At 65.6% G+C, this 54414-nt stretch carries 60 protein-coding genes, 3 tRNA genes, 1 pseudogene and 2 riboswitches (2 of these 66 only partly in view); of the genes and pseudogenes, 28 read left to right on the top strand and 36 right to left on the bottom strand.

The annotated features are described in order from the left end of the window. Window positions 1-88 carry the beginning of an MmcQ/YjbR family DNA-binding protein gene (locus tag AC4D2W_RS14395; protein WP_490927604.1) on the bottom strand. 299 nt of this gene lie to the left of the window's left edge, so 88 of the gene's 387 nt are visible here — the first part of the coding sequence; the start codon lies at window positions 86-88; the stop codon falls past the left edge of the window. Between the two features lie 118 nt (window positions 89-206). Here AC4D2W_RS14395 and AC4D2W_RS14390 point away from each other — a divergent pair, with 118 nt between their 5' ends. Further along, window positions 207-1031, top strand: coding sequence for a DUF1206 domain-containing protein (locus AC4D2W_RS14390; protein WP_490927603.1), 825 nt, complete (start codon window positions 207-209; stop codon window positions 1029-1031). Between the two features lie 57 nt (window positions 1032-1088). On the opposite strand, the gene AC4D2W_RS14385 is transcribed toward AC4D2W_RS14390, so the two are convergent. The 9 genes from AC4D2W_RS14385 to AC4D2W_RS14345 all read right to left on the bottom strand — a co-directional run bounded on the left by AC4D2W_RS14385 (window position 1089) and on the right by AC4D2W_RS14345 (window position 10211). Beyond that, window positions 1089-2327: an acyl-CoA dehydrogenase family protein gene (locus AC4D2W_RS14385; protein ID WP_490927602.1), complete on the bottom strand. Its 1239-nt coding sequence runs from the start codon at window positions 2325-2327 to the stop codon at window positions 1089-1091. Then, the gene (locus AC4D2W_RS14380) at window positions 2324-3202 is read right to left on the bottom strand and encodes a MetQ/NlpA family ABC transporter substrate-binding protein (protein WP_490927601.1); all 879 of its coding nucleotides are present in this window, start codon (window positions 3200-3202) and stop codon (window positions 2324-2326) included. Before AC4D2W_RS14380 ends, AC4D2W_RS14385 begins: the two co-directional genes overlap by 4 nt. 2 nt (window positions 3203-3204) lie before the next feature. Continuing rightward, entirely contained in the window at window positions 3205-4704 is a 1500-nt protein-coding gene (locus tag AC4D2W_RS14375) for an LLM class flavin-dependent oxidoreductase (RefSeq protein WP_490927600.1), read from the bottom strand. A gap of 13 nt (window positions 4705-4717) precedes the next feature. Next, window positions 4718-5632, bottom strand: a complete 915-nt coding sequence (locus AC4D2W_RS14370) for a MetQ/NlpA family ABC transporter substrate-binding protein (protein WP_490927599.1) — start codon at window positions 5630-5632, stop codon at window positions 4718-4720. A 52-nt stretch (window positions 5633-5684) separates the two neighbouring features. Beyond that, complete coding sequence (locus AC4D2W_RS14365; protein ID WP_490927598.1) at window positions 5685-6350, bottom strand: methionine ABC transporter permease; 666 nt, start codon at window positions 6348-6350, stop codon at window positions 5685-5687. After that, window positions 6343-7137 (bottom strand): methionine ABC transporter ATP-binding protein, encoded by a 795-nt coding sequence (locus tag AC4D2W_RS14360; protein ID WP_490927597.1) that lies wholly within the window; start codon window positions 7135-7137, stop codon window positions 6343-6345. Before AC4D2W_RS14360 ends, AC4D2W_RS14365 begins: the two co-directional genes overlap by 8 nt. Before the next feature lie 102 nt (window positions 7138-7239). Continuing rightward, window positions 7240-7338, bottom strand: a riboswitch (SAM riboswitch). 175 nt (window positions 7339-7513) lie between these two features. Next, window positions 7514-7930 (bottom strand): CoA-binding protein, encoded by a 417-nt coding sequence (locus tag AC4D2W_RS14355; RefSeq protein ID WP_490927596.1) that lies wholly within the window; start codon window positions 7928-7930, stop codon window positions 7514-7516. A gap of 58 nt (window positions 7931-7988) precedes the next feature. Continuing rightward, on the bottom strand, window positions 7989-8606 hold the full coding sequence (locus AC4D2W_RS14350) for an alpha/beta fold hydrolase (RefSeq protein ID WP_490927595.1): 618 nt from the start codon (window positions 8604-8606) through the stop codon (window positions 7989-7991). 171 nt (window positions 8607-8777) lie between these two features. Continuing rightward, window positions 8778-10211: an LLM class flavin-dependent oxidoreductase gene (locus tag AC4D2W_RS14345; protein ID WP_490927594.1), complete on the bottom strand. Its 1434-nt coding sequence runs from the start codon at window positions 10209-10211 to the stop codon at window positions 8778-8780. Window positions 10212-10244: 33 nt separating this feature from the next. Next, window positions 10245-10359, bottom strand: a riboswitch (SAM riboswitch). A 327-nt stretch (window positions 10360-10686) separates the two neighbouring features. Here AC4D2W_RS14345 and AC4D2W_RS14340 point away from each other — a divergent pair. The 4 genes from AC4D2W_RS14340 (at window position 10687) to acs (ending at window position 15482) form a co-directional block, all read left to right on the top strand. Continuing rightward, window positions 10687-11511 (top strand): ABC transporter ATP-binding protein, encoded by an 825-nt coding sequence (locus AC4D2W_RS14340; protein ID WP_490927593.1) that lies wholly within the window; start codon window positions 10687-10689, stop codon window positions 11509-11511. A gap of 112 nt (window positions 11512-11623) precedes the next feature. Then, window positions 11624-12685, top strand: a complete 1062-nt coding sequence (locus tag AC4D2W_RS14335) for an aliphatic sulfonate ABC transporter substrate-binding protein (protein WP_490927592.1) — start codon at window positions 11624-11626, stop codon at window positions 12683-12685. Then, window positions 12682-13515 carry an ABC transporter permease gene (locus AC4D2W_RS14330; protein ID WP_490927591.1) on the top strand — a complete coding sequence of 278 codons (834 nt, stop codon included), beginning with the start codon at window positions 12682-12684 and terminating at the stop codon, window positions 13513-13515. The genes AC4D2W_RS14335 and AC4D2W_RS14330 overlap by 4 nt, the downstream gene beginning before the upstream one ends. After that, the gene (gene acs / locus AC4D2W_RS14325; protein WP_490927590.1) at window positions 13506-15482 is read left to right on the top strand and encodes an acetate--CoA ligase; all 1977 of its coding nucleotides are present in this window, start codon (window positions 13506-13508) and stop codon (window positions 15480-15482) included. Before AC4D2W_RS14330 ends, acs begins: the two co-directional genes overlap by 10 nt. Here acs and AC4D2W_RS14320 read toward each other — a convergent pair. After that, window positions 15476-15736 (bottom strand): hypothetical protein, encoded by a 261-nt coding sequence (locus AC4D2W_RS14320; protein ID WP_490927589.1) that lies wholly within the window; start codon window positions 15734-15736, stop codon window positions 15476-15478. The two genes, acs and AC4D2W_RS14320, sit on opposite strands and share 7 nt — an antisense overlap. 86 nt (window positions 15737-15822) lie before the next feature. On the opposite strand from AC4D2W_RS14320, the gene AC4D2W_RS14315 reads away from it, so the two are divergent. Continuing rightward, window positions 15823-17151: an O-acetylhomoserine aminocarboxypropyltransferase/cysteine synthase family protein gene (locus tag AC4D2W_RS14315; protein ID WP_490927588.1), complete on the top strand. Its 1329-nt coding sequence runs from the start codon at window positions 15823-15825 to the stop codon at window positions 17149-17151. Continuing rightward, window positions 17141-17647 carry a CoA-binding protein gene (locus tag AC4D2W_RS14310; RefSeq protein ID WP_490927587.1) on the top strand — a complete coding sequence of 169 codons (507 nt, stop codon included), beginning with the start codon at window positions 17141-17143 and terminating at the stop codon, window positions 17645-17647. Before AC4D2W_RS14315 ends, AC4D2W_RS14310 begins: the two co-directional genes overlap by 11 nt. A 178-nt stretch (window positions 17648-17825) precedes the next feature. Here the strand turns inward: AC4D2W_RS14310 and AC4D2W_RS14305 are convergent, their stop codons facing one another. After that, on the bottom strand, window positions 17826-18632 hold the full coding sequence (locus AC4D2W_RS14305; RefSeq protein ID WP_490927586.1) for a carbon-nitrogen hydrolase family protein: 807 nt from the start codon (window positions 18630-18632) through the stop codon (window positions 17826-17828). 72 nt (window positions 18633-18704) lie between these two features. Here AC4D2W_RS14305 and AC4D2W_RS14300 point away from each other — a divergent pair, with 72 nt between their 5' ends. The 3 genes from AC4D2W_RS14300 (at window position 18705) to AC4D2W_RS14290 (ending at window position 20583) form a co-directional block, all read left to right on the top strand. Then, complete coding sequence (locus AC4D2W_RS14300; protein ID WP_490927585.1) at window positions 18705-19697, top strand: DUF2804 domain-containing protein; 993 nt, start codon at window positions 18705-18707, stop codon at window positions 19695-19697. Between the two features lie 251 nt (window positions 19698-19948). Then, entirely contained in the window at window positions 19949-20377 is a 429-nt protein-coding gene (mscL, locus tag AC4D2W_RS14295) for a large conductance mechanosensitive channel protein MscL (protein ID WP_490927584.1), read from the top strand. Further along, window positions 20377-20583, top strand: a complete 207-nt coding sequence (locus AC4D2W_RS14290) for a VOC family protein (protein ID WP_490927627.1) — start codon at window positions 20377-20379, stop codon at window positions 20581-20583. Before mscL ends, AC4D2W_RS14290 begins: the two co-directional genes overlap by 1 nt. A 73-nt stretch (window positions 20584-20656) precedes the next feature. Here AC4D2W_RS14290 and AC4D2W_RS14285 read toward each other — a convergent pair whose 3' ends face one another. Continuing rightward, window positions 20657-21946: an adenylosuccinate synthase gene (locus AC4D2W_RS14285; RefSeq protein WP_400929701.1), complete on the bottom strand. Its 1290-nt coding sequence runs from the start codon at window positions 21944-21946 to the stop codon at window positions 20657-20659. Between the two features lie 231 nt (window positions 21947-22177). Between AC4D2W_RS14285 and AC4D2W_RS14280 the strand changes: the two genes are divergently transcribed. From AC4D2W_RS14280 to AC4D2W_RS14260, 5 genes and pseudogenes are all read left to right on the top strand, one after another. After that, window positions 22178-22771 (top strand): hypothetical protein, encoded by a 594-nt coding sequence (locus tag AC4D2W_RS14280; RefSeq protein ID WP_490927583.1) that lies wholly within the window; start codon window positions 22178-22180, stop codon window positions 22769-22771. A gap of 120 nt (window positions 22772-22891) precedes the next feature. Next, window positions 22892-23095: pseudogene (locus AC4D2W_RS14275) on the top strand (excalibur calcium-binding domain-containing protein); the annotation flags it as partial. A gap of 78 nt (window positions 23096-23173) precedes the next feature. Then, a complete protein-coding gene (locus AC4D2W_RS14270; RefSeq protein ID WP_490927629.1) occupies window positions 23174-23341 on the top strand; it encodes a hypothetical protein in 168 nt (55 codons plus the stop codon). 39 nt (window positions 23342-23380) lie between these two features. Further along, window positions 23381-24079 carry a sortase domain-containing protein gene (locus tag AC4D2W_RS14265; RefSeq protein ID WP_490927582.1) on the top strand — a complete coding sequence of 233 codons (699 nt, stop codon included), beginning with the start codon at window positions 23381-23383 and terminating at the stop codon, window positions 24077-24079. A gap of 149 nt (window positions 24080-24228) precedes the next feature. Further along, complete coding sequence (locus AC4D2W_RS14260; protein ID WP_490927581.1) at window positions 24229-24717, top strand: DUF427 domain-containing protein; 489 nt, start codon at window positions 24229-24231, stop codon at window positions 24715-24717. A 65-nt stretch (window positions 24718-24782) separates the two neighbouring features. Here AC4D2W_RS14260 and AC4D2W_RS14255 read toward each other — a convergent pair whose 3' ends face one another. The 3 genes from AC4D2W_RS14255 to AC4D2W_RS14245 all read right to left on the bottom strand — a co-directional run bounded on the left by AC4D2W_RS14255 (window position 24783) and on the right by AC4D2W_RS14245 (window position 27019). Continuing rightward, window positions 24783-25211: a DUF3151 domain-containing protein gene (locus AC4D2W_RS14255; RefSeq protein WP_490927580.1), complete on the bottom strand. Its 429-nt coding sequence runs from the start codon at window positions 25209-25211 to the stop codon at window positions 24783-24785. Then, window positions 25211-26230 (bottom strand): class II fructose-bisphosphate aldolase, encoded by a 1020-nt coding sequence (fbaA, locus tag AC4D2W_RS14250; RefSeq protein ID WP_490927579.1) that lies wholly within the window; start codon window positions 26228-26230, stop codon window positions 25211-25213. Before fbaA ends, AC4D2W_RS14255 begins: the two co-directional genes overlap by 1 nt. A 144-nt stretch (window positions 26231-26374) precedes the next feature. Further along, complete coding sequence (locus tag AC4D2W_RS14245) at window positions 26375-27019, bottom strand: TrmH family RNA methyltransferase (protein WP_490927626.1); 645 nt, start codon at window positions 27017-27019, stop codon at window positions 26375-26377. 163 nt (window positions 27020-27182) lie between these two features. On the opposite strand from AC4D2W_RS14245, the gene AC4D2W_RS14240 reads away from it, so the two are divergent. Further along, a complete protein-coding gene (locus tag AC4D2W_RS14240) occupies window positions 27183-27935 on the top strand; it encodes an HAD-IIA family hydrolase (protein WP_227891138.1) in 753 nt (250 codons plus the stop codon). Window positions 27936-27977: 42 nt separating this feature from the next. Here the strand turns inward: AC4D2W_RS14240 and AC4D2W_RS14235 are convergent, their stop codons facing one another. Both AC4D2W_RS14235 and pyrE read right to left on the bottom strand, forming a co-directional pair. Continuing rightward, complete coding sequence (locus AC4D2W_RS14235) at window positions 27978-28991, bottom strand: alpha/beta fold hydrolase (protein WP_490927578.1); 1014 nt, start codon at window positions 28989-28991, stop codon at window positions 27978-27980. A gap of 48 nt (window positions 28992-29039) precedes the next feature. After that, the gene (gene pyrE, locus AC4D2W_RS14230; RefSeq protein ID WP_490927577.1) at window positions 29040-29609 is read right to left on the bottom strand and encodes an orotate phosphoribosyltransferase; all 570 of its coding nucleotides are present in this window, start codon (window positions 29607-29609) and stop codon (window positions 29040-29042) included. A 65-nt stretch (window positions 29610-29674) separates the two neighbouring features. On the opposite strand from pyrE, the gene nadE reads away from it, so the two are divergent. Genes nadE through AC4D2W_RS14215 form a run of 3 tightly spaced genes read left to right on the top strand, consistent with a single transcriptional unit; the run spans window position 29675 to window position 32202 of the window. Further along, a complete protein-coding gene (nadE, locus tag AC4D2W_RS14225; RefSeq protein ID WP_490927576.1) occupies window positions 29675-30511 on the top strand; it encodes an NAD(+) synthase in 837 nt (278 codons plus the stop codon). A 30-nt stretch (window positions 30512-30541) separates the two neighbouring features. Beyond that, the gene (locus AC4D2W_RS14220; RefSeq protein WP_490927575.1) at window positions 30542-31345 is read left to right on the top strand and encodes an exodeoxyribonuclease III; all 804 of its coding nucleotides are present in this window, start codon (window positions 30542-30544) and stop codon (window positions 31343-31345) included. A 2-nt stretch (window positions 31346-31347) separates the two neighbouring features. Next, window positions 31348-32202, top strand: coding sequence for a DUF8083 family protein (locus AC4D2W_RS14215; RefSeq protein WP_490927574.1), 855 nt, complete (start codon window positions 31348-31350; stop codon window positions 32200-32202). 18 nt (window positions 32203-32220) lie between these two features. Here AC4D2W_RS14215 and AC4D2W_RS14210 read toward each other — a convergent pair whose 3' ends face one another. The 9 genes from AC4D2W_RS14210 to AC4D2W_RS14170 all read right to left on the bottom strand — a co-directional run bounded on the left by AC4D2W_RS14210 (window position 32221) and on the right by AC4D2W_RS14170 (window position 35552). Continuing rightward, window positions 32221-32832: a hypothetical protein gene (locus AC4D2W_RS14210; protein ID WP_490927573.1), complete on the bottom strand. Its 612-nt coding sequence runs from the start codon at window positions 32830-32832 to the stop codon at window positions 32221-32223. Next, on the bottom strand, window positions 32829-33413 hold the full coding sequence (locus tag AC4D2W_RS14205) for a DUF6286 domain-containing protein (RefSeq protein WP_490927572.1): 585 nt from the start codon (window positions 33411-33413) through the stop codon (window positions 32829-32831). Before AC4D2W_RS14205 ends, AC4D2W_RS14210 begins: the two co-directional genes overlap by 4 nt. Next, entirely contained in the window at window positions 33410-33805 is a 396-nt protein-coding gene (locus AC4D2W_RS14200) for a hypothetical protein (protein WP_490927571.1), read from the bottom strand. Before AC4D2W_RS14200 ends, AC4D2W_RS14205 begins: the two co-directional genes overlap by 4 nt. Then, window positions 33802-33993, bottom strand: coding sequence for a hypothetical protein (locus tag AC4D2W_RS14195; RefSeq protein ID WP_400929742.1), 192 nt, complete (start codon window positions 33991-33993; stop codon window positions 33802-33804). Before AC4D2W_RS14195 ends, AC4D2W_RS14200 begins: the two co-directional genes overlap by 4 nt. Window positions 33994-34057: 64 nt before the next feature. Beyond that, window positions 34058-34588 carry an Asp23/Gls24 family envelope stress response protein gene (locus AC4D2W_RS14190; RefSeq protein WP_490927570.1) on the bottom strand — a complete coding sequence of 177 codons (531 nt, stop codon included), beginning with the start codon at window positions 34586-34588 and terminating at the stop codon, window positions 34058-34060. A 56-nt stretch (window positions 34589-34644) separates the two neighbouring features. Beyond that, window positions 34645-35088 carry a pyridoxamine 5'-phosphate oxidase family protein gene (locus tag AC4D2W_RS14185; protein WP_490927569.1) on the bottom strand — a complete coding sequence of 148 codons (444 nt, stop codon included), beginning with the start codon at window positions 35086-35088 and terminating at the stop codon, window positions 34645-34647. A gap of 124 nt (window positions 35089-35212) precedes the next feature. Further along, window positions 35213-35288, bottom strand: a tRNA-Phe gene (locus AC4D2W_RS14180). Between the two features lie 58 nt (window positions 35289-35346). Next, window positions 35347-35420 (bottom strand) — tRNA-Asp (locus AC4D2W_RS14175). Window positions 35421-35479: 59 nt separating this feature from the next. Next, window positions 35480-35552, bottom strand: a tRNA-Glu gene (locus AC4D2W_RS14170). A gap of 158 nt (window positions 35553-35710) precedes the next feature. Between AC4D2W_RS14170 and AC4D2W_RS14165 the strand changes: the two genes are divergently transcribed. Next, complete coding sequence (locus AC4D2W_RS14165) at window positions 35711-36070, top strand: metallopeptidase family protein (RefSeq protein ID WP_400930911.1); 360 nt, start codon at window positions 35711-35713, stop codon at window positions 36068-36070. A gap of 13 nt (window positions 36071-36083) precedes the next feature. Further along, window positions 36084-37013: a cation diffusion facilitator family transporter gene (locus AC4D2W_RS14160; RefSeq protein ID WP_490927568.1), complete on the top strand. Its 930-nt coding sequence runs from the start codon at window positions 36084-36086 to the stop codon at window positions 37011-37013. Window positions 37014-37028: 15 nt separating this feature from the next. Here the strand turns inward: AC4D2W_RS14160 and AC4D2W_RS14155 are convergent, their stop codons facing one another. After that, window positions 37029-38033 (bottom strand): universal stress protein, encoded by a 1005-nt coding sequence (locus AC4D2W_RS14155; RefSeq protein ID WP_490927567.1) that lies wholly within the window; start codon window positions 38031-38033, stop codon window positions 37029-37031. A gap of 271 nt (window positions 38034-38304) precedes the next feature. Between AC4D2W_RS14155 and AC4D2W_RS14150 the strand changes: the two genes are divergently transcribed. Both AC4D2W_RS14150 and AC4D2W_RS14145 read left to right on the top strand, forming a co-directional pair. Continuing rightward, window positions 38305-39009 carry an FAD-dependent monooxygenase gene (locus AC4D2W_RS14150; protein WP_490927566.1) on the top strand — a complete coding sequence of 235 codons (705 nt, stop codon included), beginning with the start codon at window positions 38305-38307 and terminating at the stop codon, window positions 39007-39009. 150 nt (window positions 39010-39159) lie between these two features. Then, window positions 39160-40590 carry an NCS2 family permease gene (locus AC4D2W_RS14145; RefSeq protein WP_490927565.1) on the top strand — a complete coding sequence of 477 codons (1431 nt, stop codon included), beginning with the start codon at window positions 39160-39162 and terminating at the stop codon, window positions 40588-40590. 112 nt (window positions 40591-40702) lie between these two features. Here AC4D2W_RS14145 and AC4D2W_RS14140 read toward each other — a convergent pair whose 3' ends face one another. From AC4D2W_RS14140 to AC4D2W_RS14130, 3 genes are all read right to left on the bottom strand, one after another. Next, complete coding sequence (locus AC4D2W_RS14140; protein WP_490927564.1) at window positions 40703-41578, bottom strand: spermidine synthase; 876 nt, start codon at window positions 41576-41578, stop codon at window positions 40703-40705. A gap of 136 nt (window positions 41579-41714) precedes the next feature. Then, window positions 41715-42059, bottom strand: a complete 345-nt coding sequence (locus AC4D2W_RS14135) for a thiamine-binding protein (RefSeq protein WP_490927563.1) — start codon at window positions 42057-42059, stop codon at window positions 41715-41717. A gap of 62 nt (window positions 42060-42121) precedes the next feature. Continuing rightward, window positions 42122-43672 carry an APC family permease gene (locus AC4D2W_RS14130; protein ID WP_490927562.1) on the bottom strand — a complete coding sequence of 517 codons (1551 nt, stop codon included), beginning with the start codon at window positions 43670-43672 and terminating at the stop codon, window positions 42122-42124. Window positions 43673-43948: 276 nt separating this feature from the next. On the opposite strand from AC4D2W_RS14130, the gene pta reads away from it, so the two are divergent. The 4 genes from pta to AC4D2W_RS14110 all read left to right on the top strand — a co-directional run bounded on the left by pta (window position 43949) and on the right by AC4D2W_RS14110 (window position 49149). Further along, window positions 43949-46021 (top strand): phosphate acetyltransferase, encoded by a 2073-nt coding sequence (gene pta, locus AC4D2W_RS14125; RefSeq protein WP_490927561.1) that lies wholly within the window; start codon window positions 43949-43951, stop codon window positions 46019-46021. Continuing rightward, window positions 46021-47178 (top strand): acetate/propionate family kinase, encoded by a 1158-nt coding sequence (locus tag AC4D2W_RS14120; RefSeq protein WP_490927560.1) that lies wholly within the window; start codon window positions 46021-46023, stop codon window positions 47176-47178. Before pta ends, AC4D2W_RS14120 begins: the two co-directional genes overlap by 1 nt. A 114-nt stretch (window positions 47179-47292) precedes the next feature. Beyond that, window positions 47293-47823 carry a hypothetical protein gene (locus AC4D2W_RS14115; protein WP_490927559.1) on the top strand — a complete coding sequence of 177 codons (531 nt, stop codon included), beginning with the start codon at window positions 47293-47295 and terminating at the stop codon, window positions 47821-47823. Window positions 47824-47964: 141 nt separating this feature from the next. Further along, entirely contained in the window at window positions 47965-49149 is a 1185-nt protein-coding gene (locus AC4D2W_RS14110; protein WP_490927558.1) for a zinc-dependent alcohol dehydrogenase, read from the top strand. 12 nt (window positions 49150-49161) lie between these two features. On the opposite strand, the gene AC4D2W_RS14105 is transcribed toward AC4D2W_RS14110, so the two are convergent. The 3 genes from AC4D2W_RS14105 to AC4D2W_RS14095 are packed head-to-tail and all read right to left on the bottom strand — an operon-like array spanning window position 49162 to window position 51986. Beyond that, entirely contained in the window at window positions 49162-49671 is a 510-nt protein-coding gene (locus tag AC4D2W_RS14105) for a metallophosphoesterase family protein (protein WP_490927557.1), read from the bottom strand. 9 nt (window positions 49672-49680) lie between these two features. After that, window positions 49681-50076 (bottom strand): DoxX family protein, encoded by a 396-nt coding sequence (locus AC4D2W_RS14100; protein WP_490927556.1) that lies wholly within the window; start codon window positions 50074-50076, stop codon window positions 49681-49683. Beyond that, window positions 50073-51986, bottom strand: a complete 1914-nt coding sequence (locus AC4D2W_RS14095; protein ID WP_490927555.1) for a glycoside hydrolase family 15 protein — start codon at window positions 51984-51986, stop codon at window positions 50073-50075. The genes AC4D2W_RS14100 and AC4D2W_RS14095 overlap by 4 nt, the downstream gene beginning before the upstream one ends. A gap of 180 nt (window positions 51987-52166) precedes the next feature. On the opposite strand from AC4D2W_RS14095, the gene AC4D2W_RS14090 reads away from it, so the two are divergent. Then, a complete protein-coding gene (locus tag AC4D2W_RS14090; protein WP_490927554.1) occupies window positions 52167-53423 on the top strand; it encodes a DUF445 domain-containing protein in 1257 nt (418 codons plus the stop codon). Here AC4D2W_RS14090 and AC4D2W_RS14085 read toward each other — a convergent pair. Further along, entirely contained in the window at window positions 53420-54166 is a 747-nt protein-coding gene (locus AC4D2W_RS14085) for a hypothetical protein (protein ID WP_490927553.1), read from the bottom strand. The genes AC4D2W_RS14090 and AC4D2W_RS14085 overlap by 4 nt on opposite strands. A gap of 163 nt (window positions 54167-54329) precedes the next feature. Further along, a protein-coding gene (locus AC4D2W_RS14080; protein ID WP_490927552.1) for a GlsB/YeaQ/YmgE family stress response membrane protein crosses the window boundary here: on the bottom strand, window positions 54330-54414 show its end. Its footprint extends 188 nt past the window's final position; 85 of the gene's 273 nt are visible here — the last part of the coding sequence; the start codon falls outside the window, past its right edge — the gene reads right to left on this strand; its stop codon occupies window positions 54330-54332.

Here is a 54414-nt window from a genome sequence, read left to right as displayed (position 1 = left end):
TGAAAACGGCCGTCCCCGGCCCGAACGGATAGTCCTCAAAGGCGCCCGGGAACCGCTGGCACACCTGTTTCACTTCTGCCGCGTCCATCGTCCGAGCGTAGTCCGCCGCCGCAGGGCTGCGCCACAAGTGACAGGATGGAATCCGGACCAGTATTTAACCGGTGTACCCCCCACGGTGTACGCCCGAATCTTGGAGGACAGTTTTGGTGCAGACAGGTCACGGGGACAGATTGGCGTCCGCCGCGGAGAAGGCAGCCGACTCGAAGGGTTTTGAACGCGCGGCGCGCATGGGCTACGTAGCCAGCGGTCTGCTGCACCTGCTCATCGGCGTCATTGCGCTGCGGATCGCAACCGGCGGCAGCGGTGACGCGGACTCCTCCGGCGCCCTGGCGGCTTTGGCCGGACAGCCCGGCGGTTTGGTCCTGCTGTGGATCTGTTTCCTGGGCTGCCTCACGCTGGCACTGTTCCAGCTCTCCCGCGTCTGGCTCGACGGGCGCGGTCTGGAAGGACGAGAGGCGTGGAAGGTCCGCGCTTCAGCCGCCGGCCAGGCTGTCACATACGCGGCCATTGGCGTGTCCTTCGGCACCTTCGCCATGGGCGCCGGCAAGGACAGCGGGCAGAGCTCGGCCGGCTGGAGCGCACGGTTGATGGAGCAGCCGGCCGGCGCCGTGCTGCTGGGTTTGGTGGGACTCGGGATCGCCGTCGTCGGCGGCTACTTTGTCTACAAAGGCGCCACCCAGGGCTTCCGCAAGAAGCTGCAGGCAGTGCCGGCGGGTACCTGGGACCGCGCCGTCACCGTCACCGGCACGGCGGGTTATGTGGCCAAGGGGATTTCCCTGGGAATTCTGGGCATTCTGGTGGCGGTTGCCGCCTTCACTGCCGATCCTGAGAAGTCCACGGGGCTCGACGGCGCCCTCCACGCCCTGCGCGGGCAGCCTTTCGGCGGGCTGGCGCTGGGAGCGGTAGGCATAGGACTGATGTGTTACGGGCTGTACACCGGCATCCTGCGCGCCCGGTTCGCCAAGTTGTAGGACCCGCTTCCCCCGGGCCCCGGCCGATGCACACCGTCGGGGCCCCGGACGGAGCAGCTATGACGCGCCCGCCCCCGGTGCATCGCCGATGCTGCCCAGTCCCTGCGGCACCGTGCCGTTGATCTCCCAGTCCCCCACCCCGCGCGCCTTGAAAACCGCGGGGTTGTGGGTGGCCACCGTACGGGCATTTCGCCAGTGCCGGTCCAGGGCCTTGTCCCTGGACACCGCTGACGCCCCGGTGACGTCGAACAGGCCCTGCGCAACATCCAGAACCAGCTCCGGAACAATGATCTGCGCACGGTCCACTGCCAGCTCGCCGCGCAGGTAGGCCTGCCCCGGATCCAGGTTCAGGGCCGGGTCGGAGGCGGCGTCAAGTTCCGCGGCGGCGGCCAGCACGGTCGCCTCCGCCGCTGCAGCTTTGGCCGAGAGCCGCCCCACCAGCTGCTGGATCAGGGGATCGTGCCGGAAGAGGCTTCCGCTTCCGGTGTTGAAGGTGCGTTTGCGGCCGCGGACCAGAGCAGCAGCATCCCGGACGGCCGCCCGCCCGATGCCGGCAAGAACGGCAAGGAGCACCAGCTGAAAGAACGCCGCCTCCAGGGTGCTTTCCGCAGCACCGCGGGGAATGACGTCCCGCGCGGGCACCTGCACATCCGTGAAATAGGTGGTGCCGGTGCCGGTGTGCTGCTGGCCGAAACCGTCCCAGTCGTCCATGATCCGCACCCCCTCACTGTCCACCGGAACCACGGCATACTGCCGGCCGGGAACGCCGTCGGTAGTGGCCATGACGGCAATCCAGTCAGCAAAGATGCTGCCCGTCGTGTAGTACTTTTCGCCGTTCAGCACCCATCCCTGCGGGCCCGGCCGCAGTTGGGTGTTGGTGGCGCCGAGGGCATTGCCGGAACGCTCGGTGGCGGCATTCCCGAAGATCTTCCCGGCCGCCACCCGCGGATACCAGCGCTCCCGGAATCCGGCGTCTTCGCGGCCGATGGTTTCCACGAACGCAAAATGGGAGCGCAGCAGATGCGCCACATTTGAGTCCGCTTCGGCCAGCTCCACCAGCAACCGGAAGAAGTCCGTATGGCTGGCGCCGCTGCCGCCGGCTTCGACAGGCAGGCGGACGGCACCAAAACCGGCCTCCTTGAGCCAGCGCACCTGCTCAAAAGGAAGCGTCCGGGTCAGTTCACGGTCCAGGGCTCCTTCGGCTATCCGTGCAAACACGGGCCGGAACCGGGCCGCGAGCAGCTGATAGCCGGACTCCGTGCTGCCTTCCGTCCCGGAAGGAATCCCGGCGCTCATGCCTGCCACCACTTCGGCAGCTCATCAAGCGGGTCAGTGTCCCAGGGAGTGGGCAGCACCCCGCCCATATAGTCCGCAAACCATCTGCGGACCTCCTCCGACTGGTACGCCTCCTGCAGTACGCGGGCTTTTTCGGTGGCCGCGAAAGCCGCGGTGCCGGCAACCACACAGCGGAACGGCAGCTGGTCCGCTTCCGCTTCAAAGGCCAGCGCCTCTTCAACCGTCAGGCCAATCTCTGCTGCCAGGCGGACAAACAGAAACCCGGCGTCAACGTCCGGCAGGGTTTTCGACAGTGATTGCTGATCCACCTCCACGAACTCCAGGTTCCGCGGGTTCGCAGTGATCGATTCCTGCGAGACTTTGATGACGCCTACGCCGTCCTGCAGTTCAAGCAGCCCCGCGTCCCGCAGCAGCACCAGCGCGCGGCCGTTGTTTGCCGGGTCCACCGGCAGGGCGATCCGGGCGCCGGGGGGCAGTTCCTGCAGGGATTTCCAGCGTTCGGACCAAATGCCGCCCGGTGACCCGTAGACATAGAACAGCGGTTCCAGCTGCAGGTTCTTGTCCGCGTTGAACTGCTGGAGATAGGCGCCGTGCTGGAAATAGTTGGCGTCAAACTCACCGTTGGATACGGCCAGGTTGGGCTGGATGATGTCGGTGACGTAGGTGGCATCCAGCGTCCAGCCCTGTTCTTTCAGGAGCCGCTGGGCAATTTTGGTCGGCTCCTGGTACGGCGCGGACTCCGTGACGATGATCCGGATCCGCCGGTCATCGGCGGCAGAGGAGGTAGAAGAGCTGAAGCCGCAGCCGGTGGCAGCTGCCAGTGCGGCGGCCCCGCTGCCGGCCAGCGCCAGGCGGAGGAAATGTCTGCGATGCAAGGTCAGTCCTTTCGGGCCGCAGCGGCTGCGGCGGCCGGGATTCGTTGGGGTTCCCCGAGGAACCCGGGTGAGGCGGCGGGCTGAACGTCCCGGACGGAAGCGCCGAAGGCTCCGCGGCAGCGGGCCGCCGGATGGCGGTCATTCAGCAGAGGACCGGGGTATTCCGCACTGCGGCCAAAGACCTTTTCCCGGAAGGTGCCCGGGGCGTAGTCGGTTTGCGCCAGTCCGCGGCTGCGCAGTTCGGGCAGCACTCCGTCAATGAAATCGGTGTAGGAGCCGGGCAGCACAGCGTTGATGATGTTGATGCCGTCCACGCCGGCGTCCTGCCAGCGTTCCAGTTCGTCGGCGATCTGTTCCGGGGTTCCCGCCACCTGCTGCGCCTCGGTGCGGTACCGGGCAACGTCCGCCAGGGTGGGGTTGCGCCCGGGGGTGGAGGCGATGATGGCCTCCAGTACGCCCCGTCCGCCCTCGGTTTCAATGCTGCCTACCGGGGTATCCAGCGGCAGGCCGCCAAAGTCCACGCCAAGCCCGCCGCCGATGTGGGCGATGACGGCGTCCAGATCCAGGTATTCGTCCAGCTCAGCTCTCTTCCGGCGGGCTTCCGCCTCGGTTCCGCCCACTACGAAGGACAACCCGGTGAAAACCTTGATGTCCCCGGGCAGCCTGCCGGCGGCGGCGGCATGCCGGCGTACCCCCGCCGCCACCTTTCCCGCGTGCTCCGGACCCGGAGCGAAAATGAACGTTGCCTCCGCGTTGGCTGCAGCGAACTGCTGGCCGCGCCCGGAGCTGCCGGCCTGGAACAGGAAGGGAGTGCGCTGCGGTGACGGAGCACTCAGGTGCGGGCCCTCAATCGAATACCGCTCACCCCGGTGATGAATTTTGTGCACCTTCTGCGGATCCGCATAAACGCCCGAGGCCTTGTCCTGAAGGAGGGCGCCCTCGTCCCAGGACCCCTCCCAGAGCTTGAATACGGCTTCCACGTATTCATCCGCCCAGTCGTAGCGGCGGTCGTGGGCGGTCAGCCCGTCCGAACCGAAGTTCCGGTGCGCGTTCTCCAGCACCGAGGTCACAATATTCCAGCCGGCACGGCCGTTGCTGAGGTGGTCCAGCGTGGACATCTGGCGTGCGAAGTGGAAGGGATGGGACTGGATAACCGACGACGTCGCAGCCAGGCCAATTTCGCTCGTTGCCCCGGCGAGGGCCGCCAGCAGCAGCACCGGATCATTGGCCGGCACCTGCAGTCCCCGGCGCACGTGGGAGTCCCAGCCGCCGTCGTGGTCTCCGTACAAGCCCACGACGTCGGCGAAAAAGAGGGCGTCAAACTTGGCCTCTTCCAGCTGCCGCGCCAGCCCGGTCCAGAGGGAAAGCTCATTGAAGCGGTGCTGTTCGGCGTCGGGATGGCGCCATTGTCCGCCCCGGATATGGCTGGCGGTGTTCATGAGGAACGCGTTGAGCAGCAGCCGCGGACGGCCCTGCGGATAGCGGGAACTGGGGGTGGTCATGGTGTCCTCTCGCTCAGGCGCGGCTGAGCTGTTCGAATGCGGGCAACGGATCTTCGTCCCAGGGAAGCTGGAAGAACCCGTCCTGGTATCCGGCAAAGAAGTCCCGGACCTCGGGGCTCTGGACCGCGGCGCGCAGTTCCCGGGCGCCCTCGCCGGCGGCAAATTCCCGGGTGCCGGCGAAGACTGAGCGGTAAGGAACCTCGTCCGCTTCCTGTTCCTCGGCCACAACCGTGGCCTCCTTATCGATGCCGGCGTCGATCGCGGTGGACTGGAACATGAAACCGGCATCCACGTCCGCCAGGGTCTGGCTCAGTGATAACTGGTCCACCTCCACAAAGGACAGGTTCCGCGGGTTTGCGGTGATGTCCTGCTGCGAGGCGTTGACCACCGTGACGCCGTCGGACAGTTCCAGCAGGCCGTGGGCGCGGAGCATGAACAGGGCGCGGCCGTTGTTGGCGGGATCCACCGGGATGCTGATGGTCGCACCGTCGGGCAGGTCGGCCAGTGCAGCGTGCCGGCGGGAGTACAGCACCGCCGGCGAATTGCGGATATAGAACAGGGGCACCAGATCCAGGCCCTTGTCCCGGTTGAACTGCGCCAGGTAAGCCATGTGCTGGAAGCAGTTCGCGTCCGCCTCACCGTTGGCCACCGCAATGTTTGGCTGGTTGATGTCATTGACGAAGGTTGGCTGCAGCTTCCAGCCCTTTTCCGCGAGGAGCCGGCCGGCGATGCCCACCGGTTCCTCATAAACCTTCACCTGCGAGGAAATGAGACGGATGGTCCGTTCGTCGGTGCCGGCATCGGCGGAACGGAATCCGCAGCCGGCGAGGACTGGCGCGGCAGCCCCGGCAGCCGCGAGGTAGGCAAGCAGGGTGCGGCGGCTGAGTGCGGGCGGAGCTGAACTGTTTTTGGGTGTGATGGAGTGCAACGTGTCCTCTTCAAAAGTTGGAGTGCGAGCGCTGAAAGGGATCAGCGGCGGGTCATACGCGCTTGTCGGTGCGGCGGGAGATCCAGGAACCGCTCAGCTGCACGGCCTGCACCAGCAGGACCATGAGCACAATGGCGGTGACCATCAGCCCGGTTTCGTAGCGGTAGTAGCCGTAGCGGATGGCAAAGTCGCCAATCCCGCCGCCGCCCACCAGCCCGGCCATGGCGGAGTAGGAGATGAAGCTGACGGTCATGATCGTCACCGAGCTGATCAGGCCCGGGCGGGCCTCGACGAGCAGCACGTCGCGGACGATCTGCAGCCGGCCGGCTCCCATTGAACGCGCCGCTTCCACCACGCCGCCGCCCAGTGAGGTGATGTTCTGTTCCACGAAGCGGGCAAAGTAGGGCACCGCGTTGATGGTCAGCGGCACGATCACGGCTGCCGTGCCGATGGTGGTTCCCACCAGCAGCCGGGTCAGCGGAATGATGGCGATCAGCAGGATAAGGAAGGGAAAGGAGCGCACCAGGTTCACCAGCGTGTCCAGGATCCGGTGCAGCTTGGGCCGGGGTGACAGTCCGTGGGGTCCGACGGCGTACAGCAGCACCCCCAGCGGGGTTCCCAGCAGCACGGCCAGCGGAATGGCAATGATCAGCATGGTGCCGGTCTCTCCCAGCGCGGCCAGCAGTTCGGGCCAGACTTCAAGGATGCGGTCAAACATGGAGGGCCCCCTTGCCGTGGGCTGCGGGCCGCTCAAGCCGGATCTCGTCCGACACCAGGTAGCGTCCAATCGACGTGGCAGGGCTGAACGCGGGGCGCTTCAGCTCACTCAGATCGAACTGTTCCACCACCCGGCCCTCTTCCATGACGGCAACGTTCTCAGCGATGGCCTTGATGACGTTCATTTCATGGGTGACCACCACAATGGTGATGCCAAAGCGCGCGTTGACGTCCGCCAGGTACTGCAGCACCGAGGCCGTGGTCCGGGGGTCGACGGCGGAAGTCGGTTCGTCGCAGAGCAGCACCTTGGGTTTGGTGGCGAGGGCGCGGGCAATGGCGACGCGCTGCTTCTGCCCGCCGGAAAGCTTGGCCGGATACGTTCCGGCCTTCTCCGGCAGGTCAACAATTTCCAGTGCTTCCAGCGCACGTTTGCGGCGCTCGGCCGAGTTCCCGATTCCCGCGAACTTCAGCGACAGTTCAACGTTCTGGGCCGCGGTGAGATTGCTGAGCAGGTTGAAGTGCTGGAAGATCATGCCGATGCCGTGGCGGCGTTTGCGCAGCTCCAGCGGCGTGAGGCCCACCAGGTCCACTCCGTCCACCAGCACGCGCCCGGATGTGGGCCGCTCCAGCAGGTTGATGTTGCGCAGCAGCGTGGATTTGCCGGCACCGGAAAACCCGATGATGCCCTGGATGGTTCCGCGGCCGATGTTCAGTGAGACGTTGTCGACGGCGGTCAGTTGCTGCCCGCCGGTGTCAAAGACGGTTGAGACATTCTCAATCCGGATCATGTGTTCCTCCTGGGTCCAAGCCCGAGAAGAGGTGCCGCCGCAGGCCGGACCGCCGGCGGTGCGCCGGAGCGCACTGCAGGGGACCGGGCGAAAGCGGGTGCTTCTCCATCGGTCCTGGCGGTAGCACCCTTGCTCCGCAGGATCGCGGAAGGGTTGCTGCGGCGTCACGGAGCCAGGTCTCTCAGCCGCTCTGGATGGTTACAGGTTCCATGGTCGCCGGGGCAGTGCAGATGCGCAATCAGATGTCATGATGCGGCGAAGCATTGCGAATCATGACCTGCCCGGCGTCATCTTGGAGTTCCACAGCGGATGAGGGCGTCCGCGGCAGGGCAGGTGAGAGGTCCGGGGAAGAAAGAGTGCCCGGGGCGGCAGTGGGCTACAGGCCGAAGTGCGGTGCCTCGATGACCGGGCAGGTGTTCATGACAACGTCCAGTCCGGCGTCGGCCGCCCGCTGCGCCGCGGCCTCGTCGATGACGCCCAGCTGCAGCCACACGGCTTTGGCCCCCACCTCGATGGCCTGGTCAACAATGGCGCCCACGCGGGAAGAATTCACAAAGCAGTCAACGACGTCGATGTGGCCGGGAACCTCTTTCAGGCTCCGGTAGCCCTTGTTGCCGTGTACGTCGTCGCCCTTGAGGCTCACCGGGATGATCTCCATGCCCAGGTGGTCCTGGATATAGCGGGACACGCCGACGGCGGTGCGCAGCGGGTTGTTGGACAGGCCCACCACGGCCCAGCGGCCCTTGTTCTTCAGGAGGGATTCGATAACTGCGGGGTCGTTGACGTGCGGCATCTGCTGTCCTTCGGCGGAGTGCTGGAATGGGGCTCCAGCTTACGCCCGGCCGGTGTGATCAGCCGAGAAAGGATTCGATGGCGTCGGCCAGGGCGGCGTCCGGCACCCGGGATACATCGCCCTCCACCAGCTGGAACTCTCCCTCGTCCAGGGCATCGGCTGCCCGGCGGGCGAGGTCGCGGGTCTCATCCCCGCTGGTGCTTCCGGCAAGGACCAGCACGGGGACCTGGACGCCGCCGAGTCCTTCCAGTTCCGTCTGCATCACCAGCAGCTCATCCTCGCCTTCATCCAGGGCCAGGGCCGGTTCCAGTGCCACAACGCGGGTGATGACGGCGGATTCCTCGGCGGCCCGCAGAGCCAGGAACGCCCCCGACGCAAAGCCGTAGAGGTCTGCGGTGCCGCCGGCCACCTGCACCACGGCCAGCAGGTCATCGACGTCGGACTCGGCGGTGTACTCCTCGCCGAGCCCGCTCTCACCCAGCCCGCGGCGGTCGTACGTGTACACCGTGTGGTTCTCGGACAGCAGATTCGCCAGCGCACGGGTGCCGGAGCTGTTCCGGTCCGAGGTCAGCGGATCCACGATCACCAGCGGCGGTCCGTCACCCTGCCGGGACCAGGCGATCTGGGTGCCGTCGGCGGAAAGGGCCATTCCGGAGGCACTGGGGGAAGGTTCCATGACGGACTCCTGCTCGCGGGAGGGGCACTGCGGACCCTTCAAACGTAAGGAGACGCTCCGTCCCCGGTCAATGCCCCCGCCGGGAACCCGCCCCCGGAAGCGGCCCCCGGCTGACCGGCCGGCAGCTGCCTGGCCGACAACTGACTGTCCGGCAACTGCCCAACCCGCAACTTACCGGCCCGCGGCTGCCGGCTGCCGGCGGAAGGAGGCGCCGCGGTGTTCGGAAGGCAGCTTGTCTCCGGCTCCGAACAACTTGTTGCGCAGCGTGCCCGGCGTGTACCCGGTCCGGTAGGCGCCGCGCTTCTGCAGTTCGGGCACCACAAATTCCACGATGTCCTCAAAGGTCCCCGGCGTGATGGCGTAGGCCAAGTTGAAGCCGTCGACGTCGGTCTCCTCCTGCCAGCGGATCAGCTCCTCCGCGATTTCAGCGCCGGAGCCAACCATCCGCGGACCAAGGCCGCCGATCCCCGCGGATTCGGCGATGTCACGCACCGTCCAGGGTTCGCCGTCGTCCTTGGCTTTCTGGAAGTTCGCCGCCGCGGACTGGATGGCATTGGACTTCACATTGCCCAGCGGTTCGTCCAGGTTGTACGTGGACAGGTCCACCCCCATCCAGCCGGACATCAGGGCCAGGGCGCCCTCATCGCTGGCATACCGCTGGTATTCCTCATGCTTCGCTGCGGCCTCCGCGGAAGTGGCCGCAGTGATGACGGTGAGGAGCGTATAGATGCGGATGGAGTGCCGGTCCCGGCCGGCTGCTTCAGCGGCGTCCCGGATACGGCTGACGGTTGCCTTCAGCTTGTCCACCGTCGGGGCGCCCACAAAAACAGCCTCGGCGTTCCCGGCGGCAAAGGCGATCCCGCGGGGCGAGGCACCGGCCTGGTAGATCACCGGGGTGCGCTGCGGGGACGGTTCGCTGATGTGGATGCCGGGCACCTTGAAGTATTTGCCCTCGTGGTTGATGTCGTGGACTTTCGCCGGGTCAGTGAAGATGCCCCGTTCCCTGTCACGGACGACGGCGTCGTCCTCCCAGGAGCCTTCCAGCAGTTTGTAGATCACCTCGAGGTATTCGTCCGCGTGGTTGTAGCGCTCGTCGTGCTCCAGCTGGTCTTCCGCGCCCAGGTTCCGTGCGGCGGAGGGCAGATAGCCGGTCACCACATTCCAGCCGACCCGCCCGTTGGTGATGTGGTCCAGGGTGGAGAGGCGGCGGGCGAAGGGGTAGGGATGCTCGTAGGCGGTGCCCGCAGTGACGCCGAAGCCGAGGTGCTCGGTCACCAGGGCCATGGCGGAAACCAGCAGGAGCGGGTCATTCACCGGAACCTGGGTGCCCTGCCGGAGGGTGGCCTCGTTGGAGTTTCCGTACACGTCATAGGTGCCGAGCACATCGGCAATGAAGATGCCGTCAAACAGCCCGCGCTCGCAGGTTTGGGCAAGATTCGCCCAGTACCGGATGTCTGTGTAGTTCGAGGACTGGTCTTGCGGATGGCGCCACAGTCCCGGGGACTGGTGGCCCACGCAGTTCATGTCAAAGGCGTTAAACCGGATCTGGCGGCGTTCGTTCGAGCCGGGTGCGGACTTTTCTGACGGAGAGGACTGGTTAGGCACGGGAAACCCTTCACCGGGACGCACCGCTTGGGGGCGCCGTACTTGCCGTTCGCGGACGCGACACGGCCGGATCCTCATCTGGGGCACCCCGCTACGGAACGAGGGTTGCCGCCCAACCAGCCAGAGCTTCACGTTGGGACTCATGATCCTGCGTCACCAGTATCTGCACACCACGGATTGCCCCGCAAGCCGTTCCAGTCATGTTGCGTAACGGCCCGCGGCCGCAGCAGACCGCGCGGAGAAATGCGGCGTCGAAATATTACGGCGGGGACTTGCCGGTTTGGGCAATGGCGCGTTTAGTTGCTCTTGACCATCCCGAGCGGCTGAGAGACCTGGATCAGTGAAGCCGCAGCAACCCTGGTTGCCGTATTTCCTCCTTGAGAAACGGCAATAACGAGGACAGCACCGCAGGAGGCCCGTCAGGGCCCAAGGTGTTCTCCGTAGGGTGCTACTGCCAGGACCGATGGAGATTAACATGACCGCTCTGGCTTCACACTCCCCTGCCGCCGCGCCGCCCTCCGGTGGACCGGCCGGCTCCGCCCTTCCCGTCAGCTTTTCGGGACTGGGCAGAGCTTTTGGTTCAGGCAGCCAAGCCCGCCAGGTGCTGCGCGACATCACCTTTGACGTTCACCCCGGCGAAGTGCTCGCCATCCTGGGATCCAGCGGCTGCGGAAAGTCCACGCTCCTGCGGGCCGCGGCTGGTTTGGACGTCCCCAGCAGCGGTGAGGTCCGGATCAACGGCACGCCGGTCCGCGGCATTGATGACCGCTGCGCCGTCGCGTTCCAGGAACCAAGGCTGCTCCCCTGGCAGACTCTGCAGGCCAACATTGCCATGGGCCTGCCCAAGGGCATCAGCGCCGTGAACGGCAAAGCCAAGGTGGCCGAACTGCTGGAACTGGTGGAACTGGCGGAGTTCGCCAAGCACCGCCCGCGGGCAGTGTCCGGCGGCATGGCGCAGCGGTCCTCCCTCGCCCGCGCCCTGGCCAGGACACCCGGGGTGCTGCTGCTCGACGAGCCCTTTGGTGCCCTAGATGCCCTGACCCGGCTGAAGATGCAGGATCTGCTGCTCTCGGTCCACAAGGCCGCCTCCGCCACGGTACTGCTGGTCACCCACGATGTGGATGAAGCCCTCCAGCTGGCGGACCGCATCATCATCCTGGGCCGGCAGCCGGGGCTTCCCGGAGCCACCATCACGGATACCGTCACCGTGCCAGGGCGCCGTCCCCGCGAGCGTGCCTCGGCCGAGCTGGCCCGAATGCGCGGCGAGCTCCTGGCCCGGCTCGGCGTCGACCGCCACTAACCGCTTCTCCCACCGCGCACCCGCTTCTTCCGGGACGCTTCCCCAGCCGATCTGCGCCATTTTCTGCGCGACAGGCGCCTTTTCCTCTTCCTTTCCAGCAGAAAGAACTCCCATGAACAGCCGTTCCCGCACTTCCCGCCCCGCCCGGCGCCCCGGATTCAAAACCCTGACCGCAACTGCTGCGGCAGCCGCCCTGCTGCTGACCGGCTGCGTGGCCGGCGAGGATTCCGACGCCGCCGCCAACGTGAACGGAGCCGACGGCGGCACCCTGACCCTGGATTTCGCCACCTATAACCCGTTGAGCCTGATCATCAAGGACCAGGGCTGGCTGGAATCCACCCTGGCCGAAGACGGCGTCACCGTGGAATGGGTGCAGTCCGCCGGTTCCAACAAGGCCAATGAGAACCTGCGCTCGGGGGCGGTCGACGTCGGTTCCACCGCCGGGTCCGCCGCCCTGCTCAACCGGGCCAACGGCTCCCCGATCAAGGCCATAGATGTGTTTTCCCAGCCCGAGTGGTCCGCCCTGGTGGTAGGTGCCGACTCGGACATCGCCTCGGTGGCGGATCTGAAGGGCAAGTCGGTGGCAGCCACCAAGGGCACTGACCCGTATTTCTTCCTGGTTCAGGCCCTGGACGAGGCCGGGCTGAGCCTGGAAGACGTGACGGTGGAGCAGCTGCAGCACGCGGACGGCCGGACCGCCCTGGAAAACGGCTCCGTGGACGCCTGGGCCGGGCTGGACCCGATCATGGCCGGTGCCGAGCAGAACGGAGCCCGGCTGATCTACCGCAACCTGGACTTCAACACCTACGGTCTGCTCGCCGCCAACGAATCCTTCCTGGAAAAAGAGCCGGAACAGGCGCAGGCCGTGGTCAACGCGTATGAGAAGGCCCGGGCCTGGGCCGCGGAGAATCCCAAGGAAACCGCCCGGATCCTCGCCGACGTCGCCGGACTGGATCCGGCCGTGGCGCAGACCGTGGTGCTGGAGCGCAGCAACCTGGATGTGGACCCGGCACCCGGTGACGCGCAGCGCAGCGTCCTGGCGAAGATCGGTCCCACCCTGGTGGAAACCGGCGACGTTGCGAGCCAGGACGCCGTGGACAAGGCACTGGACGGGCTGCTGGAGAACTCGTTTGTGCAGAAGGCCGATCCGTCTGCCGTGAAGGATGCCGAATGAGTGCCGTCAGGAACGCGGCGCATCCGGCCGCCGCCGCCGGGAGCACTGCCGGACAAACCGCCGGCGGCGGCATCCTGGCCCGCCGGTGGATCCGGCTGGCACTGGGACTGGTGGTTCCGGTCCTGCTCCTGGCCGCGTGGCAGATCAGCACCGCCACCGGGACGTTCAGCCCGGTCCAGCTGCCCTCCCCCGCCGCGGTGTACACGGCGGCGGCAGACTTGATCGGCCGCGGTCAGCTGGGCATCCACGTGGCCATTTCCACGCAGCGGGTGCTCATCGGCTTCGCGATCGGCGGTCTGCTGGGCCTGGCGCTGGGCGCCCTGCTGGGTCTGTCCCGGCTGGCGGACACCCTGCTGGGCCCGGCGGTCGGAGCTCTGCGCGCCGTTCCGTCCCTGGCGTGGGTGCCGCTGCTGATCCTCTGGCTGAAGATCGGTGAAGATTCCAAGATCACGCTGATCGCCATCGGCGCCTTCTTCCCCGTGTTCACCACCGTCTCCCTGGCCCTGCGCCACGTGGACCGGAACCTGGTGGAAGCGGCCCGGGCCTTCGGGTTGAACGGATTAAAGCTGCTGACCACGGTGCAGCTGCCCGCCGTCGTGCCCGCTGTTTTCTCCGGACTGCGTCTGGCACTGGCCCAGTCCTGGCTGTTTTTGGTGGCCGCGGAACTCATCGCCTCATCCATGGGGCTGGGCTTCTTGCTGACCGATTCGCAGAACAACGGGCGCACCGACAGGCTGCTGCTCTCCATCATCCTGCTGGCCCTGATCGGCAAAACCACCGACGCTCTCCTGGGCCTGGCCGAGAAAAAGGCGGTCGCCAAATGGGCCTGAGCCCGGTAAGAGAACATACTGCCGCCGCGGATCCTCAGAGCGAGGAGGACCGCATCGCCTTCTGGGAAACCGCCGCCCGCCGGCTCCAGTGGGAACAGCCCTGGCACACCGCGCACGCCTTCGCGCCGCCGCAGCGCCTGAGCGGACCGGAGATCCCGGAGGACGATGCCGGCTACAGCGTCCCGGTCATCGAGTGGTTCGCCGGCGGAGCCCTGAATGTGGCCGTGAACTGCGTGGACCGGCATGTGGCGGCCGGCCGCGGATCCAAGGTGGCCCTGCATTTCGAGGGCGAGCCCGGAGACCGGCGCACGGTCACCTACGCGGACCTGCAGGAGGAGGTTTCCCGGGCCGCCAACGCCCTGCTGACCCTGGGCATCGGCGCCGGCGACCGCGTGGTCATTTATCTGCCGGTTCTCGTGGAAACCATTGTCATCACGCTGGCCTGCGCGCGGATCGGCGCCGTCCATTCCCTGGTGTTCGGCGGATTCTCCGCGGAGGCGCTGAAGTTCCGGGTGGAGGACACCGGCGCCAAGCTGCTGGTCACCACCGACGGCCAGTTCCGGCGCGGCGCCGCCGTTCCGGTCAAGGACAACGCTGATCTTGCAGTGTCCGGCGACAACGCCATTGAACACGTCCTGGTGGTTCGACGCACCGGATCCGACATTTCCTGGACACCGGGCCGTGATCTCTGGTGGCACGAAACCGTGAACACGGCCTCCAGCATCCACCGCCCCGAAGCCTTCGACGCGGAGACGCCGCTGTTCATCATGTACACCTCCGGAACCACTGGACAGCCCAAGGGGCTGGTGCACACCATGGGCGGCTACCTCACCCAGGCGTCCTGGAGCTACGAGTTCCTCTTCGCGAATCCGGACCCCGCGGAACGGGACACGGATGTCCACTGGTGCACCGCGGATCTGGCCTGGGTCACCGCCCACACCTATGAGATCTACGGACCGCTTTCCAACGGCGTCACCCAGGTCCTTTTCGAGGGCACCCCGGACACTCCGCATCCGGGCCGGCATCTGGAAATCATCGACCGCTACCAGGTGACCAGCTACTACACCGCGCCCACCCTGGTCCGGTCCCTCATGGGCTGGTTCCCGGACGGCGTTCCGGCACAGTACAGCCTCTCCTCCATCCGACTGCTTGGCACAGTGGGGGAGGCCGTAAATCCCGAAGCGTGGCGCTGGCTGCGCACCCAGCTGGGCCGCGGCGAGGTGCCCGTGATAGATACCTGGTGGCAGTCCGAAACCGGCGCCACCATCCTCTCGCCGCGCCCCACGGACACCGGTTTCAAGCCCGGCTGCGCTTCCCGCGCCCTGCCCGGCGTCAGCACCCGGATTGTGGACGACGCCGGAAACCCGGTTCCCCCGAATACCCAGGGCTTCATTGTGGTGGATCGGACCGGCCCGGCCACGGCCCGCACGGTCTGGGGCGACCCGCAGCGCTACCTGTCTTCCTACTGGCGGAAGTATGCGCGGCAGGGCTGGTTCCTGGCCGGTGACGGCGCCAAATACGACGACGACGGCGACACCTGGATCCTCGGGCGCACCGACGACGTGCTGAACGTGTCGGGGCACCGGCTGTCCACGATCGAGATTGAATCAGCCCTGGTATCCCACCCCTGGGTCACCGAAGCCGGCGTCTGCCCCGTTGCCGATCCGAAGACCGGACAGGCGATCGCGGCATTCGTCGTGCTCACGGACGCAGCAGCGGGAAACAAGGATGCCGTGGCCGTGGAACTCCGGTCCCACGTCGCCCGGCAGATCGGGCCGATCGCCAAGCCGGCCGCCGTCGTCGTCGTTCCGGATGTCCCCAAAACCCGCTCCGGCAAAATCATGCGGCGGCTGCTGACCCAGCTGTTTGAGGGCACCCGGCTGGGTGACACCACCAGCCTGCAGAACGAACCGTGCATCGCCGACATTGCCCGTGCCTGCGAAGCGCGCCGCGGAGGAGTTCAGTGAACGCGGGTCAGGGTCACCCGGTCCATGACCACCACTCCGCCCATCAGCCGGTGGATGCGCATGAACTCAGTGGGCGAGACCTCCAGCGTGGTCGTATCCGCCTTCGCGGGCAGCAGATCCTCATGCATGCCGTCCAGGATTTCCAGGAACAGCCGGTTCGCCTCCACATGCGGCAGCGGTTCGGTGGCGGAGATCTTATGGGTGGAAGCAGCCAACTTGTAGCCGGTTTCAATAACAACCACGTACTCGTCCATAAGGATCATTGTTCGTCCGCGGTCCCCAACTTGCAACGATCCCCCCGCCGCTTTGCTGCGGCCCACCAGGAAGGAGCACTCATTTCATGAGTGATCGCCAGTTTGGCTTCCGGACCCGTGCCCTGCACGCCGGCGGCACCCCCGACGCTACGCACGGTGCGCGTGCGGTCCCGATTTACCAGAGCACGTCCTTTGTCTTTAAGGACACCGACGACGCCGCGAACCTGTTCTCGCTGCAGAAATACGGGAACATCTACTCGCGGATCGGCAACCCCACGGTGGCGGCCTTCGAGGAGCGCATCGCGTCCCTGGAAGGCGGCATCGGAGCGGTGGCGACGGCGTCGGGCATGTCCGCCGAATTTGTCACCTTTGCGGCCCTGTGCGCGGCGGGCGACCACATAGTTGCCGCGGCGCAGCTCTATGGCGGCACCGTGACGCAGCTGGACGTGACGCTGCGCCGGTTCGGGATCGACACCACCTTCGTTCCCGGCACGGATCCGGCGGACTATGCCGCGGCCATTCAGGAGAACACCAAGGCGGTCTACGCCGAAGTGGTGGCCAACCCCAGCGGCGAGGTGGCCGATATAGCCGGGCTGGCGAAGGTGGCGCACGACGCCGGTGTGCCGCTGATCCTGGACGCCACCCTGAGCACGCCGTACCTGGTGCGGCCGTTCGAACACGGCGCGGACATTGTCATCCATTCCGCCACCAAGTTCCTCGGCGGGCACGGCACCACCCTGGGCGGCGTCGTCGTGGAATCCGGAAAGTTCAACTGGGGCAACGGAAAGTTCCCCGCCATGACCGAGCCGGTGGCCAGCTACGGCAACATCTCCTGGTGGGGGAACTTCGGGGAGTATGGGTTCCTGACCAAGCTGCGCTCGGAGCAGCTGCGGGACATCGGCCCCTCGCTCAGCGCCCAGTCGGCATTCCAGCTGCTGCAGGGCGTGGAAACCATGCCGCAGCGCCTGGACGAGCATCTGCGCAACGCCTCCGCGGTGGCGCAGTGGCTGGAAGCGGATCCGCGCGTGTCCTGGGTGAGCTATGCCGGGCTGCCCTCCCATCCGCACTATGACCGTGCCCGGAAGTACCTGCCCAAGGGGCCGGGGTCGGTGTTCAGCTTTGGGGTGCGCGGAGGCCGGGAGGCCGGCAAGGCGTTCATTGAGGCCCTGCAGCTGGCATCGCATCTGGCCAACGTGGGCGACTCGCGCACCCTGGTGATCCATCCGGGCTCCACCACGCACGGCCAGTTGTCCCCCGAGCAGCTCACCGCCGCCGGTGTGGCCGAGGACCTGGTGCGGATCTCGGTTGGCCTGGAGGATCTGGAGGACATCCTCTGGGACCTGGACCAGGCACTGGCCGCCGCGGCGGTACCCGATTCTGCCCACGAACTGAAGGAGTCCGTCCATGTCCGCTGAACCTGCCGCAACACCGCGCACCTGGGAAGGTCCCGGCGCCCCGGAACGGCTGGCGCTGCTGAGCCGGGCCAAGACCATCGCCATCGTGGGCGCTTCGGACAAACCGTCCCGGGCGTCCTACTTCGTGGCGACCTATCTGCTGTCGTCTTCTCCGTACACGGTCTATTTCGTCAACCCGGTGGCGAAGGAAATCCTGGGACGGCCGGTCTACGCATCGCTGGCTGACCTGCCCGAGGTTCCGGACATCGTGGACGTGTTCCGCCGCCACGATGACCTGCCGACGGTGCTGCAGGAGAGCATTGAAGCGGGCGCGAAAACGCTGTGGCTGCAGCTGGGCTCCTGGCACGAGGAGGTTGCCCGCAACGCTGAAGCTGCCGGCCTGGACGTGGTAATGGACCGGTGCGTGAAGATTGAGCATGCCCGGTTCCACGGCGGACTGAACCTGGCGGGGTTCAACACCGGGGTTATTTCTTCCAAGCGTCAGCGGACCGCGTAGGGCGGCCGGCTGCAGGCCGGGGCGCCTGTCCGGACAGTAAGAAACGACCGCAGCGGGGCTCGTTGGGGGGATAAGCCTCGGTGCGGTCGTTCCAGCATGTAATCGTACCCGATTTGCGAAAACTTTCATCTCATGGCCGTCTTATTTCCATGGGAGCGCGTCAAAACTCTGCCGGGGTCTATTGGGCGGAATTGATCCGCTCATTGGCGGCAAACCGCCGGTTCTTCAGCACCGGCAGGAACTCGCGGACGTCGTCGATCCGTTTGCGGGTGACCTCCGCCGTGACCACGGCTTCGGCCTCGTCGTCCAGGAATGCCTGCGGCACTCCCATGGGATCCAGAATGGCAGAGTGCCCCACCGTGTGGCGGCTGGAGGTGCCGGCCGCTGCCACCCAGACAGTGTTTTCGATGGCACGTGCCTTCAGCAGGGTTTCCCAGTGTTCAATCTTGTGTTCGCCCTTGAACCAGGCGGCCGGTACGGCGAGCAGGTCCGCGCCCTGGTCCGTCAGTGCCCGGGCCAGCTCGGGGAAGCGGATGTCATAGCAGGTCATTAACCCCACTTTGATGCCGCCCACCTCAACCACCAGCACGCCGCCGTCACCCGGTTTGATGCGCGTGGATTCGGAATAGCTGAAGGCGTCATACAGGTGAAGCTTGCGGTAGGTGCCGGCAATCCGGCCGCTGGCGTCGATCAGCACCAGCGTGTTGTAGGGCCGGTCCTCGCCGCTGGATTCGTATCCGCCGGCGACGACGGCGATGCCCAGTTCGGCGGCCAGCATCGACAGCTGCTGCACAAAGGTGGTCCAGGAGGCGTCCACGGCGGCAGCCAGCGGACCCTCGACCTTCCCCACGCTGAACATCGATTCCTCGGGAAACACGATCAGCTCGGAACCCTCCGCCCGGGCCTTGGCCGCCAGCGAGCGCATGGTTTCAAGATTTTCCGCCACATCACCCGCAGGACTGAACTGGCCTACGCTCACCAACATTGTCCAACCGCCTTCCGTGAACCCTGCGTTTCCCCCAGCCTAGACCAGGATGCCAACCTAGACTTGGGCCGCATGGATGAACTCACGCTGCCGACGGATCTGACCACCGCCCGCGGAAACCTCAATCCGCAAGCGGTGGGCTATTCGCGCACACCGCTGCACCGCACCGCGCTGCCCGGCAACACCGTTTCCCGGATGCGCACCAAGCGCTGGGAGTACTGGGGCGTCCTCACGCCCGACCTGGCGCTGGGCATGACCATTGTGAACCTGGGCTACGCCGCCACCCTGCAGATTTACGTTTTGGACCGTACCACCGGAGAAGAGATCAGCATCGAACCGCTGAAAATCCTGCCGGGGGCTTCGGACATAGTGCTTCCGGATACCCTGCCGCCGCTCACGGCGCTGGGAACGGCGGGAGACGTGACGCTGCGTTTTCATGACGACGGCGGCGGCACCCACCTGCGGGCACGCTCCCCGCGGGTGTCGGTGGATCTGTACGCTCCGGCCGAGGGGGACGTGCTGGGCGTGGTGGTTCCGTGGTCGGACCGCCTCTTCCAGTACACGCTCAAGGACGTGGCCCGCAGCGTGTCCGGAACGGTCACGGTGGACGGCAGGACCCACGAGGTGGGGGCCGGCGCCTTCGCCGTGCTGGACCGGGGCCGCGGGCGCTGGCCGTACCGGACTCAGTGGACCTGGGGTGCCGGCTCGGGAACCGTCGACGGAACCCGGCTGGGCCTGCAGATCGGCGGGCAGTGGACGGCCGGAACGCCGGCCACGGAGAACGCCCTGATTGTGGACGGCCGGCTGCATCACTACGACGGCGAACTGGAGTTCGAGTACGACCTCACCAACCCGGACTCCACCTGGACGGTTCACGGGCCCTGGATCGACGCGGTGCTGACGCCGTTCCACCGCAGGACTTCAGCCACCAAACTTGGCGTGATCTCCTCGCAGATCTGGCAGGCCTTTGGTTCTTGGACGGGAACGGCGCGAACCCCGGACGGAACCTCATATTCGCTGGACGGATTGACCGGCTGGATCGAGGAAGCTCAGCACCGCTGGTGAACCCCGCGGTCACAGCGGCGTTTTCTGGCCCGGCGTGGCCCCCCTCAGAGGCTGGTGTAAGCACGCACGGTGTTCGTCCAGGGTGCACCGGGTAACGGTTGTGGACTGCAGCTGAAGGTCAGTGCCGGTATCTGAACCGTTGTCCGGTCCGGCTGCACGCCGACCACTCGGCCCGGGGAATGCTGCTGCGCAAGACTTAAATCTTGGGGTGAGGGAGGCGTCGCGGGTCCCGGGGCGGTTACTCTGGCGGGATGCTAAAGGGATTCAAGGACTTCATCATGAAGGGCAACGTACTGGACCTGGCCGTTGCCGTCATCGTCGGCGCAGCGTTTACGACCGTCGTGAACGCCCTGGTCAACTCGGTGCTTATGCCGTTCATCTCCGGGCTCGTCGGTTCGCCGAACTTCGACAGTTTCGCGGTGGTTACCTTCAACGGGAACCAGATCCGGTTCGGGGTTCTGCTGACCGCCGTCGTGAACTTCCTGCTCATCGCGGCTGCCGTGTACTTCGTGATCGTGCTGCCGATGAACAGAATGATTGAACGGCGCAACCGCCGGCTTGGGATCTCCCCGGAGCAGAGCGCGGATCCGCAGGTGATGCTGCTGACCGAAATCCGGGATGCGCTCACTTCGCAGCCGCCGAACGGGACAGCAGCGTCCCAGAGCGGGCCGAAACACTAATCGGGTTCCGGCCGGGCGGCGGCCGGGGGCAGCACCCAGAACGGCTGCTCGCACTGGGCGCGGTGCGCGCCGACGGCGGGCAGGGGACCGGCGTGGACTGGGTGGTGCTGGCCGATCCGGAGGGCAACGAATTCTGCGTGCTCCGACGTTCGGCGGAGGAAGCTGCCGTGGATCTTCCGGAAGTTCCGTCGACACACAGCTTGTAGAGACACGGCCGGTAAAACAGGGAGAAGGCCCCGCAGCCTCAGGGCTGCGGGGCCTTCTCCCTGTCTCGAAGTCCTACTCGCTGATCAGGTCCCGCACCACGATGGTCTGGTCCCGGTCCGGGCCGACGCCGATGGCGGAGAACCGGGTGCCGGACATCTTTTCCAGAGCCAGCACATAGTCCCGGGCGTTCTTGGGCAGATCGTCCAGGGTCTTGGCGCCGGTGATGTCCTCGGTCCAGCCGTCAAAGTACTCGAAGATCGGCTTGGCGTGGTGGAAGTCGGTCTGCGTCATCGGCATTTCGTCGAACCGCACGCCGTCGACGTCGTAGGCCACGCACACCGGAATCTGCTCGATCCCGGTGAGTACGTCCAGCTTCGTCACAAAGTAGTCCGTGAAGCCGTTCACGCGGGAAGCGTGGCGCGCCAGCACGGCGTCGTACCAGCCGCAGCGGCGGGGACGGCCGGTGTTGACACCGAATTCGCCGCCGGTCTTCTGCAGGTACAGCCCCATGTCGTCGAAGAGCTCGGTGGGGAACGGACCGGCACCCACACGGGTGGTGTAGGCCTTGATGATGCCCACGGCGCGGTTGATCCGGGTGGGCCCGATGCCCGATCCCACTGACGCACCGCCGGCGGTCGGGTTGGAGGACGTCACAAACGGATAGGTGCCGTGGTCCACGTCCAGGAACGTCGCCTGGCCGCCTTCCATCAGGATGACCTTGCCCTCGTCCAGTGCGCGGTTCAGTTCGAATGTGGAGTCGATAACCATGGGGCGCAGCCGGTCCGCGTAGGACAGGAAGTACTCAACCATTTCGTCGACGTCGACGTCGCGGCGGTTGTACACCTTGACCAGCAGCTGGTTCTTCTGCCGCAGGGAACCTTCAACCTTCTGGCGCAGGATGGACTCGTCGAAGATGTCCTGGACACGGATGCCCAGACGGGCCACCTTGTCCATGTAGGCCGGGCCGATGCCGCGGCCGGTGGTGCCAATGGCACGCTTGCCCAGGAAACGTTCGGTGACCTTATCCATCACCTGGTGGAACGGGGCCACCAGGTGGGCGTTGGCGGAGATGCGCAGCTTGGACGTGTCCGCGCCGCGTGCTTCCAGGCCGTCAATCTCGGCGAAGAGCGCCTCAAGGTTCACCACACAGCCGTTGCCGATGACGGGAATGGCGTTGGGGCTCAGGATGCCGGCCGGGAGGAGCTTAAGTTCGTATTTTTCACCGCCGACGACGACGGTGTGGCCGGCGTTGTTCCCGCCGTTGGGCTTGACGACGTAATCGACGCGTCCCCCGAGCAGGTCTGTGGCCTTACCTTTACCTTCGTCGCCCCACTGGGCGCCGACGATGACAATTGCGGGCATGGGATCCTCCCCCATTAGTTACGAAAGGGGAGAAAACGCCGACGGCGCGATCCGCTTCCGTGCATGAGAATGCCCCTAAACTCGCAGGCCGGGCCTGATTTGGGTGTAAACCGGGTCTGGCCGGAGTCGCGGGGCTCTTACCTACCAAGTTTAGCCGATTGTGGGTCCTCTGCCCTTTTGCCGGCGTCGTACCGGGTATTACTCGGAGCAATCCCGGCGTAGCGTGGCCCGATGGACCGTTTTCGCGGCTTTATCGCCGGCATTGGCACCACCTCCGGTACTCGCTTGGTGGTGGGCCACTGGCTGGAATCCCCGTTCGGGGCCTTTACGGATGTCATGGCGGAGAATGCGGCCGGGTCCCGGCTGCTGCTGGCACCCAGTCCGGAAATCGCCGAGTATGTGGGCGGCACCTATCGTTTTGATGCCGTGGACGTGCGTGAGGTGGAGGCCCGGCTCACCGCGGACCAGCTGCTGGTCAGCGCAGGGCCGCTGCGGCTGAACGTCGATCTGGGGACCCGGACCGTGCTGGGACGGCTGCTGGAGCGCATTCCTCCTGTTGTGGCCGTACATCCGCGCTGGCTGGGCGCCATCAACCCGCTGGCAGGACTGCTGGTTCCGGGCGTGCGGACAGCCGGATCTGCGGGCGGCGAGCGCCGCGAGTATTACGGCGTCCGGTCCATCCGCTCCCTTACCGGGGCCCGGGCCAGCTGGGACGGGCGGGATTTGGGCGGCCTGTCCGCCATAGACCCGCCCGTTCGCTTCGGATTCAGCTCTGTTCCGCCCAAACCGCAAATTGTGGCCGTGACTACCAGCATCATTCCCTGAGGCTCCTTTGCCTCGGTTTTTTCTGCGTGCCTCCAGCCCAAAAGTGCCGGCTACCCGGGTGACAAAACAACCCAATGCATACTCTCGTTCCTGTCGCCATCACTTGGATGACTACTTCATATGGAAAGCAGAGGCACAATGAAAAAACGCACTGCAGGACTCGCACTCGCAGCAGTAACCGGGCTCTCGGCACTATCCGCAACCCCGGCTTTCGCCGTGACGACGCCATATCCCAACTGTGACGCTGCTGCTGCGAACGGCGTCTACAACATTCCTTCCAGCGACCCGGGCTATGCTCCCGGCTTGGACAGGGACAAGGACGGAATTGCATGCGAAAACCCCGAGTCGACGCCAACTCCCCCACCCACGGCCACTCCCTCTAACCCGCCCACTAATTCACCCATGCCGACCGATCAAATGAGCAACATGCCCAGGGGCGGCGTTGATGCCGGCGTGGCCACGGAGAAGGGAACGGACTTCGGTTCGGTTGCCTTGGCCGGCGGGCTGGTTCTGGTAGCTGCCGGGGCCGGGACGTACGTTGTTCGCCGCCGGAGCGGGAACCATGCCTAATTCCAGGCGCACGGGCTGCGCTGCGGGGTCGCACCGCTCATGATCCCGCTGACAGCACCCAAGGCGGGCGGCCGCAGGAGTCTTCGGGCAACTGCGGCCGCCGGTCTGCTCATCGCCGCATCCGCGGGGCTTGCAGCCTGCGGTTCAGGACCCGAAGCCGACGCCTCACCGCCCACAGCATCATCCTGGCAATCTCCGGTGCCCTCTCCCCACGGGACAACGAGCAGCCCCAACGCAGCGGAAGCGACCACCAAACCGGTGCCTGCTCCGCCCCCGAACACCGAAACCGTCCCCCTGCCCCGCACATTGGAACTTCCGTCCATCGGTGCGGGCTCCGACCTGATGCAGGTTGGCCTGCGCCCTGACGGCGTCTTGGAAGTTCCTCCGGGGAATCCCGGGGCACCGGCTGCCTGGTACACCGGTTCGCCGCGTCCCGGAGACACCGGACCGGCCGTGCTCCTTGGCCATGTGAACGCGGAGGACGGCGGGCCGGGTGTCTTCGCCAACCTGCGCGAGCTGAAACCCGGCGACGAGGTCCGGATCCAGCGCGAAGACGGTTCCACCGCCGTGTTCATTGTGCTGTTCGGCGAGCCGTATCCCAAGGATGCCTTTCCCACCGGGAAGGTCTATGGCAACACTGAAGGACCTGAACTCCGCTTGATCACCTGCGACGGTTATGACCCGAAAACAGGCACCTTCGACGACAACTACGTTGTTTACGCCAGCCTGGCCCGGTAGCCCGCCATCTGACCGTCAAACAGGCCGCTGAGGTTAATCACCGGGGCAAGCCATCCGCGGGAGCTTTGGCCGCGAACCCCGGCTTAACCTGGATCAAGGAGAGAGCCAGGGGAAACGTCCGGCTGAAGCCGGCATGCGAAAGGCTGGCCATGGAACAGGAACGAACAAACCGCACCGTGGAATCCGTCTGGGACTATCCCCGTCCGCCGCGCGTGGAACCGACGTCGGAGCATGTGCAGGTTTTCCTCGGCGGGCAGCTGGTAGCGGACACCACTGCAGCCGTCCGGGTCCTCGAAACCAGCCATCCCCCGGTGTATTACATCCCCTTGGAGGACTTTGCTCCGGACTCGCTCATGCCGGCCAGCGGATCCACCTGGTGTGAATTCAAGGGGCAGGCCGCCTACTTTGACGTCATCGGCGGAGACGTTCGGGCGGAGCGCGCAGCCTGGACCTATCCGGACCCCGTCCCCGGCTACGGACTGCTGGCCAGCCGGGCCGCGGTGTATCCGGGAAGGATGGACCGCTGCACCGTGGACGGCGAGGAGGTCCAGGCGCAGGAGGGCGACTTCTACGGCGGCTGGATTACGGGACGCGTCACCGGGCCCTTCAAGGGCGCACCGGGGACGGGCGGCTGGTGACGGGCAGAGGCCGGGTGCCCCGCAGAAGCTGGGCACCCGGCCTTTATACCGCCGTCAGGCCGAGGTCAGGACTCGCGTCCTTCAATGGCAATCTTCGCCTGCGGGTCGGACTCATTCAGGAACTTGGTAATGCGGTCCACTTCCTCTGACTCGCCGATGGCCGCTGCCGCCCGGCCGAGGGCGTACAGCGCACGCAGGAAGCCCTGGTTGGGAACGTGCTCCCAGGGGATGGGGCCCGCACCGCGCCAGCCGGAGCGGCGCAGTGCATCCAGACCGCGGTGGTAACCCACCCGGGCATAGGCGTAGGACTCGATGGTGCGCCCTTCGTCGAAGGCCTCATCGGCCAGAATGGCCCAAACCTGCGAAGAAGTGGGGTGTTTCGCTGCCAGGTCCAGGGCCTCATCGCCGGCTTCAAGGCGTTCGACGACGTCGGACTCCTCGGGCAGGTAGGTGGGCTCTGGTCCGAGCAGGTTCTTACGGAATTCATCTGACATTAGAGGGACTTGCCTGCCGATCCTAGGTTCTGTGCTGCTTCCACCACGCGGGCGGACATGCCGGCTTCCGCCGAGGCACCCCACACGCGCGGGTCGTACTGCTTCTTGTTGCCAACTTCGCCGTCGACCTTCAGGACGCCGTCGTAGTTGCGGAACATGTGGTCCACCACGGGGCGGGTGTACGCGTACTGGGTGTCGGTGTCGATGTTCATCTTCACCACGCCGTAGGACACGGCGTCGGCGATTTCCTGCGCCGAGGAGCCGGAACCGCCGTGGAAAACCAGGTCGAACGGGCGTTCGCGGCCAATGGATTCGCCCACGGCGTCCTGGATGTCCTTGAGGATTTCCGGACGCAGCTTCACTCCGCCGGGCTTGTACACGCCGTGGACGTTGCCGAAGGTCAGGGCGGTCAGGTAGCGGCCCTTGTCGCCGGCGCCCAGGGCTTCGATGGTCTTCATGCCGTCGGCCACCGTGGTGTAGAGCTTTTCGTTGATGGCGTTCTCCACGCCGTCTTCCTCCCCGCCGACGGTGCCGATCTCCACCTCAAGGATCATCTTGGCAGCGTGGGTGCGGGCCAGCAGTTCCTGGGCGATGCGCAGGTTGTCCTCAAGGGTTTCAGCCGAGCCGTCCCACATGTGGGAGTTGAAGATGGGATCTTCGCCGCGCTTGACCGCTGCCTCGGAGGCCGCGAGGAGGGGAAGGACAAAGTCGTCCAGTTTGTCCTTGGGGCAGTGGTCCGTGTGCAGGGCAATGTTCACGTTGAAGCTCTTGGCAACTTCGCGGGCATAGGCCGCGAACGCCAGCGAGCCGGTGACCATGTTCTTGATCTTGGCGCCGGACCAGTAGGCGGCACCGCCGGTGGAAACCTGGACGATACCGTCCGAGCCTGCCTCCGCAAACCCTGCAAGCGCGGCGTTGAGCGTTTGGGACGAGGTGACGTTCACTGCCGGATAGGCAAATCCCCCGGCCTTCGCGCGGTCGATCATCTCGGCATAAATCTCAGGGGTTGCAATAGGCATGCTGACTCCAAAGTCGATAGCGGCAGGGCCGGGGCCCTCATTGGCTTCCTACATCCTAGCCACAAGTATCCGTCCGGCAGCAGGTCATGTCACCGGGGAACGGACCGCGGCGCCACAAGGAACAGAAGGCCGTTCCTTTTGGGGTCAATTTACCTTTTGGCCGAAGACATGGCGCCGGATCCAGCCGTGCATTGCAATGGCCGCGGCGGAGCCGGCATTGATGGAACGCGTGGAGCCAAACTGGGCAATGGAGAGGGTGGCGTCCGCGGCTGCGTGGACTTCCGCACTGAGGCCCGGCCCTTCCTGGCCGAACACCAGGACACAGTTCTCCGGAAGCTCGTAGGTTTCCAGCGGCACGGAGTCCGGAAAATTGTCGATGCCGATGATGTGCAGGTCCTCGCTCCGCGCCCATTCCACGAAGTCCTCCACCGTGGGGTGGTGGCGCACGTGCTGGTAGCGGTCGGTGACCATGGCTCCGCGGCGGTTCCAGCGCCGTCGTCCGATGATGTGCACTTCCTTGGCCATGAACGCATTGGCGGTGCGCACCACGGTGCCAATGTTGAAGTCGTGCTGCCAGTTCTCGATGGCAACGTGGAACGGATGCCGCTTGGTGTCCAGGTCCGCCACGATCGCCTCGTGGTTCCAGTAGCGGTACTCGTCCACCACGTTGCGGGCGTCGCCGTTGGCCAACAGCTCCGGGTCCCAGTGGTCACCCTCCGGCAGCGGACCTTCCCAGGGACCAACGCCCACCTGGTGCGCAGGCGCAGTTTCAACTGTTTCCACGGGCAGCTCCGGCAATTGCTCAACGCTCTCTATCACCCTTCAAGCGTAAGGTGAAAGACTGGACCGCACGATCGCGGCAACCAGTGATGAGACCGGGAACACCCGTCGGTGTGAACTGAAAAGGAACAATGTGGGCGAAAACGAGAACATTGAATGCTGGCTGACGGACATGGACGGCGTCCTGGTCCATGAGAACAATCCCATTCCGGGTGCAGCCGAACTCATTGACCGTTGGGTGGCCACCTCCAAGCGGTTCCTGGTGCTGACCAACAACTCGATTTACACTCCGCGGGACCTTGCGGCCCGGCTGCACGCCTCCGGACTGGAAATCCCCGAGGAAAACCTGTGGACGTCGGCGCTGGCCACGGCCGAGTTCCTCAAGGACCAAGTCAAGAACGCCGGTGTGCCGGGACGCTGCTTCGTAGTGGGCGAAGCCGGACTGACCACTGCCCTGCATGAAGCCGGAATGATCCTCACGGACACCAACCCGGACTATGTGGTGCTGGGCGAAACCCGCACCTATTCCTTCGGCACCATCACCAAGGCCATCCGCCTGATCATGGGAGGCGCGCGCTTTATCGCCACCAATCCCGACGTCACCGGCCCGTCCCCGGAAGGCCCGCTGCCGGCCACCGGAGCCATCGCCGCCCTGATAACCGCCGCCACCAACATGAAGCCCTACATTGTGGGCAAGCCCAACCCCATGATGTTCCGCTCCGCGATGCGCAAGATCGATGCGCATTCGGAAACCACCGCCATGATCGGTGACCGGATGGATACGGACATCATTGCGGGCATCGAGGCCGGGCTGACCACGGTCCTGGTCCTCAGCGGCATCACGCAGCGCGAAGACATCAATTCCTATCCGTTCCGGCCCACCCAGATCGTCAACTCGGTCTCGGACCTGATCAGCACGGTGTAGTCCGGCCGGCGGCCGGAGTTCCGCAGCGTCCGGAACCGGATCCTAGTACACGGATTTCAGGCCGCCGCCCCGCTCCGCGGGAGAGTACAGCCGCAGCACCTCACCCACTACACGCTGGTAAACACCCGGATTCCACTGCGGGCTGGCATGCGCCGGTCCGGCGCCCTCGGTCACCAGGGAGTCGGAGACCAGGTTCTTCGGAAACGCTGACGCCCATCCCGCCCTGGCGCTTCGGTAGTTCACCGTGCGGTCTTCCGGATTCCCGATGAAGGCCAGGGACGTGCCGGCCAGGGAATTCGCATAGCGCTGCGCGTCGTAGTGGTAAATGTAGGACGCCTGTGACTGGATCAGCGTGGTGGACGGCGCCAGCGGGGAGAGCTGCTCCAGTGTCTGGTCCGCCACGGTGCGCCAGGTCCGTTCATGTTTGTGCAGGACCCGCTCCCCCAGCTCGTATCCGCCGCGCACCACGCTGGGAATCCGGTAGCCGGCGTCGTACAGGGCCGCCACCCCTTCAAACATGTCATGGTCCAAGACATCCGTGCCCGCGGCGGGGCTGGAGTCCAGGATGATCAGTTCGACGGCGATGCCCCGCTCCCGCAGCCGGGCCGCCACCTGCACGGCCAGCATGCCGCCGAAACTGTGCCCGTAGAAGTAGATGCGCCGCATCTGATGAATACGGATGTACCGGAACACGGCGGCAACAATGTCTTCCACGTCCAGACCCCGGTTGGAATATCCGATGCCGGCCAGCTGCCCCCGCAGGGTTAGTGCCGGGCGCAGGGAATTCAGGATCCAGACAACCTCCTCCCAGCTGGTCTTATAGCCGGGAAAGAGGAACCAGGAGGCTGCGGGAAAGCGCCGTTCGGCTGTCTCGTCGCGGAGACGCAGGATTTCCAGATCCTCCCGGTACCGCTGGATCAGCCGGGTCACGAACAGGTCCGAGGCCAGCGTCAGCCCCAGGGCACTCCCGGCCAGGAATCGGCGGCGGGAGAATCGTTTAAGATTGACCGCGGTCCGCAGGAACTCCGCCGGATCCCCGTTTCCGTGCGAGCTCACAGGCGCACTCACGAGGGGACCGGTTCCCGCAGCCGGCCCCTGCCGGGCCTAGTCCAGGCCCAGCTCATCCTTGCCGAAGGCATAGAGGTAGGGCACGCCGGCTTCGGCTTCAATGCGCTCCTTCGATCCGGTGTCCCGGTCCACGATCACGGCAACGGCCACCACGTTCCCGCCGGCCCGGCGGACACCTTCCACGGCTGCCAGCGCCGATCCGCCGGTGGTGGAGGTGTCTTCCAGAACCACCACGTTCCGGCCGGCAACATCGGGGCCCTCAACCTGGCGGCCCATGCCGTAGGACTTCTGGGCCTTGCGCACCACAAAAGCGTCAATCGGCCGGCCGGCGCGGGCACCGGCATTCATGACGGCCGTTGCCACCGGGTCAGCACCCATGGTCAGTCCGCCCGCACTTTCAAAGGCAATGCCTGCCCGGTCAATCAGGTCCAGCATCACGTCGCCCACCAGCTGGGAGGCCTCGTGGTGAAGGGTAATGCGGCGCAGGTCAATGTAATAGTCAGCCTCCGCACCGGAGGAAAGAATGACCTTGCCGCGGACCACGGCCAATTCACTGATCAAATCCAGGAGGCGGGCACGGGCAGCGGGAAGAACGGGCGCAGTCATGGCTTTCATCCTAGCCGAGTGCAGGTTCGGGACAGAGATATGACGGGAGATATAGGGTGGACCACATGCGCCAACTACAAGCTGAAATCATCGCCGAAATGGGCGTGCGACCCACCATCGATGCCGCTGCGGAAATCCGCCGCCGAGTGGATTTCCTGAAGTCCTATCTGGCGGCCTCCCGCACCGGCGGTTTTGTCCTGGGAATCAGCGGGGGAATCGACTCCACGCTGGCGGGCCGTCTGGCCCAGCTGGCCGCCGAAGAACTTCGCGCCGAGGGGACCGAGGCGCAGTTCATTGCCCTGCGCCTGCCGTACCAGGTCCAGCATGATGAGGCGGATGCCCAGGCAGCTCTGGAGTTCATCCGGCCCGACCTCTCCTGGGTCTACAACGTTGCTCCGGCCGTTGACGGCTATGAGGAGGAGTACGTGAAGATGAGCGGCGAGCGGATCAGTGATTTCAACAAGGGCAACATCAAGGCCCGGGCCCGGATGACCGCGCAGTACGCGGTGGCAGGGCAGCACAACCTGCTGGTGATCGGAACCGACCACGGCGCGGAATCCGTCACCGGCTTCTTCACGAAGTACGGCGACGGCGGAGCGGATGTCCTGCCGCTGTTCGGCTTGAACAAGCGCCAGAACCGGCAGCTGCTGACCGAGCTCGGAGCTCCGGAGGTCCTGGTGCACAAGGCTCCCACAGCAGACCTGCTCGATGACGCTCCGGGTCAGACCGATGAGACGGAGCTGGGAATCAGCTACGACACCATCGACGATTACCTTGAAGGCCGGGAGGTTCCCGAAGAGGCCGCGGAGAAGATTGAACGCCGGTTCCTGATGACCCGGCACAAGCGCACCGTGCCGGTCAGCATCCTGGACACGTGGTGGAAGCCGGAAGGCATGCCCTGATCGGGCTGCACATTCGGTAACGTAGCAAGGGTGAAGATTGCTACCTGGAATGTGAACTCCATCCGTGCCCGTGCCGACCGCGTCGAAGCGTGGCTGCAGCGCTCCGACGTTGACGTGCTGGCCATTCAGGAAACCAAGGCCAAGGACGAGAATTTTCCGTGGGAAATCTTTGAGAACAACGGCTATGAAGTGGCGCATTTCGGCCTGAGCCAGTGGAACGGCGTGGCCATCGCCTCCCGGGTGGGGCTCGACGACGTCGAGCGCACCTTCCCGGGCCAGCCTGCGTTCGGGAAGACCGAGGCGACCACCGCCACGGAGGCCCGCGCAATCGGTGCCACCTGCAACGGCGTGCGCATCTGGAGCCTGTACGTGCCCAACGGCCGGGCCGTAGGGGATCCGCACATGCCGTACAAGCTGCAGTGGCTGGACGTCCTGAAGGACCAGGCCGCAGGCTGGATAAAGGACAACCCGGAGCTGCCGCTGGCACTGGTGGGCGACTGGAACATCGCTCCCCGGGATGAGGATGTGTGGGACATTGACTGGTTCCGCGCCCAGAACGCCACCCACATCACCGAACCGGAGCGGGCAGCGTTCCAGGCTTTCCTCGACGCCGGATTCACCGACGTCGTCCGCCCCTACACGCCCGGCCCCGGTGTCTATACTTACTGGGACTACACGCAGCTGCGTTTCCCGAAGAAGGAAGGCATGCGCATCGACTTCGTCCTCGGCTCTCCCGCTTTTGCCTCCCGCGTTACCGGCGCTTCCATCGATCGTGAGGAGCGCAAAGGCAAGGGCGCATCAGACCACGCTCCCGTGATGGTGGAGCTGGACTGACCATGAGCGCGCATCCTCAGCGCTCCCTGTACCGCACGTTCCCCTACGTGTCCCACCTGCGCGTCTACGAGCCGCTGGACGTGTTCGACGACGACCAGCAGCTGGTCATCTTGGAACAGCGCGCACGGGGACGCCATGAAACCGAAGTCCTGGAGCGCAGCGACGCCGTCCGGCGATTGGTGCGTGCAGTGTCGGATCCGTTCCCGCACGGTTCCACGGATCTGGTGCGGGTGCTGCATTACCCGGGCCATGAAGGCTCCACCCGCCGGCTGTACTGCCCCAACCAGCTCGCCGTCCGGACCTCGCTGGCTGCGGAGTCACTGGGCGAAAGCATCCGCGGACCGCTCGTGGACGTGCTGGTGCCCGAGGTGGCCCGGGAGGCACATGCCGCACGGATAGATCCCGATTCCTTTGCCGACTCGCTGGCCCGGCTGCATACCCGATCAGCGACCTGGGGCGTGCCGTTCGGCTGGTTTGTGCTCCTGCACGAGGACGACCACAGCGAGGTGGTGGAGGATGACGGAAAGGTCCAGACCGTCCGGCTCTCCGCCCCCGTTGCCCAGTGCCTGGACCGTGCCCGCCGTGCCACCGCCGCACTGGCGCTGGCCGCACCGGAACTCGACCTGCTGGACGAGCTCGACGAGCTGATCAACTGGCTGGAAGTCTTTTCCGAGGATGCAGTGCTGGAGCTGGATTACGGCCCCGTGGCGGACCTGGTTTTCCCGGACGACTCCCCCTCGGACGTCCGTCTGGGCATTGAATTCCTCGCCGAAGGGGACATGACCGGCGCCGCCGCTTCCTACCGCAGGCTGGCCAACCGCTGGATTCCGATCCGTCAGCTGGCCCGCGCGAGCTGACGGACCCGGACCGCGCTCTTACCGGACGCGGTCCTCCCGGCTGAACCGCAGTTTGCGTCCGGCATCGATACTGATCAGCACCACCGTTTGGCGTCCAAGTGCGGCGTCGAGCGCCTCAACCAGGCGCGTGGCATCGGCCGCAATCAGGTGGGGTGCAGCGCCGTGCCGGGGGTTGATGCGGATCCGCAGCGCTGAGCTGCCGCGGATGTCATAGGTGCTGACGGCGGCGGCGGCCACGTCCGGATCTTCCTGCAGCGCAGCCCGCAGTGCCTGTTCCGCCACAGCGCTGCTGAGGGCAACACGGCCGGGGGCGCCGTCGTCGTCGTATTCCGAAACCAGGGTTCCGCTCCGGCCCCGGCCCTGCGCCGCCGCCCACAGGACCAGCAGCACAATCGCCAGCAGCATAAGCACCGCCAGCAACACCCAGATCCAACTCTGGGACTGTCCGGGCAGCACGGTTTCCGCACCGAAGTTCCGGATCCGGTCCAGTATCCCGGGGGCAAAGGACTGCCAGCGGCGGGCGGCATTGCCGTCAAAGCTGATCCAGAGCAGGCCGCCGCCGATGCCCATCAGGATCAGGCCCAGCAGGCCCAGCAGGACGCGGTTCACTACCCGCGGAGTCCGGTTCATTGCCCGATCACCCCCGCTGTGGAAACCGAGACGCGCACGTCCGGCTGGGGATCCAGTCCGGTCAGCTGCAGCTCTTCGGCCACGGCGTCCCGTACTGCCTCTTCGCTCACCGGAACGCCGGAGGTGGGGCGGATCCGAACATCCACCCGGGACCGGCCCACGGTGACCAGCACCTGCTCGGGGCTGACACCCGCGGTAAGCCGGGCGCACCGTGCCAGTGAGGAGGCCAGCACTTCCGCGTCCACGACGACGGCGGCGCGCGGGTTCGGCAGGGCATAGCGCGGCCGGCGGCCGGGCAGGACAGCCTGGAGGAAGAAGACGAGTCCCGCCAGCAGGATCAGCAGGCCGCTGAGCCCCAGGATGGCGGAGTCGGTTTCTGCGGGCAGGCGCGCCAGCCAGCTGCCCAGGGCGCCGGGATCCGTTAGCCAGGGCTCCTGCCCCAGTGCCTGCAGCGTTGCTTCCAGCAGGACATACAGGAAGAAGAGAATGCCCAGAATCACCACAACCACGGACGCAGCGGCCCTGCTGGCATGGGTTTCACGGCGTACGATCCGCTGCGTGCGGATGTCCCTGCCGCTCACCGGACCCTGCTTGCTTCATCGACCTGCACACCGGTGATGCGCACGTTCACCCTCGAAACCAGTGAGCCGGTCAGTTCGGTCACCTTGTCCTTCAGGAGGGCTTTGGCTTCGTGGGCGCGGTCCCAGACCGATCCGCCGACACGGTCCACCAGACCCGGATCGACGGCAATGCGGGTCAGCGGCGGCAGGGACGCGGGCAGCGCCAGTGAAAGGGCCAGCATGCCCTGGTCATCGGACCAGGACACCCGAATCTGCGCGGGGGGCACCCGAAAGAATTCCGCAGCTGCGGCCTTGGCCGTGGAGGTCAGCGCCTGTGTGCTGATGCGGTTGTGTCCGGCGAGGGCGGAGCTGTGCTCAAGCACCGGGAAAACCACCGGGACTGCAGAGCTCACGAGGACGAACGGCGTCCGGTCAGCGCATCGCGGACGGTGCGGAAATCCACTTTGCCCTCGGCCGCCCTGCCGAAGAGGGCCCCGGCTGCAATGAACAGTGCCATCAGCAGGAATCCCCAAAAATCAAAAATCAGGGCGGTGAAAGCCAGGACAGCCCCGATCGCCATGCCCGTTACGGTTGGTTTCATTATTCCTGCCTCATGAAGGTGATCCCGAACTCTTCTTCGACCCTATACCGCTGCGGAGCCTTCGCTAAGCCGGCGTGGAGCCGGTCCTCGGCTTGTCGGAGCGGCCTTCGGCGGCGCCGGGGATCTGCACGTCACTGACGTCAACGTTCACTTCCACCACCCGCAGGCCCACCAGGGATTCCACTGCGGAATAGACCGACGCCCGAACGTTGTCGGCAATGCGGGTCAGCGGCGTCCCGTAAACCGCCACCAGGGTCACATCCACCGCCACTTCCGTGTCACCCACCTCCACATGGACACCCTGTGTGGCGCTCGAGACGCCCACTGCATCCCGGACAGCGCCCAGCGCCCTTCCGGATCCGCTGCCCGTTCCCAGGGCAAAGACGCCGTCCACGGACCGGGCCGCAATCGCGGCAATCTTGGCCACGGCCTGCTCGCTGATGGCGGTCTTGCCGCCGATCACGGTTCCCGCGGCACCGGCCGGACTGGAAAGGGGGGCATGCGACGGCGCCGGGTGGGGTGCCGCAGCACCGATACCGCCCGCGGCCGGGCCGTCCTGAGCGGAGGAATAATTCTGGTTTACGGCGTCATCCATGCTGCCCAGCGTATCCTGCAGCCCTCGTTTTTGGGCAGGTAATGCCCCAGAGCCCTTCACCGCATCCCCACGCGGCGCCCGGTAAGGATGCCGGGCGCAATGCTGACGAAAACATCCCGCTGCCCGCCGCCCCACGGCTCATCCATGCGGCGGCCCCAGAGTTCCGTCAGCAGGTTCGGATCCCGAACTGCCGAAGCACGTCCGCTGAGCAGGACCGACCATCCGTCCATGCGCGCTGAGTCATGGTCATCAATCTGAAAGGACGCGTTCCACGATTCCGATCCGCTCCCCAGGGCGCCTCCGGGGGAAGTGCGGAAGTACACCGACTGGTCGTGGACCACGTAATGGACCGGAAATACGAGCACCCGACCGTTCTCCTGGTACGCGGCCCGTCCGATTCCGCCGCCGGCCAGCAGCGCCCAGCATTCGGTTTCGCTCAGATCCTCGCTCTGATGATGAGCCGCGGTATCCCCGATAAAATCCTGCGCATCCGTCGCCATCTTTGCCTCCGAAGGTTGATTTCGGACCAGTCAAACGCAAAGGGGAGAATCTTGGGAAGAGAAGCACCGGCCACCGGCCGCCGGGCAAAGAAAAACCCCGGACTCGTAAGTCCGGGGTTTTAGCTGGTGGCTCCGACCGGCGTCGATCCGGTGACCTTTCGATTTTCAGTCGAACGCTCTACCAACTGAGCTACAGAGCCGGGCATCATCGCAACCGATGATCACCGAGATCTTCCAAATCGCTTCAGAAAATCTGAGCGACCCTGACGGGACTCGAACCCGCGACCTCCGCCGTGACAGGGCGGCGCGCTAACCAACTGCGCTACAGGGCCTTGCTTTTCACGAGTGTAAACTCTACCAGCATTTCGCCGGTCCAATTACCACTCCTGAGTACCCCCAACGGGATTCGAACCCGTGCCGCCGCCGTGAAAGGGCGGTGTCCTAGGCCGCTAGACGATGGGGGCCTTTAGAACACACGGGAACGCTTTGAAGCGGAAGATTCCGTTCGTTTGCGCCCCTGTGGACTCATAAAACTATAGGGCCTGTTGGGGCAAACAGCAAAACGAGCTGATCAGGGCCCCGGACCCGGCACCGCACTAGAGTGGCTTAGGTGCCAATAGACATGCTTCCGGACGACTTTGAAACTGCAGTTGATGACGCCATCGACTCCATCCCCGCGGACCTGGCTGCCGCCATGAACAACGTGGCCATCTTCATTGAGGACGAGTACGAACCCCGCCCCGGCGAGGACCCGGAAACCGAGCTGCTCGGACTTTACGAGGGCACTCCACTGACGGAACGTGACTCATGGTGGGATGCCGGTTCGCTCCCGGACCGCATCGTCATTTTCCGCGGGCCGCTGATGCGGATGTGTTCCACCCGGGAGGAGCTGGTGGATGAAATCCGCATCACAGTGATCCACGAGGTGGCCCATCATTTCGGCATCGATGATGAGCGGCTGCATGAACTCGGCTGGGGGTAGCTAGCCTTAAGGCATGGGAGATCATCACGGCCACAGCCACGGACTGCCCGCGGGCACCGCAACCGGCAGGCACCGGCGCAAACTGCTGATCGTTTTTGTCATTACCCTCAGCGTTGTTTTCCTTCAGGTTGCCGGCGCCGTGTTGTCCGGGTCGCTGGCACTGCTGGCTGACGCCGGCCACATGCTTTCCGACGCCGCCGGTGTCTCCATTGCACTGCTCGCGGCGTGGATCGCCACCCGCCCGGCCACCAAGCGCCGCACCTACGGCTATCAGCGCGCGGAAGTCCTGGCCGCCCTGGCCAACGCCGTACTGCTGATCGTGATCGCCACCGTCATTTTCATTGAAGCGATCCGCCGGTTCGGAACGGAACCGGACGTGCACACCGGACTCATGCTCACTGCCGCCCTTGTGGGCGGGCTGGCAAACCTTGCCTCGCTGCTGGTGCTGCACAGCGGCCGCAAAGATAGCCTGAACGTGCGCGGCGCGTATTTGGAGGTCCTGGGCGACCTGCTGGGATCCGCCGCCGTGGTGGTGTCCGCCGTCATCATCATGCTCACCGGATATCAGCAGGCGGACTCCTGGGCCTCCATCCTCATCGCCCTCATGATCCTGCCGCGGGCCTGGTCGCTGTTGAAGGAAGTCATCGACGTCCTGCTTGAAGCCACCCCGCAGGGCGTGGACACGGAAATGATCCGGAACCACATTGTCCGGGTGGACGGCATTTCAGACGCCCACGACATCCACATCTGGACCATCACCTCCGGCGTTCCGGTGTTCTCGGCGCACGTAGTGGTTGACGACGACCACCTTACGTCCGAACGGATGGACCAGCTGCTGGACCGGCTGACCACATGCCTCAGCGAACACTTCGACACCGAACACTGCACGTTCCAGCTGGAACCGGCCAGCCATGCCGTCCACGAAGGGCAGCAGCACGCCTGACCGGAACAGCTCCGCTCACACTTCGGGCAGGGACCCAAACGACGCCCGGTCATCAAGGCGCGGGTCCTCGTGGTCCGGAACAACCATCACCGGCCCCTTGGCGTGGTGGAGCACGCTTTGACTGGTGGAGCCCATCAGCATCCCGGCGAAACCGCCGCGGCCGCGGGTTCCCATCACCAGGAGCTCCACATCAGCCGTCCGGTCGATCATGATTTCCGCCGGGGCGCCGTCCAGGAGCTGGACGGACATCGGCACATCGGGGAAATGGCTCTGCAGCCAGGCCTGGCCGGCCCGGAGCTGCTCGGCAAGTTCTTCGTGCAGGGCCTCAACGTCCATCGGGGCGGGCACCCAGGCAAGGGAACCGCTGAAGGGAGGCAGCGCGCACAGGATCTGCAGGGGAAGCCCGCGGTCCTTCGCCTCTTCGGCGGCAACGAGGGACGCTGCGCGCCCCTGCTCGGAACCGTCAACACCCACCACCACCACGTCCTCGACGGTCTGCACGGTGGGCGCTCCGGCGGGCGGCCGGACTCCGGCCTCGGGCAGGCGGCCCGCCGTCCGCAGCGGGACCACCACCGTGGGGCACTTGGCATGGGCGGGCAGCGCGCTGGAGACAGATCCCAGCAGGCGCCCCACAAAACCGCCGCGGCCGCGTGAGCCCACAACCATCAGGTCCGCTTCTTCGGAAAGTTCCAGCAGCACAGCCGACGCGTCTCCGGTTTCCACCCGCGGAAACACTTCAATGTTGTAACCGCTGATGCGTTCAAGGGCCTTGTCCAGCACTGCCTGTGCACCCTCGCGGATAATCGCGTCGTCCATGGTCGTATAACCGGCATCCATGGACGAGGCCGCAAAGATGGGCACGGTGTAGGCAGTGACCACGTGCAGCGGACTTCGCCGCCGTTCAGCTTCCTTTGCCGCCCACACAAGGGCGCAGATGCTCTGATCGGATCCGTCCACTCCCACGACGACGCCGGGCGACGTCTCCAGTCCGCTGTCCTCGTTCCATACTGAACCGCTCACAGTGCCGTCCCCTCCCAGTCCATTCACGGCTGCCGATGCGCTTCCCTGAACGCCCGCACAGTGATTCCACCCGTAGCCTACAACGCTCCTTGCCCGGTGAACCCGGCCGTCCCGAACACGCCGAAAGCGGCACTACACAGAGGTTGCAAACACGGATAGGCTTCGGGCAGCACAACCGGAGAACGCCCGCTCAGGTCTTGGGGCGTCCAACTGCGGGAGCGGAAGAGGCGCCGTTCTGCGCAGCCTTGATCTATGTCAGGGGGTTGCCTCAGTGGGTAGAGCAAGGAAGGGCAGAGCAACCGGCACCGGTACGGGCACGGGTAAGAGGACGGGCACTTCGGTTGGCACGTCGGCCAGCGCAAATTCCGGCAGTTTCCCTGCAAGCGCGCCGCACACGGAGGTAACAGCCGCCGTCGTTATTGGCTGTGGACTGAGCGGACTGGCGGTGGCCAGTGAGCTGAGCCGGCACGGCGTCGAGGCAATTGTCCTGAACGGTCTGGCGCAGGACACCGAGTCCGCCCACTCTGCGGTTCGGGACGCCGGAAGCCTGCCGGAGCGTGCAGAACTGCTGCGCCTGCTGCACGGTTACGCAGCCGGACATTCACTGGACATCCGGACCGGCACCGCCGCACAGGGCTTGGGCCTGCTGCGCGGCTCCGGAGTTCCGGTCCCCGTCCCCGGGACAACCAAGTGGGCAATCCATACTCACGAGGGCATCCTGCTGGCGGACGCCGTGGTGCTCACCGGCTGCGGAAAGCGGGCTCTCCTGGGCCTCGTCCGCTCCCTCGGGTTCGCAGCCGGCACCGATCTGCGGAACGCCCTGCGCAACGTGGGTTTGTACGTGGTGGGTGCCGGCGAAGCACTGGCCTGTCCCACCCGGGAACTCGCCCGTTCCGCCAAACGGGCAGCGGAGGACATAGCCGTTCGGAACAGCGCACTCGCCGGCCCTCACGGGCTGCAGACAGGTATCGCCTAACTCACCCCAGCCCTCTGCAGGGGACGAAGATCACGTTTTCGGGGTCCGGACAGCGTTCCTGTTCCCCTCTGGAGGGCGGGGCGGTCGCGATAAGATCGGATGGCGGGATCTTCTTACCCTCAAAGCCACCACCCATTCAGAGGATGCGTCATGCTCAAACAAGGTTCAAAGCTGGACCGATATTTTGAAATCTCCAAACGGGGTTCGTCGGTCTCCCGCGAAGTCCGGGGTGGTTTGGCCACATTTTTCGCCATGAGTTACATCGTGGTCCTGAACCCGCTCATCCTCGGCGGCCCTGATTCCGCCGGAAATACGCTGGCCGCTCCTGCCGTTGCAGCAGCCACGGCCCTGGTTGCCGGTGTACTGACCATCATCATGGGGGCTTGGGCCAAGCACCCGTTTGCGCTCGCCACCGGGCTGGGCGTCAACGCCTTCGTCGCCGCGACTGTGGCAACCAATCCGGGACTGACCTGGCCTGATGTCATGGGCCTGGTCCTGCTGTCCGGCGTGACCATGTTCGTTCTGGTCCTGACCGGTTTCCGGACCGCTGTTTTCAAGGCCGTTCCTGCCAGCCTCAAAACGGCAATCGTCGTCGGCATCGGCATGTTCATTGCACTGCTGGGCTTTGTGAACGCGGGCTTTGTCCGCCGCATCCCCGACGCAGCCGGCACCACCGTTCCGCTTGAACTGGGCTCCGGCGGACAGCTGCTGGGCTGGCCGAGCCTGGTCTTCGTCGTTGGCCTGATCATCACAATCGTCTTGATGGCCCGCAACGTCAGGGGTGCCATCCTCATTGGCATCGTGACCTCCACCGTCCTCGCCGTGATCATCGAGGCGGTGGCATCTCCGGGCTCCCAGGGCGCCGGCGTGGAAACCGGCTGGTCGCTGGTGACCCCGAGCATGCCGCAATGGGCGGCACCGGATCTTTCCCTTCTCGGCAAGGTCAGCGTCTTCGGCTCATTCCAGACCCTTGGGGTTGTTGCGGCATCCCTGCTGACCTTCGTGATTCTGCTCAGCATCTTCTTTGACGCCATGGGCACCATGGTGGGCCTGGCCTCCGCGGCCGGTTCAATCGATAAAGACGGCAACATCCCGAACGTTGACCGCGTGCTCCTGGTGGATGCCGCCGGCGCCGTTGTTGGCGGTGCCGCGGGTGTTTCCTCCAACCAGATTTTCGTGGAGTCCGGCTCCGGCATTGCCGAAGGTGCCCGCACCGGCCTGGCCTCCGTGGTCACAGGCGTGCTGTTCATCATCGCAATGTTCCTGACCCCGCTCATCTACCTGGTGCCCTTTGAGGCCGTCGCCCCTGCGCTGGTGGTGGTGGGATTCCTGATGGTTTCCCAGGTGGGCAAGATCGACTGGAGCGACATCGGGCTCGCTATTCCGGCGTTCCTGACGATCGTCCTCATGCCGTTCACCTACTCCATCGCCACGGGCCTGGGCGCAGGCTTCGTCACCTTCGCAGTGATCCGTCTCTTCCAGGGGCGCGGCAAAGAAGTCCATCCGCTGATGTACGTGGTTGCCGCAGCGTTTGTGCTGTTCTTCTCCGTAGGCGCCATTTCCTCCGCTCTCGGCGTCTAGCTCCCCGGCCAACTGACAAAGGCCGCCCGAAACGCATGACGCGTATCGGGCGGCCTTTGCAGTGCCAGGAGTATCTAACCTGTTGTTCCGGCTCGGCGCACCCGCCGGACTCTTAGCCGGCGGCGGCCTGCGCGTCGGTGAGGGGGCGTGTTCCGGCGGCAAAGGCCCTCACCTGCGCATCGTCCCACAGATGCGCCGGAACCCCGCCGCCGAGCAGCGTCCGGGGCAGGGACGGGTGGCCGGCGAAGGGCAGGTCGGAACCGGCAATGATCATGTTGCCGTACCTCCGGCCCTTGAGCATGGCCGGGTCCGCCACAATCGCGGTATGGGCAAACACCTCGCACACCGCTGCAGCTTCACGGCGCGCACCGCGCAGGTCCGGGGTGTCACCGCAGTTGATGATGTACAGCCCGCCCGGAGACAGCACCCGGGCCGCCTGCGCCGTGAATTCGAGCGTGGTCAGCGGCAGCGGAGTCTTGGCTCCGGCGAAGACGTCGCGGATCACCAGGTCGCGGCTGTCATCGCGCAGCGTTTCGGTCACCTCGCGCGCCTCACCCACGCGCAGGCGCATCAGCGGCGCACGGGGAAGATCAAACCAGGCGCGCACCAGTTCGGCCAGGCGGCCGTCCAGTTCCACCACCACCTGCCGGGCGTTGGGGTAGCCGGCGGCAAAGTAGCGGGCCATGGAACATGCGGCGCCGCCCAGATGCAGTGCCCGCAGCTTGGCGTCGGCCTCCCAGTGGGTGTCCACCAGGGCGGCAATCCACCGCATGTATTCAAAATCGAGCTGGCGGGGATCCGCAACATCAATGTGTGAGCTGTGGACGCCGTTGACCTTCAGGATCCAGCCGTTGGGGTTGAACTGGTCCGGGATCAGTTCGCAGGTACCGGTGTCCACCGGATAGGTTCCGGCCACCGGCCCGGAGGACGGGGCGCCTCCGGTCTCCGCGGTGTCCGCGGTTGCCTTCCCCGGCCGCTGGCGGCCCATCAGGCGGCCGCCCCGTAGGTCGGGAGGGCCCGGAAGGAACGGGCCGACGTCGTCGTGCTGGGGGTAAGGGTCATGCCTCCAGTTTAAGGCTCGGCCAGCTGAGGTCCCGGTCCGGGCCGGCTGCCGCGGGCGGGGATCAGCCGGCCGCCGGACGGGAGCGGTCCAGCGCTGCCTCCAGGCGTTCCACCTTGCCCTCAAGTTCGCCGGTATGGCCGGGCCGGATGTCCGCCTTGAGGACCAGGGACACGCGGCTGCCGTAACGGCCCACCGCTTCCGTGGCGCGGCGCACCACCTCCATCACCTCGTCCCATTCACCCTCCACCGTGGTGAACATGGAATCCGTGCGGTTCGGCAGGCCGGATTCGCGGACAATCCGGACGGCAGCGGCGACGGCGTCGTGCACCGAGGCGTCCGCTGCTTCGGGGCCCGCGGGAGTGTCCGGACCAATGCCGGACGGAGCAACTGAAAAGGCAACCAACATGCCCTCCAGTCTGCCACTGGTTCCGCCGCGCACAAGCCCTGCGGCGGAACCGGTGAGCCGGGTCAGGCCTCCGGCGCGGGCGAAGCCTGTTCGCGCTCCAGCCGATCGGCACGGGCATCCCGCTCCGCCTGCCGGATGTCCGCAAACTTCTCATTCATCCGGGAGTGCCGCTGCCCGTAGGCGAAGTACAGCAGGAAACCGATCAGCAGCCAGCCGGCAAAGTAGATCCAGGTTTCCACGGCCAGGTTGGTCATCAGGTACAGGCACAGCAGGGCTGACAGCACCGGGATCACCGGACCGAAGGGGACGCGGAAAGCAGGCTTGAGGTCCGGGCGCTTGCGGCGCAGCACCAGCACGCCGAGGCTGACCACCACAAAGGCGGACAGGGTGCCGATGTTGATCATTTCCTCCAGCACGTCCACCTGCGTGAATCCGGCCACCAGCGCCACCAGCGTGCCGCAGAGGATTTGCAGGCGGGCGGGCGTTGCGTGCTTGTCGCTGGTGCGGGACAGCTGGCGCGGCAGCAGCCCGTCGCGGCTCATGGCCAGCACCACCCGGGCCAGGCCCATGAGCAGGACCATGATGACCGTGGTGAGGCCGATCAATGAACCGACCGCAATGACCTGCGCTGCCCAGGGGTTGCCCACCAGAGTGAACGCCGTTGCCAGGTTCGGCGCTTCTGCGGCCGCGAGCTCCGTGTAGGGAACCATGCCGGTCAGGGCCAGGGAAACTCCGATGTAGAGCAGCGTGACCACTGCCAGGCCTGCGAAGATACCGCGCGGCAGGGTCCTGCCCGGGTCCTTCACCTCTTCAGCCGAGGTGGCAACGACGTCGAACCCAATGAACGCGAAGAAAACGATCGCAGCACCGGCAAAGACGCCGAGCGTGCCGTACTGCGCCGGCGCTGCGCCGGTGAGGAAGGAGAACAGGGACTGTTCCATGACGCCCTGGGCTCCCGGACCCTCGGTGGAAACGCTGTCCGGGATGAACGGGGTGTAGTTCTCTGCCTTGACGTAGAAGAAGCCGGCAACAATGACGAACAGCACCACGCCCACCTTGATCAGCGTGAAGACGTTGCCCACCTGCGCGGACAGTTTGGTGCCCATCACCAGCAGAACGGTGAAGACCGCCACGATGAGAAGGGGCCCCCAGGTCAGGTCCACCGGGCCCAGATCCAGAGTGGCCGGAATATCCAGGCCCAGCAGCTTGAACACCTCGCTGAGGTAGATGCCCCAGTACTTGGCGATCACGGCCGCCGCGGTGAACAGTTCCAGGATCAGGTTCCAGCCGATGATCCAGGCAATGAATTCGCCCATTGTGGCGTACGTAAAGACGTAGGCCGATCCGGCAACCGGAATGGCAGTGGCAAACTCGGCGTAACACATGATGGCCAGCGCGCACGTGAGCGCGGCGAGGACAAAGGACAGGGTTACGGCCGGGCCGGAGAAGTTTGCGGCTGCTTTGGCGCCCACGGAGAAGATGCCGGCGCCCACTGCCACTGCCACGCCCATGATCATGAGATCCCAGGTGGTCAGGGAGCGTTTAAGCCGGCGCCCCGGTTCATCGGCGTCGGCGAGGGAATCCTCGATGGGCTTGGTTCGGAAGAGGCTCACAGCGGTCCTTGTACTCGGGTAATCCGTCAAAACTACCGACCAATCGTAGGCTTCAGGCCGTTAGTCCCCAGTTTAATCCCACATCGTGAGACGCGGCAGTCGGCGAACGGGCGTCGAAGCGGCCTGCGAAGCGCCGGTGAAGCATGTCAGCTAGCTACTGCGCGGTGCATTTGGGAGGATGTTAGGAGTGTTGGGGGCCACACTGTCCGGCGGGTTGCCGGATGGGGCCGCGGCACCGCTCCTGCAATCCTGAAGCCCCACAGATCGGACAACATCATGGCCCGTGGAATTTACATCAGTGCCATGACCCCGGGGTCCGGGAAATCCCTGGTCACGCTGGGCCTTGCCGACATGCTGCTGCGCCATGCGGACCGGGTGGGGTTTTTCCGGCCGATTGTGGAAGGCGCCGAGCCGGCGGAGGACCCCATGGTGCGGCTGATGCAGCGCAAGTTCAACCTCACCGCGGAGACGAGCCGCGGTGGCCTGACCCGCAAGGAACTGCGCGCCCTGCTGGTGGCGGGCGAACGCGGCGAGGTGGATTCACGCTGCATGGCCATCTACAACGAGGTGGCAGCGCACTGCGACGTGGTGATTATTGAGGGCACTGATCTGTCGGGGCACGACGTCGCTCTCGAGTTCGACCTGAACGCCCGCCTCGCCAACAACCTGGGCGCCGTGGTGCTTGCCGTGGTGAACGCCCGGGAAATGAGCGTTGCTGAAACGGCCGACGCCGTGGACCTGGCCCGCCACGAGCTCAGCACCGCCCGCTGTGACCTGCTGGCCATGATGGTCAACCGCGCCGATCCGGAGGTATTGGATCAGGTCCGCGCCGCCGTGCGGCCGGGTGCGTCCGGCCGGCCCGTGTACGTGATTCCGGAGCTCAACGAAATTTCCCAGCCGTCCATGTCCGAGGTCGCCAAAGCCCTGAACGCCCGCCAGGTGGCCGGCAGTGCGTCGCTGGAGCGGGACGTTGTCGGCATCAAGGTGGCGGCCATGACCGTGGGGAACTTTATTTCGCAGCTGGAGCACGGCAACCTGGTCATCGCCCCGAGCGACCGCGCGGACGTCATGGTGGCCGCCCTGGCCTCCGCCGTCGCCCCGGAGTTTCCGGTTCCCAGCGGCATGGTGCTGACCGGCGGCCTGCCCATTGATGCAGGCATCCTCGCGCTGCTGTCCCAGGCTCCGTTCCCGGTCTTCGCCGTGAAGGAAGACACCTACACCTCGGCCCGCAAAGTCAGCCGGGTCCGCGGTGAGATAGCGTCCGGGCAGCGGCGGAAGGTAGCGGCCGCCCTGGGCGTGTGGACCCGGCACGTGGATGAGCATGAGCTTCTTGAGCGGCTGGAACTGCCCCGGCCGGAGAAAACCACGCCGCTTCGGTTCCTGAATGAGCTCATTGTCCGTGCCCGCTCGCAGCGCAAGCACATCGTCCTGCCCGAGGGCCTGGACACCAGGGTGCTCCGGGCAGCGGAAATCCTGCAGCGCCGCGATGTGTGCGCGCTGACCCTGCTGGGACCCGAAGGGCAGGTCCGCGAGCTGGCGGCCAGCGAGGGCATCGACCTCAGTGGTACCACCATCATCAACCCCGCCACCAGCGGACTCCGGGACGATTTTGCCCGCGAATACGCAGTTCTTCGGGCCAAGAAGGGCGTCACGCTGGAGGATGCCCGTGATCGTATGCTCCACGGGGCATATTTCGGAACGATGATGGTCCATCTGGGCCGCGTGGACGGAATGGTCTCCGGTGCCGCCCACACCACTTCCAACACCATCCGCCCGGCACTGGAATTCATCCGCACCAAGGACGGCGTGGAGATTGTGTCCTCGGTGTTCCTCATGCTGCTGCAGGACCGCGTACTGGTGTACGGGGACTGCGCCGTGAACCCGGATCCGGACGCCAAGCAGCTGGCAGACATCGCCCTGGCTTCCGCGGACACCGCAGGGAAATTCGGTGTGACTCCGCGGGTGGCCATGCTCTCCTACTCCACGGGGGCCTCCGGCAAGGGGGAATCGGTGGAGATGGTGCGCGAAGCCACCGAACTGGTCCGCAGCCGCCGCCCCGATCTCCCGGTGGAAGGTCCCATCCAGTACGATGCCGCAGTGGACGCCACCACTGCGGCGTCAAAGCTGCCGGGCTCTCATGTGGCCGGGCATGCCACCGTTTTCATCTTTCCCGACCTCAATACCGGCAACAACACGTACAAGGCTGTTCAGCAGTCAGCCGGCGCAGTGGCTGTGGGACCCATCCTGCAGGGACTGCGCAAACCGGTAAACGACCTCTCCCGGGGCTGCACCGTTGAGGACATCGTCAACACCGTGGCCATCACCGCGGTCCAAGCCCAGGAGGGCTGATGCTGGTACTGGTCATCAATTCCGGATCCTCGTCACTGAAATACCAGGTCAGGGACACCGGGAGCGGCGAACTCCTGACCAAGGGGATCATCGACCGGATCGGCGAGGAGCCGGTGCCGGACCACGGGGCGGCATTGGAAGAGCTCAGTTCGCGACTGCCTGCTGCGCTCGGCGGCCGGGAGGTGGACGCCGTCGGGCACCGGGTGGTTCACGGCGGCGAGCGCTTTAGCGAACCCGTCCTGATCAACAATGAGATTGTCCGCTCCATTGAGCGGCTCAGCCCGCTGGCGCCCCTGCACAACCCGGCCAGTGCCCGGGGCATCCGTGCCGTGCACGACAAGTGGCCCAAGATCCCGCAGGTGGCAGTCTTTGACACCGCCTTCCACCGCACGCTGCCGGAGGAGGCATGGCGTTATGCCCTTCCCAACAGCCTCTACCGGAAATACGGCATCCGCCGATACGGATTCCACGGAACCAGCTACGGCTTCGTGGCTCCGGCCGCAGCACGCTTCCTGGGCATTGAACCGGACCACTTTGACGGCGTGATCGCCCACCTGGGCAACGGAGCCTCGGTTGCCGCAATCAAGGACGGCAAAAGCATCGATACCTCCATGGGCTTTACCCCGCTGGAGGGGCTGGTCATGGGCACCCGCAGCGGCGACGTTGATCCGTCCATTCTGGTTTTCCTGCTCCGGGAAGGCTATGACGCGGACACCCTTGATGATCTGCTGAACCGGGAATCCGGGTTGCTGGCGCTGGGCGGAGCTTCGGACATGCGGACCCTGACGGAGGTCGCGGCCGGCGGAAATGAACAGGCTGCCATCGCCCTGGACATTGCCGCCTATCGGCTGGCCAAGTACATCGGCGCCTACCACGTGGCCGTAGGCGGCGCCCGGGCAGTGGTCTTTACGGCCGGAATCGGTGAGAACGCCTGGGAGTTCCGTGAACTGACGGTGAAGCGTCTTGGTGCCCTGGGGATCACCCTGGACCCTGAGGCGAACCGCGCCCGAGGATCCGCCGCACGGCTGATCAGCGCTCCGGATTCAGCCATTCCCGTCCTGGTGGTGCCCACCGATGAAGAGGAAGCGATCGCCGAAGCCACGGCAGCCGTAGTGGCTCGAAACAGCGCCTCTCCTGCGGGCGCTGTGTCCTCTTAACGAGTGCCGTGCCGGTAACCGGCGTCGGGGTGCAGACAGACGGCAGCCAGTGGGCTAACGTCGGTTAACCGGTTAAGCAAAGGCCGTCTGTCACATTCACGTGCGGAGAATTCGATGCTCAGCCACTCGCGGGAGTACCCCTCAACCGACCACGCACTTCGGGTCCTGGTCCGCATTGACACGCAGCTGGGGCTGGCGTGCCTGGAAGTCCGGGGCTGCCTCACCGCCTCCACATATCCAACTCTGGTGAACATCCTGACCCACACGGGGGCCCTGGGAGCGGGAGTGCGCGTGAACCTCCTGAAGGCCGAGCACCTGGAAACCGGCGCACTGCACAACCTGCGCTGCGGTGCCGACGCCGCTGTTGCCGCCGGTGCCGCAGCTGCGGCCGGAACGGGTTTCCCCTCCGGACTCCCTGAAGCTGTGCCGGTGGAAATCCTGACCCCGAACACCCTTCCCGTATGCCGGCTCGGTTCCGAGCCCCCTGCGGCTTCCCCCGGCGGCTCCCTTGTTCCCGGCACCGCTGCTCCCGGCACCGCACTGACCAACGAGGAGGCCATGGAAAGAGCGTTCCTGCGCAGGGATCCCCGGGTGCTGGCGGACCGGCCGAGAATCGGCCAGGACCCAATCCCCCGTTCCCCGTAGCCTGCAGCCTGCAGCCTCCTGCAATCAACCCCTGCTGCGAATCACCGGTGCAACCACGGGTTTTGTCAGTACCCTTACTATTTGAGATAGTGGGACTACGCACTTTCAAAGCACCCAAAGCAATCAGCAGGAGGACCGCACGTGAAAGCAGTTACATGGCAGGGAAAAAACTCCGTAAGCGTGGAGCAAGTACCTGATCCCACCATTCAGGAACCCACCGACGCCATCATCCGGGTCACGTCCACTGCCGTCTGCGGCTCCGACCTCCACCTCTACGGCGTCCTGATGCCGTACATGAAGGAAGGCGACATCCTCGGCCACGAGACCATGGGCATCGTGGAAGAGGTCGGCTCGGCCGTCACCAGCCTCAAGAAGGGCGACCGCGTGGTCATTCCCTTCCAGATTGCCTGCGGCAGCTGCTACATGTGCCGCCAGGGGCTGCAGACCCAGTGCGAGGTCACCCAGGTCCGCGAAAAGGGCTCAGGCGCCGCCCTGTTCGGCTTCTCCGAGCTGTACGGCTCCGTCCCCGGCGGACAGGCTGAATACCTGCGGGTTCCGCTTGCGGACTACAACCCCATCAAGGTTGGCACGGAACTTCCGGACCACCGCTACCTCTTCCTCTCCGACATCCTCCCCACCGCCTGGCAGGGCGTGCAGTATGCCAATGTGCCCGACGGCGGCACCCTCGCCGTGTACGGCCTGGGGCCGGTGGGCCAGTTCGCTGCCCGCATCGGCACGCACCTGGGCTACCGCGTCATCGGCGTTGAGCCGGTCGAGGAACGCCGGAACCTCGCGGCCCAGTACGGCGTGGAGGTCCTGAACCTGCATAAGGACGTCGCCGACGAGCTGCGCGAACTGACCGACGGCCGCGGACCGGACTCCGTAGTGGACGCCGTCGGCATGGAGGCCCACGGCTCTCCCGTGGGCAAAGCAGCCCAGACCCTCGTTGGCCTGCTGCCGGACAAGCTGGCCCAGAAGGCCATGGAAACCGCCGGCACGGACCGCCTGTCCGCCCTGCACGGAGCCCTCGACGCCGTCCGCCGCGGCGGCACCGTCTCCCTGAGCGGTGTTTACGGCGGCACGGCCGATCCGATGAACCTGATGGCCATGTTCGACAAGCAGCTGAACCTGCGGATGGGCCAGTGCAACGTCAAGCGCTGGACCGATGACCTCATGCCGCTGGTCGAGGATTCCGCCGATCCGCTGGGCGTGACCAACCTGGTGACCCACGAGGCCGGCCTGGAAGAAGCACCGGACCTGTACGAGAAGTTCCAGAAGAAGGAAGACGGCTGCATCAAGGTTGTGTTCACGCCGGGCGCCAACTAAGCCCGCAGCAACCTAAGCCTTCCGAGGGGGAAGCCGCACCAGTTCCGTGGTGACGGCTTTCCCCTCAACTTTTGCCCGCAGGTACGTACAGAACGGCTGGCGGCGCCGGTCGGTGGGCGATCCGGGATTCAACAGCCGCAGCCCGGCGGGCGTCACCGTGTCCCAGGGAATGTGGCTGTGGCCGAAGACCAACAGGTCGAGGTCCGGGAACTGTTCGTCCATGCGCTTCTCCCGGCCCGCGGCCGGACCGGTTTCGTGGATGACCGCCAGCCGCACCTGTTCCACCTCGGCCGTGGCAATCAGGGGCAGCCGGGACCGCAGCGCCCCGCCGTCGTTGTTGCCGTAGCAGGCGATCAGCCTGCGGGAGCGCTGCAGCATTTCATCAAGCGATTCCTCACTGACCCAGTCCCCTGCGTGGATCACGGCGTCAGCAGACTCAATGTCGCGCCAGAGCTGCGCCGGCAGCTCCCGCGCACGTTTGGGCAGATGGGTGTCGGACAGCACCAGCAGATCCGTGGCCATGCCGCCTCCCTACCCGCGCAGGCTCCACGCCCAGCGGATCAAAGGCAACTGCAGCGGAAGCCGGGCCAAATGAATGGCCTTTTCCCGGTCGGATCCGCGGGGACCGAAGGCCCGCTGCAGGGCGCTGAGGTGGCCGGCGATGAAGGCTGCGTACATCAGGGTGGTTCCGGTGGCGGCGGCACGGCGGGTTGCCGGCAGCAGGAGACCCGCAGCAGCGGCAAATTCCAGCACCCCGCTGACATGTGTCCACTGCCGGCGGGTCAGGACGCCGTACTTCCCGCCGGTATCCGTGCTGATGCTGCGGGGCACCACCGCGTTGTAGAACCGCGGGTTGCGGAAGTGGTTGACGGCGCTTACGGACAGCAGTGCTGCCATGGCGGAGGCTGAGAGACTCTGGCGGTTCATTTGTTTCTTTCTGCGGAGGAAACATCCGCGCCGATGGGCGCGGAGGATGCCTGCCCGGAGAGCGGAGCCATGGTGTTGAGAGCATCCGCGGCCCGGACCAGGGCTAGGTGTGAGAAGGCTTGGGGAAAGTTGCCGGCCATCGTGTTGTTGACCGGGTCATATTCTTCGCTGAGCAGGCCCAGCTCGTTGGAGTATGCCACCAATCGGTCCATCAGTGTGCGGGCTTCTTCAGCCCGGCCGGTGGCCGCGTACTGCTCCACGAGCCAAAAGCTGCAGGCGAGGAAGGGGTTCTCCCCCGGCTCCAGTCCGTCCACACCGCTGTGGGTGGCATAGCGCAGCAGCAGCCCGGACTCCGTGCGCAGGTCCTTTTCCAGGCGGGCCACCGTTCCCAGCATGCGTTCGTCGTCGTAGGGCAGGAAGCCCACCTGCGGCAGCTGCAGGAGGGCTGCATCCACCTCACTGCTGCCGTAGTACTGCGTGAAGGAGTTCAGGCTCTTGTTGAAGCCCCGGCGGAGGATTTCCTCGCGCAGTCCGTCCCGAAGCGCCTCCCAAAGCTCCAGCGGCCCGTCCAGGCCGTGGGTGCGGGCGGCGGTTGCGGCCCGGTCAAATGCAGCCCACATCATCACGCGGGAATGCGTGAAGTGCTGGGGTTCGCCGCGCATTTCCCAGATGCCGTGGTCCTTATCCTCCAGATGGCGTTCCAGAAAGGTCATGAGTGCGCGCTGCAGCGGCCAGGAGAAATTGTCCTCTGCCACACCCTTGTCCCGCAGTTTGGCGAGGGCCACCATAACTTCACCCACGACGTCGGCCTGGTATTGGCTGACGGCCCGGTTTCCCACGCGCACCGGAACGGATCCCGCATAACCGGAGAACTGGGGCAGGGTACGTTCGGGCAATTCACGCGCGCCGTCCACGGCGTACATGATCTGCAGATCCTCGGGATCCCCCGCCACGGCCCGCAGCAGCCAGTTGCGCCAGTGCAGCGCCTCATCCGCATAGCCGTGGTCCAGCATGGCCTCCAGTGTCAGGGCGGCGTCCCGGAGCCAGCAGTAGCGGTAGTCCCAGTTGCGCTCTCCACCCGCCGTTTCCGGAAGCGAGGTGGTGGGAGCCGCAACAATGCCGCCGGTGGACTCATGCGTCAGTGCCCGCAGCACCAGCAGTGACCGCAGGACGGCTTCCTCATACTGGCCTGCGTGATCCCGCCGGAGCGCCCACGCCTCCCAGTACGCGGCGGTGGATGCCAGGGCGGCGTCGATGTCCGTCAGCCGAGGCACTTCGAGGTGGGACAGATGCCAGGTAAGTTCCATGTCGACCCGCTCTCCGGCTCTCACGGTGAAGCGGCCAACATGCTTGTGGTCCTCTGCCCTGGGCAGATTGTCCCCGCGCAGCACCAGCGCGTTCGGCCCCGCCACGGCCAGCAGCCGCTCACCGTGCGGATCCGGGTCACGGCGCATCCAGGGCAGGACGGTGCCGTAGTTGAAGCGCACTTCCAACTCCTGGCGCATGTGCACAGTTCCGCTGATCCCCTCCACCCGGCGCACGATGGAAGCCCGGCCGTCGCCCACCGGCATGAAGTCCGTCACCAGGACAGTGCCGGTGTCAGTGGCCCAGCGGGTCTGCAGGATGAAGGTGGATCCCAGGTAGCTGCGGCTAACGACGGCGGCGTCCCCGACAGGAGCGAGCAGCCATCGGCCGTGATCCTCGGTGCCGAGCAGCGCACCGAATACCGACGCCGAGTCGAACCGGGGAAGGCAGAGCCAGTCAATGCTTCCCCGGCGGGATATCAGGGCACCGGTATGGAGATCTGAAACCAGCGCGTAGTCCTCGATGGGGGTAGCCATGACCCCACTCAACCACACACCGGCGACACCGGTCGCCGCGCGCTCCGGCCGGTGCGGGTTTGCCCGCATGGCGCCTTGGCAAGCAGACTGATTAGATTGGCTGGACGGTTCCTGCCGCGGCGCCCCACTGGTCCGCTGCAGATGAACCGGCACAAGCAGAGGAGCGGCTTTGAACTCAACTCCGGCACTGGCCTTATTCCAGGTACCGGCCGCACGGTGCGCCCGCGGGGACGAAAGCAGGAGCGCAGCATGAGCATGCCGGTATTGAATGATGTCGAGCGCGCGGCGGGTCTTCGCCGGATGAAGACGCTCGCCACGGGCCTGCTGGTTGCCCTGGCGGTGGTGTTCATCATTTCCTTCGCCCTGCAGGACCGATACTCCTGGCTGCAGTACGTGCGGGCGGCGGCAGAGGGCGGCATGGTCGGCGCCCTGGCGGACTGGTTTGCCGTCACGGCCCTGTTCAAACATCCGATGGGCGTGAAGATTCCCCACACTGCCATCATTCCGCGCAAGAAGGACCAGATCGGTGCGTCGCTGGGCCAGTTCGTAGAGAGCAATTTCCTCTCCGAAGAGGTTATTACGCAGAAGCTGGGCTCCATGGAACTGGCCCAAAAAGCAGGTGCCTGGCTTGAGCGTCCGGAAAGTGCGGCCAGGGTGGCCACCGAGGGTTCCGCCGCCATCCGCGGAATTCTCCGTGTGCTGGACGACGACGCCGTCAAGACGGTTCTGGAGTCCATGTTCCGCCGGCATGTGGTTGATCCGCCGTGGGGCCCGCCGATGGGCCGCGTGGCTGAACGGGTCTTCGATGAAGGGCACCACCATCAGCTGGTGAACCTGGTGGTGGACAGCGTCAGTGACTGGGTGGTGGCCAATCCAAGCGTCATTTCGGACCTGGTGGCGCAGCGGTCCCCGTCCTGGGTGCCGTCCTTCGTGGATGATCTGGTGGGTGACCGCGTACAGGTGGAGGTGGGCCGCTTCCTGCGGGCCGTGCAGGACGACCCGAACCACGAGATGCGACGGGCCCTGGACAACTATCTCAAGGGCCTGGCCCGGGACCTCCAGGAAGACCCTGCGGTGATGGCCAAGGCGGACGCGATCAAGGAACAAGTGCTGGACGATCCGCGCGTCCAGCAGCTCATCACGCAGACCTGGGCCACCATCAAAAATGCCCTCACCACTGCGGTGGATGATCCGGACAGCGAGCTGACCCAAAACTTCAAGGCCGCCGTGCAGGACTTCGGGCACCGCCTGGCCACCGAGCCGGAGCTGGCGGCGAAGGTCAATAACTGGATCGCCGACGCCGCCGGCTACCTCGTGAAGACCTACAGCAGCGACATTGCCGGCGTCATCACCGAGACGGTGGAGCACTGGGACGCCCAGGAGACCTCAGAGAAGATTGAACTGCAGGTCGGCAAGGACCTGCAGTTCATTCGAATCAACGGCACCGTGGTGGGTTCGCTGGCGGGGCTGGTTATTTTCACGATCGCCCACGCCGTCTTTGGCTAGGGCTGATCCGGCAGCTGACGCAGTTCCTGGGCCAGCTCTCCGCTGATGGTCTCCGGGGCTGGGCCAAAAGCGCGCCGGGCGGTCTTAATGACTCCCTTACCCATAGCGTGGTTGCCGGCTCCGCCTACCACCGCACCGATGCCGAGCGGGAGCGCGCGGCCGAGCATGGCCGTTCCCTGCCGGGCCACGATGCGTTTCATGAACTGCTTCCGGATGGAGGAACCCACGGAGCCCATGAGGCCGGAGGGCATACCGCCCAGGGAGCTGGCCCACGGCTTTCCCCCGCGTCCGGCAACGGACTGCATCATGGCGGTTCCCTCTTCGCCGAGCATGATGGCCATCACCATGGTCCGCGACCGGTCCGGATCGTCGAGGTGCACACCGTGCAGCTCAGCGACTGACTGGGCGTAGAAAGCCGTAGCCTCCAGGAAACCCACAGTTGCCGCCGCTGAGAGCCCCAGGGCCGCCACGGTGCCGATTGCGGGTACGACGGCGGTGGCGCCGACTGCCGCTCCTCCGCCGGTCACGGTATTCAGATAGTGCTTCTCCACGATCGACACCAGTTGTTCCGGGGTCGCCTCGGGATGCTTGCGCTGCAGTCTGCGAATGTTCGCGAGCACCAGCGGACGCTGGACCTCCACTGCACGTTCCATCGCCCGAAGCAGCGAAGCTTTCGGTGTTCCGTCCTTTTCGAAGACGGTTCCTCCGGCAGCTTTGACAGCACGGTTGGATATAAATCCCACGGCAACGCTCCTTTTCGACACTGGCGAACCGGTGCAGGGCACCGGCCCGGTTAAGCCTACGTGAGGCAGGTATGAAAAAAGCGGGACCGGCGGATGATCCGCCGGTCCCGCTTTATCTCTGCAGTCTGCTGCAGAACGCCGCGCCGGAGCGCGGACTCACAAACTAGGCGCGGCTGCTCTTGCGAGTAACGAAGCCGTAGATCACGAGGACGATGATGGAACCCAGGATTGCGAAGATCCAGGTGGCA

The sequence above is a fragment of the Arthrobacter sp. TJ-58 genome (genome assembly GCF_058269295.1).
Note: the sequence above shows the minus strand (reverse complement) of the source record. Positions and strands in the feature narration are given on the sequence as shown.

Coding starts and splice junctions, on each gene's coding strand:
- AC4D2W_RS14385 (WP_490927602.1), bottom strand. CDS start 2,327: ATGAGCGCCGGGATTCCTTCCGGGACGGAAGGCAGCACGGAGTCCGGC.
- AC4D2W_RS14375 (WP_490927600.1), bottom strand. CDS start 4,704: ATGACCACCCCCAGTTCCCGCTATCCGCAGGGCCGTCCGCGGCTGCTG.
- AC4D2W_RS14365 (WP_490927598.1), bottom strand. CDS start 6,350: ATGTTTGACCGCATCCTTGAAGTCTGGCCCGAACTGCTGGCCGCGCTG.
- AC4D2W_RS14360 (WP_490927597.1), bottom strand. CDS start 7,137: ATGATCCGGATTGAGAATGTCTCAACCGTCTTTGACACCGGCGGGCAG.
- AC4D2W_RS14355 (WP_490927596.1), bottom strand. CDS start 7,930: ATGCCGCACGTCAACGACCCCGCAGTTATCGAATCCCTCCTGAAGAAC.
- AC4D2W_RS14350 (WP_490927595.1), bottom strand. CDS start 8,606: ATGGAACCTTCCCCCAGTGCCTCCGGAATGGCCCTTTCCGCCGACGGC.
- AC4D2W_RS14340 (WP_490927593.1), top strand. CDS start 10,687: ATGACCGCTCTGGCTTCACACTCCCCTGCCGCCGCGCCGCCCTCCGGT.
- AC4D2W_RS14335 (WP_490927592.1), top strand. CDS start 11,624: ATGAACAGCCGTTCCCGCACTTCCCGCCCCGCCCGGCGCCCCGGATTC.
- AC4D2W_RS14330 (WP_490927591.1), top strand. CDS start 12,682: ATGAGTGCCGTCAGGAACGCGGCGCATCCGGCCGCCGCCGCCGGGAGC.
- acs (WP_490927590.1), top strand. CDS start 13,506: ATGGGCCTGAGCCCGGTAAGAGAACATACTGCCGCCGCGGATCCTCAG.
- AC4D2W_RS14320 (WP_490927589.1), bottom strand. CDS start 15,736: ATGGACGAGTACGTGGTTGTTATTGAAACCGGCTACAAGTTGGCTGCT.
- AC4D2W_RS14315 (WP_490927588.1), top strand. CDS start 15,823: ATGAGTGATCGCCAGTTTGGCTTCCGGACCCGTGCCCTGCACGCCGGC.
- AC4D2W_RS14310 (WP_490927587.1), top strand. CDS start 17,141: ATGTCCGCTGAACCTGCCGCAACACCGCGCACCTGGGAAGGTCCCGGC.
- AC4D2W_RS14305 (WP_490927586.1), bottom strand. CDS start 18,632: ATGTTGGTGAGCGTAGGCCAGTTCAGTCCTGCGGGTGATGTGGCGGAA.
- AC4D2W_RS14300 (WP_490927585.1), top strand. CDS start 18,705: ATGGATGAACTCACGCTGCCGACGGATCTGACCACCGCCCGCGGAAAC.
- mscL (WP_490927584.1), top strand. CDS start 19,949: ATGCTAAAGGGATTCAAGGACTTCATCATGAAGGGCAACGTACTGGAC.
- AC4D2W_RS14285 (WP_400929701.1), bottom strand. CDS start 21,946: ATGCCCGCAATTGTCATCGTCGGCGCCCAGTGGGGCGACGAAGGTAAA.
- AC4D2W_RS14280 (WP_490927583.1), top strand. CDS start 22,178: ATGGACCGTTTTCGCGGCTTTATCGCCGGCATTGGCACCACCTCCGGT.
- AC4D2W_RS14270 (WP_490927629.1), top strand. CDS start 23,174: ATGCCGACCGATCAAATGAGCAACATGCCCAGGGGCGGCGTTGATGCC.
- AC4D2W_RS14265 (WP_490927582.1), top strand. CDS start 23,381: ATGATCCCGCTGACAGCACCCAAGGCGGGCGGCCGCAGGAGTCTTCGG.
- AC4D2W_RS14260 (WP_490927581.1), top strand. CDS start 24,229: ATGGAACAGGAACGAACAAACCGCACCGTGGAATCCGTCTGGGACTAT.
- AC4D2W_RS14255 (WP_490927580.1), bottom strand. CDS start 25,211: ATGTCAGATGAATTCCGTAAGAACCTGCTCGGACCAGAGCCCACCTAC.
- fbaA (WP_490927579.1), bottom strand. CDS start 26,230: ATGCCTATTGCAACCCCTGAGATTTATGCCGAGATGATCGACCGCGCG.
- AC4D2W_RS14240 (WP_227891138.1), top strand. CDS start 27,183: ATGGACGGCGTCCTGGTCCATGAGAACAATCCCATTCCGGGTGCAGCC.
- pyrE (WP_490927577.1), bottom strand. CDS start 29,609: ATGACTGCGCCCGTTCTTCCCGCTGCCCGTGCCCGCCTCCTGGATTTG.
- nadE (WP_490927576.1), top strand. CDS start 29,675: ATGCGCCAACTACAAGCTGAAATCATCGCCGAAATGGGCGTGCGACCC.
- AC4D2W_RS14215 (WP_490927574.1), top strand. CDS start 31,348: ATGAGCGCGCATCCTCAGCGCTCCCTGTACCGCACGTTCCCCTACGTG.
- AC4D2W_RS14210 (WP_490927573.1), bottom strand. CDS start 32,832: ATGAACCGGACTCCGCGGGTAGTGAACCGCGTCCTGCTGGGCCTGCTG.
- AC4D2W_RS14195 (WP_400929742.1), bottom strand. CDS start 33,993: ATGAAACCAACCGTAACGGGCATGGCGATCGGGGCTGTCCTGGCTTTC.
- AC4D2W_RS14190 (WP_490927570.1), bottom strand. CDS start 34,588: ATGGATGACGCCGTAAACCAGAATTATTCCTCCGCTCAGGACGGCCCG.
- AC4D2W_RS14185 (WP_490927569.1), bottom strand. CDS start 35,088: ATGGCGACGGATGCGCAGGATTTTATCGGGGATACCGCGGCTCATCAT.
- AC4D2W_RS14165 (WP_400930911.1), top strand. CDS start 35,711: ATGCTTCCGGACGACTTTGAAACTGCAGTTGATGACGCCATCGACTCC.
- AC4D2W_RS14160 (WP_490927568.1), top strand. CDS start 36,084: ATGGGAGATCATCACGGCCACAGCCACGGACTGCCCGCGGGCACCGCA.
- AC4D2W_RS14145 (WP_490927565.1), top strand. CDS start 39,160: ATGCTCAAACAAGGTTCAAAGCTGGACCGATATTTTGAAATCTCCAAA.
- AC4D2W_RS14140 (WP_490927564.1), bottom strand. CDS start 41,578: ATGGGCCGCCAGCGGCCGGGGAAGGCAACCGCGGACACCGCGGAGACC.
- AC4D2W_RS14135 (WP_490927563.1), bottom strand. CDS start 42,059: ATGTTGGTTGCCTTTTCAGTTGCTCCGTCCGGCATTGGTCCGGACACT.
- pta (WP_490927561.1), top strand. CDS start 43,949: ATGGCCCGTGGAATTTACATCAGTGCCATGACCCCGGGGTCCGGGAAA.
- AC4D2W_RS14120 (WP_490927560.1), top strand. CDS start 46,021: ATGCTGGTACTGGTCATCAATTCCGGATCCTCGTCACTGAAATACCAG.
- AC4D2W_RS14115 (WP_490927559.1), top strand. CDS start 47,293: ATGCTCAGCCACTCGCGGGAGTACCCCTCAACCGACCACGCACTTCGG.
- AC4D2W_RS14105 (WP_490927557.1), bottom strand. CDS start 49,671: ATGGCCACGGATCTGCTGGTGCTGTCCGACACCCATCTGCCCAAACGT.
- AC4D2W_RS14100 (WP_490927556.1), bottom strand. CDS start 50,076: ATGAACCGCCAGAGTCTCTCAGCCTCCGCCATGGCAGCACTGCTGTCC.
- AC4D2W_RS14095 (WP_490927555.1), bottom strand. CDS start 51,986: ATGCGGGCAAACCCGCACCGGCCGGAGCGCGCGGCGACCGGTGTCGCC.
- AC4D2W_RS14090 (WP_490927554.1), top strand. CDS start 52,167: ATGAGCATGCCGGTATTGAATGATGTCGAGCGCGCGGCGGGTCTTCGC.